This window comes from Algoriphagus sp. AGSA1, assembly GCF_021390545.1.
Lineage (GTDB): Bacteria > Bacteroidota > Bacteroidia > Cytophagales > Cyclobacteriaceae > Algoriphagus.
In genome coordinates, this window is sequence record NZ_JAJUWR010000010.1 from 115,343 (window position 1) to 173,013 (window position 57,671).

The following is a 57,671-nucleotide window of genomic DNA, read 5'->3' on the forward strand; positions in this document are numbered from 1 at the left end:
CTATGCTGGCGAGGAATATAAGGATCTCTACAGTATAGTTGTTTTTGCTTTTCAAAATGAGTTAATGGTAATAGGGTATGTAATCGCAATGGCATTCCTTGCGTTTCACCTCTCCCACGGTTTTTCCAGCGCTTTCCAAACCCTTGGTTTAAACCATAGAAAATATTCTCCGGCCATCCACACGGTAGGAATACTCTTCAGTATTCTGGTGCCGATTTTATTTGCCAGCATGCCAGTTTATATCTATTTCACACAGAGCTAATCAGTCCCTCATGATACTAGATTCAAAAACCCCTATAGGCCCTTTAGCCGAAAAGTGGACGAAACATAAATTCAACAGTAAGCTGGTAAACCCAGCCAATAAGAGAAAGTACGAGGTAATCGTAGTAGGTACCGGTCTTGCAGGAGCTTCAGCTGCCGCTTCTTTGGCAGAGTTGGGCTATAAAGTGAAGGCGTTTTGCTTTCAGGACAGCCCCCGCCGCGCTCACTCCATCGCCGCTCAGGGCGGGATCAACGCAGCGAAAAATTACCAAAATGACGGTGACTCCGTATTCCGCCTATTCTACGATACCATCAAAGGAGGAGATTACCGTTCCCGTGAATCCAATGTGTACCGCCTCGCGGAAGTGTCTGTAAATATCATTGACCAGTGCGTGGCGCAAGGTGTTCCTTTCGCCAGAGAGTATGGTGGATTGCTTGCCAACCGCTCTTTTGGCGGGGCACAGGTTTCCAGGACTTTCTACGCCAGGGGCCAAACGGGACAGCAGTTGCTTTTGGGAGCTTATTCAGCTCTTAGCCGTCAGGTAGCCAATGGCAAAGTGAAGCTTTACCCGCGTACTGAAATGATGGATGTGGTGACTATCGACGGGCATGCCAGGGGTATCGTAACCAGAAATCTGATCACAGGTGCTATCGAAACCCACGCTGCCCATGCGGTACTGCTTTGCACAGGTGGATATGGAAACGTGTTTTTCCTTTCTACCAATGCCATGGGGTCTAACGTGACCGCTGCCTGGAGAGCGCACAAAAAAGGAGCTTATTTCGCCAACCCTTGCTACACGCAGATTCACCCGACCTGTATTCCGGTGTCCGGAGACCATCAGTCTAAGCTGACCCTGATGTCCGAATCCCTGAGAAATGATGGACGTGTTTGGGTTCCAAAAACAAAAGAAATGGCTGAGAAACTTCGTAAAGGAGAGATCAAGCCAAAAGATATCAAAGAAGAGGATAGGGATTATTACTTGGAGAGAAAGTATCCTTCCTTCGGTAACTTGGTGCCACGTGATGTGGCTTCCAGAAATGCCAAGGACGTATGTGATGAAGGACGTGGTGTAAATGAAACCGGACAGGCGGTTTTCCTTGATTTCCGGGATGCGATCAACAGGGACAGTGAAGATACTATCCGAGCAAGATATGGCAACCTGTTTGACATGTACCAGCAGATCACAGGAGAGAACCCTTACCAAACTCCCATGAAGATCTATCCGGCCGTCCACTATACCATGGGTGGACTTTGGGTAGATTACAATTTGTCCACTACCGTTCCCGGACTCTATTCCCTGGGAGAGGCAAACTTCTCAGATCACGGTGCTAACCGTCTGGGAGCTTCCGCTTTGATGCAGGGATTGGCGGATGGTTACTTTGTGATCCCTTACACTATAGGTGATTATCTGGCGCAAATCGGGCCAAGTCCGGTTGATCCCAAGCATCCGGAATTTGCGAAAGCAGAAAAAGGAGTGAAGGATGCGATCCAAAAGCTGTTGAGTATCAATGGTTCCAAAACAGTGGATTACTTCCATAAGAAACTGGGGCATATCATGTGGGAATATTGTGGCATGGCCAGGAACGAAGAGGGATTGAAGAAGGCTAAAGGTATGATCCAGGAACTTAGAAAGGAATTCTGGGCTGATGTGAAAGTGCTTGGTGCCAATGAGGAACTGAATCAGACGCTGGAGAAAGCCAGTCGTGTAGCTGATTTCTTGGAGCTTGGAGAACTGATGGTGGACGATGCACTGAACAGATCTGAGTCATGCGGTGGACACTTCAGGTTAGAATCCCAGACTCCGGAAGGAGAGGCACTCAGAGATGATGAGAACTTTGCTTACGTGGCAGCTTGGGAGTTTATGGCTGAAAATGCTCCAGAGACATTGCACAAGGAGCCTCTGGTGTTTGAAAACGTGAAGCTGACCCAGAGATCCTACAAATAAATTCAAGACTTAATTCATAGCTATTAATTATGAAACTGACATTAAAAATATGGAGACAGAAAAACGCCAGCGATAAAGGCGGATTTGTCACCTATCCTATAGATGGAATTTCCACTGACATGTCATTCCTGGAGATGATGGATGTCTTGAACGAGGAACTTTCCGCAAAAGGTGAAGACCCGGTACACTTTGACCATGACTGCCGCGAAGGCATCTGTGGCATGTGCTCACTATATATCAACGGCCATCCTCATGGCCCTAAGCAGACTACTACTTGCCAACTTCACATGCGCTCGTTCTCCGATGGAGATACCATCACGATCGAGCCTTGGAGAGCAGCGGCTTTCCCGGTGATAAAGGATTTAGTGGTAGATAGAGGTTCTTTTGACAGAATCATCCAAGCCGGTGGCTACGTATCTGTGAATACAGGCGGTGTTCCTGACGCAAACGAGATTCCTATTCCAAAGAGAATAGCTGATGAAGCCTTTGATTCGGCTACTTGCATAGGCTGTGGAGCTTGCGTGGCGGCTTGTAAAAATGCCTCTGCCATGCTGTTCACCTCTGCGAAAATATCCCAGTTGGCCATGCTGCCTCAAGGTCAAGTAGAACGAATGACCAGAGCAGAGAAGATGGTGGCCCAGATGGATGCGGAAGGATTCGGTGCATGTACCAATACAGGGGCTTGCGAAGCTGAATGCCCTAAAGGGATCAGTCTTACGAATATAGCCAGAATGAACAGAGAATATTTCTCAGCTTCAGTGAAAAGCGAGAATGTGTAATTGAAGCATAGATTTTATAGTAAAAGCCGGCGAGAGTCGGCTTTTTTTGGTTTGGGAGAATGTGAGAGGATTTTAGATAGTTGGAAAAATAGCTAGTTGTTAAGGGGGTGGATTCGAGGTGTAAGGACGATTATTTCTTTTATTTGGTAATAGAAAAAGTCGTGATGATGATAATGGAAGAAATCTCAGGATGGTCTAGATATATGAAATTTAGTGCTAAAACTCCCCGTCATCGCAACCCCCTCTCCGTTAGTAGCAAGGCGTGACAAACTCACAACAAGAAAGCCTTACAACTGAAAACAATGACATTTTTCGTGTCATAATCAAATTTAAACGTATCAAATCGTATCATTTTGTGCTTGCAGTAAAATAAACAACAATGAAATCTAATAATAGCACTGACTTGACAACAATAGAAATCGCCCAGCTACTACATCCGTGAGTGGGGAGATGATAGTTTTCGCTAGGTTTGTCCTTTGTGGCAACTTTTGAAAATTATCGAAACTTGTAAAAATATTTAAGTTTCGATAATTTATTTTGTGTCTTTTTCTATTGGGAAATTACACGACTAGAAAGGAATACATAGGCAAACTGAAGTAGAGAAACCCCATTAGGCATAACGCTGAAATTTTTTAAGGAACTATTTTCTCAATTATTTCAGGCCAAGTTGCTATCTCTATACTCAGTTTTTTATCAGCTTTTCTCGCTACTAGCACTAAGTTTCCTTTGGTTATGATTGTTTCCGTAAGCTTGTCCATGGGATAAATAGAAGATGAATTCTCAGATTTCTCAAAAAGAAAATAGCTGTATTCAAGAGAATTCGTTAAGGGGTCGCGTTTAGAGATACCGACAATTAGTGTGAAATGCTCCGGGGTACCGGTTCCTCCTATTATCCGTATGTTGCCATCTTCTAGGGCAGATTTGAATGTCTCTTCAACCGCTCCTTGTCCTTCAGTAAAGGTTAATTTTTCAGAGTAAAAATCAAAATCAGAGACTCTATTTCCATTCTTGTCAAAGAAGGAAAGGTATGCCTCTGAAGGATCGATGATGAAAAAGTTGTCTTCCGAAATATGAGTGGCAATGGACTTACTTGTATGGCGGAATTCACCCGTAGCCATAAGTTTACTTTCCCCAGTTTCCATATTCAAACTCTGAATTTGGAATTCGCCTGTTTGCCGTGAAAGATTTACAATGTTTTCTAGTTCATTATTGGATAAGCCAAGGTTGTACACGTTAAGAAAAAAATCTTCTTCCAATGATGGAATTTTGATTTTTTTCAGAAGAGCAGCGTCTGTCAGGGAGAATTTTTCTAAATATTTTCGTTGGGCATAATAAATGGCAAGCTCTTGATCGTAATAGGAAATTTGGGCGATTGCTCCGTTTGGATATTGATAAGGAATCCCCGAAGGGTCTAGATCCACTTTATCGGAATAGATTAAATCCAGCTCTCCTGAGGGAGCTACTTTAAAAATCTGGTTGTAACTACTCAGTATAAATAAATCATCTTCATCAAAGTGGAAATCCTTGATGGTAGATTTTTCTGGGAAAGCGGAGGATAAAACGATAGGATAACTGAATGCTGGCTCGTCTGCCTTTTGAGGATTGGAGTGGCAGGAAAGAAGTAGAGACAGAATTAGGATGCTAAGTATGGCAGGGTGCTTATTGACCTGGGTTTTTTGGAGGTAAAATGACAAAGGAATCATATGAATTTCCGTTTTTCCTGTAAAATACAGGGAAGCTCTCTATTAACTTCAACCGCTTACTGATAAAGTCTTTATCCAGATTAAAATTAGGAAAGTCTCCCCCAATAAATAGTTTAGCTTTCTTTGAGTTTTTTAAGCAATGACCACGGCTCCTGAGTCAAGGTATTTTTGCGCAACGTCTTTATAAACTACTTGGCACGAAGGGCATTTATCTAATAATACTACCAAAAAATCATCTGTAGTTATATCTAATGCCTCTTTGGTTAACTTAATTCTTTCAGCCAAAATGGTGTCATCTTGCTGCCTCGGTGAGCATGAAGCAAGAATCAGTATAAAACAGCACATTTTTTTATATAGACTCATGGTTGGATGGGCTTAGAAAGATCAAAAATCTCCACGGCTAGTTCGTCTTCTGACACTGTTTCATCGTAGATATTGTTTCTGAAAAGCATTAACCCTGCTTTGCTGGGGATAATTAAAAAAGACGAATACTGGCTTCCCGGGAAATCCACTTCATGGATGATTTCAAAGCGCTCATCCATCACGATAATGGAAAAGTCCTGTTCGCTCGCAGCAGGCCAGGCTGTCTTGTTCTTGTAATCTTTCAAAGGGTGAAGGACTATCCGGTAAATAAGTTTGTTGTACCGGTCGTAGTGAACATCGCCGTAGCGATAGTTGCTCAGTACAAGTTCATTGTCCTGTTCTTCAGTGGGTCTTATTTTAAAGTCTTGTGGGGCACTCTTAAAGTACTTGCTTTGCGCTGAAATATGGTTTATAGCATTGTTTTTTTTGTCAAATACCACCAAGGAGTCCATCAAAGGCCATGAGATCAGGTACAAGGAGTCTGATATAGCAGTGCGAGAATAGTCTGTGTCCGTGAATGGCCATATTTTATCCAGATATAGGTCTGGATAGGTATTTAGTGAATCATAGGTCAGTTCATTCGTTTCAATATTATACTCTAGGGTTATGGGAAATTGTTTATTGAATTCTGAGGGATTATAATTGTCTCCCAGGCTGTATCGCACAAAATGAAGTTTATTTCCGGACTTGAACGTTGGGTTGGGTACAGTAGAAACATGGTTGATCAAACCGTGATCTATTGATTTATTCCGATCAGGGGTAAGCTTATGCACAAAATTCCCGTCCTCATCTATACAAATGCTGCCATTGATATTTCCTTTCACGAATACGAAGATGGAATCGGGTGAGCTGTAGGTCAATCCTTGTAATACTCTGCCCGTGACTCCATCTGGGCCGCCCATGGGGATTTTTGTACGCTTGACCATTTCACCAGAACTAAGGGAATATTTGTCCACTGTGTAGGTCAAGGTATTAAGGGTGACCAGGTATTCCTCTGAACCCTCTTGGTAATACTGGGTGTAATGGAACTCATTGGAGGTGGAATCATCCAGTGCTAAAGGAACTTCCCGTATGAGATACTTTGCATGAGAGGAAGTGCTCCTGGCTTTTTCATTCTGCTTACACGAGCTTAAAATTAAAAGTATTAGGTATGGTACTAAAGCGACTATTGGAAATCGAAACACTATTTCTTTTATAAACTTCATAGCCTAAAATAATGAAAAACTTTATAATTAGGTAGTTGTTGCGGGATTTAAAGGCAGCCTACTAAAGACTAATTGCATGTCCATATTGAAGTCTTAAATTATTTTTTTGATAAAATGACTTGCTTAGTCTACCAGAAGCAACATGTTGGGGTTTGATGTCCCATGTCAAAAAAGTTAACGGCAAGAAAAAAGCTATTAAGCATGGTTTTACATTTATTTGGTACTATGTGGAAAACCTAATTAACGAAAGCGTGAAAAAGGGGATTCTGAAAAAGGAGGTAGGGAATAAGAGATGAAAGGTTTTTCGAAGAATAACCACAAAGAGCAATTGATTTAATTCTTTTTACCCTCAATAAATCACATGTATTTCACTAAGTGCGTTGCACTAAAGTGAAACTTCGAGTAGCTTTGTTGCGTGAGCATTAAGGTCAGAACGGTTATTTTCTATAAGGAGTACTTTGAGTCTTTCTTCATTAGGCAGACTGAAAAAGTGCAGCAAAAATAATCTGGACAATTAGCCTCTTATCTTAGAAGAAATCCAGAATATTCCTGCGACCTATTTAAAGCATTTGCAAGGAACTGACGGTCTTTATGAGGTGAGAGTTCAGGTAGGGAATAACATTTTTAGAATCTTTTGCTTCTTTGACGAAGGGCAGCTTGTTGTGCTGATGAATGGATTTCAAAAGAAGACACAAAAGACTCCTAGAACTGAAATAGACAAAGCATTGAAAATTAAAAGGGAATATGAAAATGAAAAATAATACACTGACTCTTGACCAATTTAAGGACAAGCATTACGGGGAAATTGGCACGCTAAAGCGAGACAAGTTGGAAGAGGGGTACGAGAATTTCAAGATTGGTTCATTGATCCATGAGGCAAGACTAGTAAAAGGAATGACTCAAGAAGAACTTGCTCAGAAGGTAGGTACAACCAAATCTTACATCTCAAAAATCGAGAATAATATTAAGGAAGTTCGACTTTCCACCTTGAAAAAAATTGTAGAAATGGGGCTCGGTGGAGAACTTGACCTTTCAATAAAATTTTAACCATTTAGCTAGCTTTTCTAATTTGATATTCTGATTCAAGAATTCTTCTGCTTTTCTTTATTTCTAAAGTGTCCATCTCTTTGCAAGAGAATTTTTTAATTTACAGACTTCGGTCTTTTGTCCCTCTTGTTTTTATACTATTCCAATTCAAAATTGCACTGAAAGTTCAAATTTGTCCTTTGTACCGATTAAAATTTTGAATGTGAGCCTTATTGCTTACCTTTGAAAAATTATATTTCAAGAGGATTTTGTTACAAATTAAAAATAGATATGAGTTATATAGATCTTGGGATCTTTGTGGCCTACATGCTGGCAATGCTGGGTGTGGGATTTTTTTACATGAAAAAGAACTCAGGTCAGGAGGATTACTATGTGGGAGGTCGAAGTATTGGGTCGTGGCACATAGGCCTTTCTGTCGTTGCCACTGACGTAGGAGGGGGATTCTCCATCGGCTTGGGAGGACTGGGATTTGTGATGGGGCTCTCGGGATCCTGGATGCTTTTCACCGGACTTTTAGGCGCTTGGTTAGCCGCAGTGGTTTTGATTCCCAGGGTAAAGTCCGATCCTGCTTTTGCCAAGTTTTTTACCTTTCCACAGATCATCGGTCATTTGTATAATTCCACCACGGCCAAAGTCGCCGCAGTGATCTGTTTTTTAGGGTACTTGGGATTTACTTCTTCCCAGTTGTTGGCAGGTGCCAAGCTCGCCTCTGGGACTTTCGTAGAACTTGACCTTTCATATGCCCTTTTGATCATGGGAGCTGTTGCGGTGATTTATACCGTGATGGGCGGTTTGAAGGCAGTAATCTATACCGATACCATACAATGGATCGTCTTGATGGCGGGATTGATGTTTATCGGGATTCCGATTGCGTACAATTACGTAGGTGGCTGGGAGGGAATCCAGAATACCCTGCCTCAGGAATTCTTCTCTTTTTCCAATCTTACATGGCAGGATCTAGCCAACTGGGGGATTACGATTATTCCCATCTGGTTTGTTGGTATGACGCTTTATCAGCGGATTTTTGCAGCCCGTGATGTGAAGTCCGCCAAGAAGGCTTGGTTTATCGCAGGACTGTTTGAGTGGCCCATTATGGCACTTTTAGGGGTTTCTTTAGGTTTACTATCCAGAGTGGCAGTAGAGCAAGGGGCTTTGGAAGGCTTCACCACTGCAATGGATCCTGAGATGGGACTTCCGGTTTTGCTGAGTCAAATCTTGCCTGCGGGGATATTGGGATTGATGATGTCAGCCTATTTCTCAGCGGTTCTCTCTACGGCGGATTCCTGCCTGATGGCAGCTTCTGGAAATATGACTACAGATATTCTAGGAAAATTCTTCACGAACAAATCTCTGAAAGAGGAGATGAGAATATCACAGCTCTTGACTTTGGCAATAGGAATTGTGGCAATTATTATTGCCTGGCAGATGACGGAAGTCCTCAGTTTGATGCTATATTCCTATGCGTTTATGGTCTCCGGGCTATTGGTTCCCGTAGTGGCGGGTTTGTTTTTTGGACAGACAAGTGCCAAAGCCGCCACTTCTTCCATGATCACCGGAGGTTCTTTGACCGCTGGATTGATTGTCTCCGAGGCTTCGCTTCCATTTGGTTTGGATGCCAATTTATTCGGGCTCACACTCTCATTGCTGACATTTCTGTCGGTGATCTATTATGAAAAAAATCACAGTTCAAAGTTAAAATCTATATGATCAAACTAGAAACTCTCTCTACCATTGACTCTGCTACTTATCTTCAAAAGAATGAGATCGCAGACTTTCTATTCGTTCACCTTGGACAATATGGGGATCCAAAAGAGGATATTATGAAGTGCTTGGATTACGCCTTGGATCAAAGCTTGCACGCCGGAGGATTTGTCGTAATGGCACGGGAAAATGGCAAATTGCTCGGGGCTCTTGTCATGAACAAAACAGGTATGTCGGGCTATATTCCTGAAAATATCCTGGTATATATAGCTGTAGATGCCGAGCAAAGGGGAAAGGGTATAGGAGGAAAACTCATGGATATGGCCATAAAAATGGCGAACGGCTCTATTGCGCTTCATGTGGAGCCGGATAATCCAGCGAAGAAACTTTACGAAAGAATCGGCTTTACCAATAAATATCTTGAAATGAGATTGACCAAGTGAAATGGCTTATCTGACATTAAATAAGGCAAAGCTCAAGGAGAATTTTGAGTACCTTAAGCGGACTTTCAAAGACAATGGGATAGCATGGGGCGTAGTCTCCAAGCTTCTCTGTGGCAACAAGCTGTTTCTGCAAGAACTCATAAATCTAGGTGTGGATGAGATTCATGATAGCAGGATAAGTAACCTGGCGATGGTGAAATCGCTCAATCCCGGGATACAGACCGTTTACATCAAACCGGTGTCGAAAAGAAACATCAGCAAAATGGTGAAGTTTGCGGATGTAAGTCTCAACAGTGAGCTGGAAACGATCCGATGGATCAGCCAGGAGGCCGTGGAGCAGGGCAAAAAGCACAAGATTATCATCATGGTGGAGACCGGTGACCTGCGCGAGGGTGTGATGGGCGAACAATTGGTGGAATTTTATTCCCAAATTTTCCACCTTCCAAACATTGAAATCATAGGTCTTGGTACCAATCTGAACTGCCTGAACGGGGTGATGCCTTCCACGGACAAGCTGATACAGCTCTCACTTTACAAGCAGATCATCGAGCTCAAGTTCAACAAGGAAATCCCATGGGTATCTGCGGGTACCTCGGTGACCATTCCGCTTATGCTCACCCATCAGCTTCCAAAAGGAATCAATCACTTCCGGGTAGGGGAGACGCTTTATTTTGGGCTGGATTTATTTGAGGAGAAAATCATCGAAGGAATGAACGGAGATGTTTTTGAACTCCATGCCGAGATTATAGAGATGCAGGAGAAACCTCTCTTACCCATGGGGAATCTAGCTGCCAATCCCCAAGGAGAAACTGCTGAAATTGATGAGTCGCTCTACGGACAGAGTTCATTTAGGGCGATTATCGATATAGGATTGCTGGATGTAGATCCCAAATATCTAATTCCCAGTGACGAAAAATACGAGATTCTAGGGGGGAGCTCGGATATGCTGATTATCAATCTGGGCAAAAACCCCAATGGATATAAAGTAGGTGATACGCTTAATTTTGACATGAGATATATGGGGGCACTGAGTCTGCTGAACTCTGATTACATAGAGAAGAAAGTGATAGAAAAATTGGATTAGTAAATTGCTTTTGGCATGGTCATGGGAATACAGGGGAGAAACCAACTAGTGTTTGACTATGAAAAAAGTAATGTTAATTCTTGCCCTTGGATTGGCAGCGGTTCAGTTGTCTCAAGCTCAATCATCAGATAAACCTGGAGGATTTGGTGTTCGGGGTGGTGCCAGTCTTTTCAATTTTGGAGGAGATGATGTTTCAGAAAACTCTTATACCAATAGGGTAGGTTTCCATGTAGGGGGATATGCCATGCTGTTTATGACGGATCGTTTGGCCTTGGAGCCAGGGGTCTATTACTCAGTCAAAGGAACCCAAAATGATGACTTTATCGACAGTAGGGCCATCCTAAACTATGTAGATGTGCCTGTGCTTCTGAGATTGTACCCGTCCGATGGCTTCAATGTTTTCCTAGGACCACAGATTTCATTCTTGGCAAATTCCAAATTTGAAGGGGATTTCTTTGGCAACACGGTGTCCTATGATTCGGATGCGATCAAGGAAACGGATTTCGGGCTTGTGTTTGGCTTGGGGTACAACCTGCCAAAAGGCTTTAATGTACAGGCTTCCTATGATTATGGGGTGACACCGATTTTCAAGGACAGTGATGCAGATGTGTATAACAGAGGGTTTAAATTATCTGCAGGATATACTTTCTAACCAAGTGAAAGTTGATATAAACTAAAATGCCTCTAAAGAAATTTGGAGGCATTTTTTTATAAACCACAAAGACCACAGAGGGCACAGCTGCCAAAGAGGAAGGGGGGCTGAAAGCCAAGTTGTAAAAGCCCTGTATTTGTGGAGAAGTAAATGATTTCCACTAAACGTTCCTGTCCCGTAATTTTAAATTTTGGCTACTGCTCTAAACCTGCCAGGCTTTCCTGTTGGGAGTGAGAAATAAACAGCTGTTTCAACAATACCCGAAGATGTAAACCTGGCAGGTTTTCTAGCGTAAAGCCGCAAAGATTTCGCAAGGAATAGTGCGGGTGGAAGCCAAGTCGAAGAACTACTTATTTTCTTTGTCCATGCCATTGATCCAGTCCTTGATCAGCTGCACACCCTCTGTGTGGACTGTCGTACGCCCAAGTTCCGGCATGGCTATGCCTACTTCCGTGGAGTTCATGCGATGGGGAATAATGGATTTGTCAGCATTGCCAGGGACAATATCAAAATCATAGGTTCCAGCACCATTTCCGGCAGCGACTGGGATTTTGCTCACGCCAAGCTTCCTAGGGTCGGACTCATCATAAGTAAGGAAAAGCCCAGAAGTACTTGCTGGGCCTGCTGCACTATGGCAATGAGAGCAGTTGATATCCAAGTAAGCCATCGCACGCTCATCAAGAGGAAGATTTTTGTCTTCATAGTTGACCATGGCGGGATGGGCTTTTACTCCTTCAAATCCTTCCAACTTCCCTGATTCTGTCCAGTGAGCCAGTTGATTTTCCTTTCCTGATTTATATTCAAATTCATGGTTGAGATGCTGCACTTTTACTCCTATAGGCACCAGTGTCTCATTCTGATTATGGCAGGTTTTGCATTGGTTTTTATTCGGGACGAGGTAGTTGATCAGCTGTTTTTTGCCGCTGTGATCGATGAAAGTAACCTCAGATTCTCCTCCCACAACTTTTAATACCGCATCTGTCTGGTTTTCATTCCAGATGTAGGGAAATGCTTCCCAGCCTTTTTCAGAGTTGATTAAAAGCCTGGTTTCTATGATTCTTCTGTTTTCCTCTGTTTTGCGGAAGTCAGCTGGGTAATAGAAGTTTTTGATCAGCACAGTGCCTTCTGGAAAGTTAAGTTCATTAGATGCAAGTATGGCTTTTTCTCCTTCAGGAAAGAAGATGAAGCGGCTTTTGAAGGCATAATCAGTGAATAGGGACGAAGCCGGTCGATATGGAATTACTTCATTCACGGGAATTAAATCATGTAATTCCCCCATAAAGAAACCGTATGTAGATAACCTTTTGTATGGAAATCTTCCATCGGCAAGTTCATCTTCCAGAGCAGTTTCTTTGATTTCTGAACTTGATGATTCAGTTGTGCATGCACTTATAATCAGCATCAGAACCAGTACAAGATTGAATGACCAAAAAATCCTATTGTTTCCCATTACATTTCAGCAATTGCGTTGACGTTGGTGCTCACTGCTATGGTGCAGTTTTGGAAAGGAGATACATCTGAAAATGCCTTGATATTGTCCTCACCTTCAGAGAAGTCAAATCTGGTGAAATAGAGCTCCTCCATTCCTTTCTCTGACAGGCAGATCCGCATAGGATTGGTGGCGATGTCACTACTGATACTTTCATCCCAGATTCCATCATAGACTATGTCCTGTGTCCTGGCTTTGCCGTGTGCATTGTAAATGCTGATCAATTGACCCAGTTCTCTACTTAAATCGGGAAAACCTTTTGTACGGTCGTATTCATTGTCATGGATATAGATATCTGTTGTATAAGGAGACCAGTTAGGCGCATCGCTGGGGTATCCGGTGATCTGATAACTTGCGATGGCCACACCTGTGGTTTTGTTTTTTAGGATCCGGTTGTTGTAGATCTCCACTTCTTTGGCGGCCAAAAGAATCACTCCTGAACCGGGAGGAATCATGGTCACTGTGTTGCCATTTGGCTCTTCTCCGATTGCTGTGGCAAAGTTCTCGTGGTTGTTCTCAATGATGTCGTTGTTGTAGATTTTGGTTCTCGCTCCATCAGCTTTTGGCAGCCCCGGTAGATTAAAAACCAAAATCCCCCCGGTATTGTCACGGACTATGTTGCCGAATACCTCTGCATTGTCGCAGTTTTCTATTTCTATTCCGGCGACATTCCCAAAGGCCAGGGAATTTTTAACGATGATGTTTTCTGACTGGCCCACATAGATGCCTGCATCACGGGAATGTGAGGCGATTACCTCATCGACCATCACATTCTTGCACTGCACAGGATAGATCGCATAGGTCCCGTTTTTGGATTTGTCTCCATTGGTCCAGGTGACATTGATCCTGCGGAAGGTGATGCCGTCTGTATGCTGGGCCTTTACCCCATCGCCAGGAGCATCCTCTACAGTTAGATCCTCTATGGTGATGTTGTTTCCTACCAGTTTGATTCCTTCCCCTCCTGTCTTTAGGTTTTTGAAGGAGAGCACTGTTTGCCCAAGCCCCGCACCCTTGATAGTGATGTTTGACTTATTGTCCAGAATAAGCTGGGTATTTAATTCGAAGAAGCCGGATGGTATTTCTATTGTAGCCCCATCTTCTGCCATAATAAAAGCCTCGACGATTTTTTCGGTTTGCTCTTGGTTCATTCTCGGTAACTTGGAGCTGTCAAAAGTCCGTTCATTGGAAGAAGTGCTACAGCTATAAATAGAAAATACGGAGAAGATGAAATATAACTTTTTCATAAGGCAGGAGAATATTTTGGGCTTCTCAAATCTACCTAAAATCAAAAACAGTTTTCTTTGACTTTTGTCAATAAATCATCGGTGATCCTACAGGCCTGCTTTGAATGCCAGCCTTATCCATCTAGATTGGGGATCAATTAGTAGAAAAAAGTGTGTATAATTGTCCGGGTAAGGAAGTGAAGGCCTACCCCCGCAAGGTAGGCCTAAAAGAGTGAAAAACCTGAAATTTTTCTATGATCAAGTGCTTCGAAAGCTTCTTGGGTTTTTTAAAATTCCGCCTCTATCAATTCCTTATTGCATGCAGCTCCGGCCATAGTGCCGGTAGATACTGCATAAGAAACCGACCGAAACTGGGTGGTGCTATCCCCGCAGGCATATATCCCGGGAATGGAGGTCTTTTGCATGGGATCAACTTTGATATGACCATGGTCAGTCAACTCAATCCCTAGGCTGGAAGGGAGGTTTGAACTTTGCGTAAAGTCAGCCTTGGCATACAAAGCCTGCAAAGGGATATTAGTCCCATCTTTGAGAATCAGCTGTTCAAGATTTCCGTTTGTATGGGATATATGATCAATCTCAGTTTCAATGACACTTACTCCCTTTCCAGTCAGTTTAGCCGTTTGCTCATCTGTCAAAGTTGATTTTCCATTGGTGAAAAGTGTCAGGTCTCCGGTCCAATTTGTAATCATTTTCCCAAACTCAAAGGCAAAATCCCCATTTGCCAAAATCCCGGTTTTCTGATTTCTGACTTCATAGCCATGACAATACGGACAATGGATTACGGATATTCCCCAGCACTCAGCAAAACCCGGAATCTGTGGCATGATATCTTTGACCCCTGTGGCGAGAATCAGTTTTTTGCTTTGGAACCCTTTGCCTGATTCAGTCTGAATTTCAAATCCCTCTTCAGATTTTTTGCCGGATACCGCATAGTCGGATAAGAATGTAACTGTGTCGTATAGCTCTACTTGCTGTCTGGCTAAAGTTGAGATTTCTGCCGGAGTTTTACCATCCTGCGTCAAAAAATTATGGGAATGTGGGGTTTGTCGGTTGCAGGGTTTTCCGGCATCTATCACCAACACTTTCCTCAAAGATCTTCCCAATGCCATAGCCGCTGACAGTCCGGCGTAACTTCCTCCTACGATGATCACATCAAATTTGCTTGCTTCCATTTTTTATCCAGTTAGAGAAACAAAGGTAAAAACAGAATCCATAAATGCAATAATATTGCATTTATGGATTCAAGTATATCTCATGGATTTGTTGACCAGAACTCCACATTTTTCACCAAAGCTCTTTTCGGCAGTTTCAAGTGGGCTACAAGCAGCTCGGCAAAATCCTCAGGTTGTAATACTTTGTCAGGATTGCCATCTGTCAGCTTGTTTCCGATAGCCAGGTCAGTTGCAATAGTGCTTGGTGTCATACTAAAAACACGGATATCTGACTTGCGGACTTCCTGCATAAGAGACTCGGTAAGCCCGTTCAATCCAAACTTGGACGCACTATAGGCACTGGTCATCGCATTTCCTTTTTGGCCTGCAGTGGAGGATACATTTACGATATCACCTGACTTGCGGGCAAGCATGCCTGGAAGAACTTCGTGAATTACATAGTACACTCCTAGCAGATTGACTTTGATAATGTTTTCCCATTCGCTCACTTCCAGATCAAGGAATTTCCCAAATTTCCCTCCGCCCGCATTGTTGACAAGAATATCTGGTACTCCCAGTTCAGAGATCAGTGAGGCAATCGCTGGCTTAATGCTGGAGAAATCAGACTGATCCGCTACTGCTATTGCAACTTTCAGAGAAGAGTCTATTCCTGCCACGGCTTCTTTGACAGCTAGCAAATCTGATTCTGTCCTTGATAGAAGTGCCAAATGAACGCCTTCTTTGGCTAAAGCCAGTGAAATAGCTTTGCCTAATCCTTTTCCTGCGCCGGTGATCAGCGCGGTTTTTCCTTGTAGTGATTGCATTTCTTGATCTTTTAAAAGTTATAGATCTAATTCAAAATCTTGGTTGAGAGTTCATTTGTCGTCTGAGCAAGTCTAAGTAAGGTTGATGATTTTTTTATAGTCTTTAATATTCCCGCGGATTATCGCTGAAAAGGACGCTGATCTTCGCAGATAGTGGAGTGAGAATAATCCTTTTAACTCTTATTTTGGAGTTTCAATCATGAAATTTTCTTTTAAAATGAACGGTTTTCATCTGATAAAAAACGCCTCTTAATAATATCATAACCTACCATTTTCAGCTTTAACCTTCAGCCGAATTATTTTTGGAATATAGCTAAAGGATTATGTCCACTTTTCAGAATACAGCACATTTCGAACAGGTTTTCAAGGACAATTGGGAACTCATGTACCAAAGTGCCTATAGTAAAATAGGGGATCAGGCTGTCGTGGAGGATATTCTTCAGGAGATTTTTATAGATATCTGGCAAAGAAGGGAGTCCTTGGAAATAAAATCTGGAATAAAGGCCTATCTATTGACAGCAGTGAAATATCAGGTCATGAAGCACTTTGATGGGCAAGCCAAAATAAGAAAGGATAACAGCCATAACCTTCCTGAGGCCTATTATGAAGAGGATGTTTTTGGATTTGAGGAACTTTTCCATGAGATAGAAATCGCTGTAGAAATGCTTCCTCCCCGTGCTCAACTGGTCTTTCGGATGAGCAGACTGGAAGGTTATTCTGTAGATGAAATTGCGGATAAACTTAAGGTTTCTCCTCAGACTGTCCACAATCAACTGAGCAAATCCCTCAAAATCATGCGTGGTGAATTGAAGCATTTGGCTCCTGCACTTGCTGTATATCTCCTTGCCTGAAAGCTTCTTTGTTAAGGGCAGATTAATTTTTGATCAGGCATATTTCATGATTAGATAATCAAATCGGGCAGTAGTCGAAGGCGGTATTTCAGACTTAATAGATGAAAGACCATTACTCATGAGATTACCATCAGCCCTTTTGGGTATCATTTCCAGAATCCTTAGAGGAAAAGCTTCTGAACAAGAAGTGCGGCAGTTCAATTCCTGGTATGATGAGGGGTTAGATGCAAAATGGCAGATTCAGGACTATAAGAATCGAAGTAAGGAGCAGGTAGAGGAGGAGCTGCTCCAAAAAATCAAGAAGTCCGCCCATCTTCATTCACATAATCCTGTATCCAAAAGGGATTTTGCCGGATGGAAAGTTGCAGCGTGTACTGTTTTTCTCATCGGTATCGGTCTATTGGCCGTGAAGATTTCGTCTTCTATCCCAGCAGAAGATTCAGAGCCTGCTTTTGTCACTTTTGAAAACGGCTATGGCATGATCAAAAAGATCCGATTACCAGACGGATCCGCAGTCAGTTTATTCCATAATACAACGATAAAGGTTGCCGAAAACTTCTCTGAAAACAGATTCATTATGCTTTCCGGAGAAGCTTTTTTCGAAGTAAAGAAAGATACGCTTCACCCTTTTAGGGTGGAGTCTGCCAACCTTACTACAGAAGTACTCGGCACTTCATTTTTGATCCGGAACCAGCCCAATCAGAAACAAGTAGTAGCGGTGAAAACGGGGCTGGTGAAGGTCTCTGATCAGGTGGATACGTTTTTTATGCTTACTCCTAATCTTCGGCTTGACTATGCAGAACAAGCCGGAGCTGTGTCAACTATAGCCGAGAATGATCCATTGTTCTTGTGGACGGAGGATGTGTTGGCATTTGATCATACATCTATGGAGGGAATGATCCAAACGCTGGAAGATTGGTATGGTGTCAAAATCACTTCAGATCTCAAATCATCCAATACCTGTCAGATTTCCGGGACTTATCAAAATCAAAGCCTGGAAAGCATACTTCAACTGATCCAGTACTCGATCCCGCTTCACTACCAAATTGATGGAAAAAACATAACCCTAACCTTTAAAAACTGCCCCTAGAAAATGAATGGATCCGCGCCAACAAATCCATTCTGCTCCGGTAAATAAATGCTTCAGACAGTTAATCACATGAACACTTAAAAATATGAAATCGAGCATGTCGAAGGCGACACACAAAGGGATGATTATTCCCCGTGCGAGATTCCATGTGACCATTGAAAAACAATTATAAACACATGAAAAAAAAGTTACCACCTGCCTTAAGAACCTTGGTTATGAGATTATTTACGGCTTGCTTACTCAGTTGCTGGATGCACACGATGGTGTTTGCCGTCGACCTCCATGCCCAAAAATTGGAGGAGACTTTTGTCTCGTTTAGTTCCGGCGAATTGGCTCTTTCAGAGTCCTTTTCACAGATAGAGAGACAGACAGGATTTAAGTTCTCCTACGAAACAAAACTGGCACTTAATACAAAAGTGACTTATTCTAAGACCCGGACTGACTTGCAGACTATCCTGGAGGAAATTTCAGGTCAGTCCAATCTAAAATTCAAGCAGATTAACAATACTATAGCGGTAAGCAACAAAAAGAAACCAACACTGCAGGCATCAACTCAGGACAGAGTGACAATTTCAGGTATTGTAGTCGATGAAGACTCTGGAGAAACCCTGCCTGGTGTAAATATAATCATTAAAGGTACTGCCACAGGTACCACTACAGATCTGGATGGCAAGTTTAGCATTTCGGTGAATGAGGGAGAGGTATTGGTATTCTCCTATGTGGGTTATGATAAGCAAGAAGTGCAGGCATCAAATCAGACTGAGCTTACCATCAGACTGAGGTTAGATGACGATGTCTTAGGAGAAGTGGTGGTGACTGCGCTAGGCATCAAAAGAGAAGAGAAAGCACTTGGCTATGCTACACAAAAAGTGGACTCAGAAGAGCTGCTTGATGCTAGGTCAAACAACTGGTCTGATGCGCTTCGGGGTAAAGTAGCTGGTCTGAACGTTCTTTCTGCGGGTTCTGGGCCGATGAATTCCTCGCAGATCAGCTTGAGGGGGGACAACTCCCTTAATCCAAATGGGAATTTCGCCCTGATTGTTGTGGATGGCGTTCCTATGAATTCAGGCCTGACTTCTTCCGGCGTAAGCAATGCCTATGGCGCAGGGTCAGGAAACGATGTCCCCATTGATTTCGGAAATGGGATAGCGGATATCAATCCTGATGACATTGAAAACATTACCGTGCTGAAAGGAGCTAGTGCTACTGCGCTGTATGGAAGCCGTGCGGCCAATGGAGCATTGATCGTGACCACGAAGAGTGGCTCGAAGAAAAATAAAGGGCTGGGAGTCACTATTAACTCTAATTTTAGTTTACAAAATGTTCTGAAATGGCCAGACAGACAGTATGAATATGGACAGGGTACCGGGCGGGCTTTCAATGCCGATGGAGAGCTGTACTATAGCTATGGGGCTTCCGAAGATGGTTCCAGTACGGGTGGGACGAGTAGTGCATTTGGTCCTAAGTTTGACGGACAATATTATTTTCAATATGATCCTACCCTCGAAGGACAATCGGCAGAGCGTCAGCTCTGGAGGCCATACCGGGATAATGTGACTGGATTCTGGAGAACTGGGTTCAATATGATCAACAGTGTGTCTTTGGAAGGTGCAAACGAAGGTGGTGCCTTGAGGGCATCTATCACCCAGACCAAAAACGAATGGATCATGCCGAATACCGGATTTGATCGCTTGGTAGCAGCCCTTTCAGCTTCCCAGCAGATAAGCAAGCGATTGAAGCTGAATGCAAAAGTAAATTATACAAATAAGAGTTCGGACAATCTTCCGGCCACGGGTTACAACAACCAGTCAATCTCCTACTTCATGATCTTCCAAAACCCTAGCATTGATCTGGAATGGTATAGGCCAATCTGGAAAGAAGGCCAAGAAAATGTAGATCAGGTACACCCATTTAGTTCTTTTATAGACAATCCTTATTTGATCGCTTATGAGATGACCAACTCCGTGAACAACAATTCAGTATTTGGGAATCTTTCTGCCAATTACACCTTTAGCGATCATTTTGAACTGATGGTGAGGACTGGGTTGGCTATGAGCCAGGAAGAGCGTGCCCAGCAGAGGCCTTACAGTACGGCTAACTTCCAAAGAGGGTATTACAAAGAGCAGAATATCACCAACTATGAGCAGAACTCGGATTTCCTTTTCACCTACAATGGTAAACTCGCTGAGAAAATATCCCTGAGAGCAAGTGTGGGAGCTAACCACATGACCAGAAAATACCGAATGATGTCGGCTTATGTGGACGGTCTGGTAATCCCAGGGGTGTACAAACTCGCAAATGGCATCAACAACCCAGTGCTTTCTACTAATGATAACAATCGTGTGATCAATTCCCTTTATGGCTTGGTCACGATGGATTTTGATGAAAAATTATTTGTGGACATCACGGGGAGGAATGACTGGTCCAGTACGCTACCTATTCAAAACAACAGTTTCTTCTATCCATCAGTAAGTACAAGTTTTGTGCTCTCGGATATTTTTGCCTTGCCTAGTGAGGTTTCGTTTGCAAAACTGCGTATATCAGGTGCTCAGGTGGGGAATGATACAGATCCCTATCGCACCTCTAAGTACTATGGGCAGAGTGAGTTCTCGGGGTCGGCATCTGTGCCATCCACCTTGTATAATGTTGGCTTCAAACCTGAAATCACCACCAGTTTTGAGACAGGATTGGAGATGATATTTCTCAATAGAAGATTGGGTTTTGACGTGAATTTTTACATTTCTGAGACCAAAAACCAGATTCTAGAGGTGCCGGTAGATATTACCTCAGGATATTCCAGGGCGATTCTGAATGCGGGTAAAGTGCAGAACAAGGGAGTGGAACTGGTCTTGAACGGTAGTCCTGTTAAGACCAATGATTTTCAGTGGAATTCTTTTGTCACTTGGGCCAAAAACAAAAATGAGGTGTTGTCCCTGCCTGATGAGGTGGACGGGAGCCAGGTTATAGGTACTGGTGGAAACGCGTCCATTATTGCAAAAGTGGGAGGTACCACTGGAGATATCTATGGTTTTGGGTTTGTGCGATCTCCAGAAGGTGAAATAGTGTATGGCAGCAACGGGCTTCCATTGAGACCCGCCGAGATCGAGTATAGGGGTAATGCCTATGCTAAGTGGAAAGGCGGATTTAGAAATGAGTTTGTCTATAAAAATTTACGGATGAGTGTCTTGTTTGATGGGCAGTATGGAGGAATTGTTTATTCCCAGACACACCATAAAATGTCCGAACAAGGAAAGCTTACCCATACACTAAAAGGAAGGGAAGACGGATTTATCATAGGTGAGGGAGTAGTGGATAACGGAGATGGGACCTATTCACCTAATACCACGGAGGTAAACCTTGCTGATTACTACACAGAATACTACCGAAGAGCCAATGTTGAGTCCAATTCCTTTGATGCTTCTTTTATAAAACTTCGTGAAATGAGAGTGGAATATGGGGTTCCTGTCAGACTCCTTCAGAAAACCGGGATTCGTCAGGCTTCTATAGCACTCTATGGCCGGGATCTGGCGATGTGGACCAAGTTCCCAATGTTTGATCCGGAAACTGCAGCACTGAATGGAGGAACCTTGCTTCCTGGAGTAGAAATGGGACAATTACCAAGTACACGCAACATGGGAGTGAATATTACCCTTAAGTTTTAAATAATGACCAGTATGAAAAAATATATCGCAATACTTTTGTTGGGATCTTTGGCGTGGGCATCGGTGTCCTGCACCGGTGATTTTGAAGAAATCAACACAGATCCAAATAGGATTGATCAGATCAGCCCGGGAACATTGCTGAACCCTATCATCTACGGGATATCCAGCTTTGGGACAGACAGAGCAGATGGGTTTACCTTTCAGGTGATGCAGGTAGCCTTGCCGTTTCCCAGTGCCAATGGAGGGATTCATCGCTATGACATCTCAGAAGCTGCAGGGAATTCTACCTGGAACACTTATTACCGATGGTTGATCAATATCAAGGAGATGGAGGCTTCCTCCATTGCAAATTCAGATGTAAATTACGAGGCAATTGCACTGACTTTGCGGGCTTATTGCCTAAGTCAGTTGACCGATAGCTTTGGGGATATACCTATGGTGGAGGCCAGTCGTGCAGAGGAAGGTATCTTCCAGCCAAAGTTTGATACCCAAGAAGAGGTTTATGCCCAGATTTTCCAGGATTTGGAGCGGGCAAATTCGCTCTATGATGATGCACAGCCAATGATCTATGGAGATGATATTCTCTTTCATAATGATGTGATGAAGTGGAGGAAGTTCACCAATTCCCTACACATGAGGTTGCTGTTAAGAGTATCCAATAGGGCAGAGTTTAGTTCCTTTGAGAAGCTTGGATCGATAAGCAACAATCCAGATCAGTACCCTGTCTTTCAGAATACTGCGGAATCGGCCATACTGCAGATCACGGGGGTGACTCCTAATCTTTCCCCGTGGGGTAGAGCCATAGACTTCACGACTTTCCGTTCGATTTCTGAATTTTTCGCTGATCAGTTGAATAGCCTGGAGGATCCCCGCCGCGCCAAGTTTATGACACAAGCCAGGGATATTGATGGTACGACTACGATAGGGTACAAGGGGATCCCTAGTGGCTATGCCGGAAATGACAACCAATTCCAGTTTCTTCCAAGCAATCATAATAGAGCTTTAGTGGAAGCACCGATGATTTCCTTGTTGTTGACATATGCCGAAGTGGAATTTATCAAAGCGGAATTGGCGCAACGAGGCGCAATAGGCACAGAGGCGGAAGTTCATTATGAAAATGGCGTAAAAGCTGCCATGGAGCAGTGGGGAATTGAGGCCACTGAAGACTACTTTGAAAATCCTGAAGCAGCTTATGATGGAACCTTAGAGCGGATAATGCTCCAGAAATATTTGGGATTATATTTCAATGATTATCAGCAGTGGTTTGAATACCGCAGAACCGGTTTTCCTGTCCTTCCAAGGAACGAGGGGATGCTAAACAATCAGCAGGCTCCTGTAAGATTTCGTTATCCTGTAAGTGTGCAGGTCAACAATCCGGATAATTATTCAGTAGCTGTAGCCCGAATGGGAGCAGATGATATCAATACTAAAGTATGGTGGGAGAAGTAAAAGCTACCTATTGCCGGATGCCGGATGAGAGATGCTTGGACTTCGCTCAGCACAAATTACAGAGACCAAAGTACAGCCGACTCCGGACATACCACAAACACCGCCAGTCTGAGAACATAAACTTGCAATAATTCCACAAAGTGCTTATTTATAGGAAAATACAAAGCATAAGAAAATGAAAAAAATCTTAAACACAGGGCTGACAGTAGCCTTGATTCTCACAAGTTTCACAGCCTTCTCCCAAGAACTCGCAAAGGGCTATGTCTATCATGACACCAATGGAGATGGAAAGAAACAGCGACGTGAAATGGGAATTCCGGCAGTCAGTGTTTCCAATGGTCAAGAGGTAGTTCAGACGGATGAAAAAGGCTATTATGAAATAAGCCTAAAGGATGGTCAGCTACTTTTCGTGATTAAGCCAAGTGGGTTTTCCGCAGCGCTGGATTCCTTAAATAAGCCCACGTTCTACTACATCCACAAGCCTACGGGCTCGCCTGATCTAAAATACGCAGGTTCGGCTCCTACGGGAGCCTTACCAAAGGAAATCAACTTTGCCATGACTGCCACAGAGGAGTCTGATGATTTTACTGCGTTGATTTTCGGTGATCCACAGCCCTATACGCTAGAGGAAGTTGACTTCTTCGACCGCGGAATAGTAAGCGAAGTGGTAGGGATTCAAGATGTGGCATTTGGTCTTTCGCTTGGGGATTTAGTAGGTGATGATCTGGATTTGTTTGCTCCCTATGCCAAAGCAGTGTCGAAAGTAGGCCTGCCCTGGTACAATGTCATGGGGAATCACGATCAGAATTATGATGTGGACAAGGATGAATGGGCGGATGAAACATTTGAAGCTCATTTTGGTCCAAGTACCTATGCATATAATGTAGGTAAGGTGCATTTCATTGTATTGGATGATATACTGTGGCCGGATCCTAGAGATCAGCAGGGATATTGGGGAGGAATGCGTTCCGATCAATTGGACTTTTTGAGAAATGACCTGAAGTATGTACCTAAGGATCATCTCATCGTGATAGCAATGCACATCCCTTTGGCAGAGGAGGGGGATTCCTTCCGAGATGAAGACAGACAGGAAATTTTCGATTTGTTGGAGGATTTCCCTTACACCCTTTCTCTTTCTGCTCATACACATTTGCAGAAGCAGGATTATTTCTTCAGGGAAGATGGTTGGAAACAGGATAAGCCGCATCATCATTACAATGTGGGGACTACTTCAGGGGATTGGTATAAAGGCACTTTGGATGAAAACGGAGTTCCTGTGTCCACCATGCGTGATGGCACCCCAAAGGGATATGCACTGATTGATTTCGAGGGAAATCAATATAAAATCCGCTATCAGGTAGCAGGGAAATCGAGTGATTATCAAATGGAGATTTTTGCGCCAAAGGTTCTGGAAAAAGACAAACGTACCACCGCAGGCATCTTTGTAAACTTCTTCATGGGTGGAGAAGGAGATGAGGTGCTGATCAAGTTTGATGAGGGAGAATGGAAAACCGCGGCTAAAGTTGAGGATTATGATCCTTCATACTTAATAGACTTGTTTGAGTGGGATGTGACGGAAGAATTGATCGAGGGGAGACGACCTTCCAATCCTGCTGAGAGCAAGCACCTTTGGAGAGGAGGAATTCCAAACGGATTGGAAGCGGGAGAGCATGTGATTCACATTCAGGCTACAGACCGCTTTGGGCAGGTTCATACTGGTGAGGCTACTATACGCGTTATTGAGAGAAAATAAATTAGGATTTAAATTTGGAAAGCCCTTGTGGATATCCGCAAGGGCTTTTTTGGGTGTTGCTCAGTGGAAGTACGGGATGTTTTGCGAGAGTACGGTTGTTTTTTTGTCTCAGGCTTGGGCTAGCTCCTTAAGTCTTGTCGAAGTCACAGAGAAATAGCCTTGAAAAATCCAATTGGTAGAACCCTGCAAGGGTTGATCACAAAGAACTTTGTTGATTTTTGACCTAATTATTAGCAAACCTTTGAAATGTTTTGATAGAAAAGTGATTTCCTGGGTCAAAACCAGGGATATTATGGGATATACGCATGTGTTTTTTGGAAAAAGGGAAGCCTGTTTTGGAAAAAGATAGCTTAAATAGGCTATTTTAACAGTTTGAATAACCACTCACTCACCCTAACCACAGCTGCCTTGTACCCATCTTGGATTGATTTTAGATTTTTTTGGATTCAAGCAAAAACAGAAGCTGCTGGGGAATTGATAAATGAGGATTCTACTAATGAGGTAGCCTTGGCCCTGGTACTGGGGTTGATACCTGTGGTTTTGGCTTTTTCGTTTATCATATTTGTGATTTATCGGTCACGAAGAGAATCTGATTTTAAGCGAAAAGAAACGGAATTACGATTGAGTAAGGCAGAGGGTGAACTGAAAGCACTTAGATCCCAAATCAATCCCCATTTTATCTTCAACTGCCTGAATTCCATTCATCATTTTATTCAAAAACAAGAGCCGGTAGAAGCCAGTGAATATCTGGTCAAGTTTTCCAAACTCATCCGTTATGTACTGGAAAGTTCAGCCCGGAAATGGGTTACCCTTCAGGAGGAGCTTGAAGCAAATGAGCTTTACCTAGAGCTTGAGCAGTTGAGGATGGAGCATACGTTTGAATTTGAGTTTAGGAGTGATGACTCTCTTTCTAAGGAGAACACCTATATTCCTCCCATGCTGATACAGCCTTTTTTGGAGAATGCCGTCTGGCATGGATTGAGCCAAGGGGGGAGAATTTCATTGAAAATAAGACGAAAAACCGATACTACGCTGATATGTGAAATTAGTGATGAGGGTGAGTCAAGATCCAATAAGCCTGATTTTGATCTCAGTAATTTGGTGAAGAAAAGCAGTATGGGGATTCATTTGATGGAGGGGCGATTTGCAACGCTGAATGAATGGTTGGGAGTAGAGGCAGGATATACTTATAGTGAGCCTCCCCAGGGCGGAAGATTGGTCACCTTGACAATTCCATTTGAAGAAGAATGAGAAAGATATACACAGTAGTACTGATAGAAGATGAGCGACAGGCGAGGGAGGAACTGAAACATTTGCTTGCCGGATACCCAGAAATTCAGGTCATAGGGGAAGCGAGAGATCTTGATGATGCCGATAGGCTATGCAGACAACTGCATCCCGATTTGGTTTTTTGCGATGTAATGCTGCCGGGAGGGATGTCTTTTGACTGGCTCGCAAGTCTTGATACGATTGATTTTGAGCTAATATTCATCACTTCATTCCAAGACTTTGCGATTCGTGCTTTTCGGCTTGCAGCATTGGATTATTTGCTCAAACCTATTGATCCGAAAGAGTTTAAGGCGGCAATAGGCCGATTCTTGCAGAAAAATGAAGATCAGACACCAAAGCTCAAACAGCTTATTTACAATCTCCAGTCTCCCAAGGAAAAAGCGAAGATCGCCTTGCCTACGCTTCACGGCTATCTTTTTGTGGAAATAAAGGAGGTGATACGCTGTGAATCAGACAATACCTACACAACCTTTTTCCTGCGGGACAAGCGGAAAATATTGGTTTCCAAAACACTCAAGGATGTGGAAACCATGCTGGAGCATCATGGCTTTTGCCGTGTGCATAATTCGCATTTGATCAACCTGGATTATGTCACCGAATATTTGAAAGGAGAAGGCGGGCAGGTAAAGCTTAGCGATGGAAGTGTGGTGGACGTGTCTCGAAGAAGGAAGGAGGAGTTTTTGGGGAAGGTGAGGGGTCAATGATCAATTATCAATGCTCATTTGTTGAAATTCTCAGGTATTGATAATTTAAGTATTTAGTTTGAGTTTTTTCTAACCAAATTCTATTTAGAATACGCCATTTACTTTGGGAGAGTAGCTAGATGCTAAATCAAGGTTTGAAAATAATACCATGATAGGATCTTTGTACCACTAATAATTTTAAAGAAAGAGTAAATATTAAATTGAATTAAAATACATTCAATATGGGAAAGAAATCTTTAGTGATCAATTATTCTAGGGCAGCGGAGTATTTGGACAAAGTGTCGGACCCCGAATTGTCTACTCACTTTTCCCAATCTTTGAGCGGAGTGTTTTCGGCTGATTTGGTAAACGAATGGAGAAAAGATCATACATTCTCGGGTTTAATGTTTTGGTTTTGTTTTGGGCAATGTGGACAAATGGCTAATGATGTTTTGTATTTGGCGATGGAGCCAAGGTTTGGTTTTAGTTACCCAAAAAGTGATTCTAGTTTAGCCAGAGGTCTTATCCCTTCTTCGGCTAAATTATATCTGCCGTTGAATATTCAAGGAGCTAGGCTGGATACAAGGAATGGCCAAGTGGTTTTAGAACAGCAGCAGGGAAGTACTGCTGCGCAACATACTTTAGAGAACAACTCAGATGTTTTGCGAAAAATGCACTGCTTTCTGGGTAAACCAGAGTTTTGGAAATTCAATGCGTACGGTCATGGTTACTTCGAGTCTAAGGATGAGAAAAATGACTATTTTGAAGAGTTGCTTGGAAATGGGAATGGAAATCCCACTTTTTTCCGGTACTATTTTGGTTTTGATCCAAATGAGCTTCAGAATAAGATCAGGATGTTTTTGGTTCCGATGAATTCAGATGGCACAAATAGAGTGGTAACTCCAACAATGCCATCTCCTCAATTACTTCAAAAATCCTGGCCACCTCCTCCTTATTCCTAATCGGATGTTAGAGTTGATTCCATTTCAAGAAATCTCTTCAATTGCCATCTGGATTCCTTTGATTTTTGCGGGATTCAGATTGAAAATCAGCGATACCAAAATTCGCTGGTTTTTTGTGTTTCTTTTAATTGGAGCTATGGTGGATGGTTTGGGCTGGGTTTTATTTTGGAACGGAAGCGATTTTATTATCCACGCTATTTTTCAATACTTCTATTTATTTTTCGAGGCTATATTTTTTATCTGGCTGGCTTGCTCGTTTTTTAAACATAAGAAGGTTATTCTGTTTAGAAATACGCTTTGGGTAGTTGTACTAATTATTTTTCTTATCCGGGCCTCGGTTGTTTATCTCACAGATTTTAATCCGGCAATTGTGGTAGCCATAGCAGACACTTTCATTATGGTCTGCTGTTCTTTTTTAACGGCATTTGCGCTACTTCGAATGGCGGAAGAAAGAGAGGATTTGATGAGCTATTCTTGGTTTTGGATAGTGTCCGGGATATTCTTCTATTGCTTTGGGACCTTCTTTGTGGATATGTTGATTTTTAGCAGCATCGCTCAAGCAGTATGGCCATTACGAAATGTGGTTAATATCCTACAGTATGGGTTTTTTGTGGTGGGGCTGGTAAAAATGGGGTCTAGGTAAAAACTACCGAATTCTAGATGAAAGCGACCGGAGGTTAGTTCTAAGGTTTTTTTAAAATTAAAGACTGCAAATTGGTTTGATAATCCAGTGTTTTTGTATTGATTTTGGATAGTTTTTCATAGATATTCCTTCAAGTACTAATTTAAGTACACGGCTACGGGCTCCCATCCTAATCCGTATGCTTTTTTTGTGTTAAGCTCTGGGAAGAGAGGATGCCTGGTTCTACCGAAATCTATTTCATAACAACCAGTTCCTAATTACAAGTTTAAAGTCTGGTTTTTATAGATAATATTTCTTCAGTTATCTATAATTTAAATCGTACGGTTATGAAAAATCTGAAGAAATATGGTGTTCTGATGTCTCAATTATTCTTAGTTAACTTTTTTTATGTCTTTAATACTTACGCTCAATTTCCTAGCTTTAACACCACTTATAAAATGGAATTCTTGGTTAAAAGTGGAGACTTTTTCAGTGAACAGGATATATATGAGTTAAATGAAAATTTCAGGGAAGAGTCTACAGATAGTGATCTAATGGTGGATGTTTTTGTTGCGCATGAAATTTCATGCTATTACCTAAATAGAGTGAGGGTTTTGGAAGAAGAAAGAAGTAAAGTTTTAAGAAAGATATCAGAAGTAAGCTCTCGTGCGGACATAGAGGAAGAAGGGTATATTTTTCGACTTAATAAATCGGTTTTACATTATAACACGGAGATAGAATTAAACACAAAAAAGTCTCGATTTTTCAGTTCAATAAATAAGTATTATGGCAGACCTGGAACCTTGGCTAAATTTCTTCCAGTCAAAAGATCATACGAGGGAGAGTTTTTTTATTCAAATGTTTCATCAAAAGGAGTTTCGACGCTAACTAGTTTCGTGATCCAAGGAAATGAATCTAGTGGTACTGCAACAACTGATGTTATATCCGCAATGGTAGGATTTGTAAAGGTTGGACTTACTTCAGTATTTTATGCGGGGAGCGATGAAGAGGAATCGGAATCAAATACCAGAATATTTAGTGGCGGTGGGTTGACCAATTTGAGATTTGAATTTCCATTATTCTTCTCGAATAGTAGAAACTTCCTTGTGTACAGCAGTTTTAAGCCTGGGTTTATTGCTGATATTCCAGTTTTTGGAAGTGGTATTGAAAGAGAGGCCTTTTCGGGGTACTATGAATTGCCTATTGAACTATTGGCCGAACTCAGGACAAATAATTCAGAATTTAGTTTATTCGCAAATTTCAAGGGAGCAAGAATTGAAGGTACGAATGCTTTTTATCAGACACTTAAGCCTAAGGAAGAACTAGAGGAAGCAGATAGAATTGATAAACCATTTTGGATTTCTCAGGTGTATTTAGGTGTTTCCATGTCGGGAAAGTTTAAAATCTCTATGAATTTGCCTATAGCAACTTCAAGCAAAATAGCTATTCCTGACACTTTCCAGATTGGCATCCAAGTAATTCCAAGTAAGAATTGATGGTATTCATTTACAATATCAATCCAGGATCTTGCCCCAGTCTCGGATGTGCATGGTTCATTTTTAAGATTTCCTTGTGCAACTTTTCCAAAGTTCGAAACTTTGGAAAAGTTGGTCTGCTGGAGAAAAAGGCCTGCCAGGTTATCGAAAGCCTAGCAGGTCTTATCTTTTCAATCTTTCCCCCTAAACATCTCCTCCGTATAATCAAATAGTTCTGGCCCGCCAATTTTACCATGACCGGGAATTACAAATGCGGTTTTAGGAAATGTTGATTTTACCTTTCTTACGGTAGCTGACCATGCTGCGACATTAGCATCTCCCAGGTAGCCATTACCTGCGCCCAGCTCCTTGATCATGCATCCTCCAAAGAGTACCTTGTCGGAAGGCACATACGATACGAAATTATCCATGGTGTGCCCTTCTCCCAAAAATTCGTTGATTACAGGGGTATTGCCAGCCTGTAGTTTCAGTTTCTTTTTAAATCCATTTTCAGGAATGGGATAACCAGCTTCCTTTGCCAATCCAATAGTCCTGAAGGAAGCATATGAGGGTATTTCCCTGGCATGAAATTCATTCAGCCCACCCAGACAGTCCCAGTGGAAGTGCGTAGCCACCACACCTTTTACGGTTGTTTGTTGCTCTTTCTCCAGCCAGTTCAGCAGCTCTAAACTAGCTTCTTCATTTGCAGGAGTGTCAAATACCAAGGCTTCTCCCTCGTTGATGACAATCATGCCATTGCAACTTACTTTCCCAAAATCATCCGTATTCAGGTAGCTGATGTGGACGAAGGTGTTTGGACTGATTTGCTCGATCTGTAGAGTTTCAGATTCGTAGATAAGCTCCTTTTGCTGACTTAAAACGATGCTGATCTGGAATAAAGCAAGTAGGAAGGCGAAGAATGTAATTGCTTTCATAGAAAATTAATTGTGGGATTGGAATGATAAATTAGGGTTTTTCTTACGAACAAAATCCCGGCCTATTTTCATAAACCGGGATTTGAGAATACTTTTCTAAATTCTAAAATTTTATTTCCTCAGCGTCTCCAGGTAACTCACCAGATCCACCAACTCCGTTTCCGAGAGCGGGAATTTTGGCATAAGAGATTCTTCCAGCTGGGTTACGCTTTCTACTTCTGCCAGTTTGTAAATCTTCTGCTCGCCGCTGCCCACCAACTTCACCACCAGGTCATTTTCTGTCTTTGAATTGACTATGCAGGTGAATTCAGTACCGTCTTTCATTTTGACCAACTGGGTTTCATATCCAAATCCCATGCCTTCGGACGGATTGATGATGGCATTGAACAGCCCTTCTTTGGAAAGCTTGTCGCCTATTTCTGTAAGTCCCGGGCCAAAATCCACCCCTTTGTCTGCTATTTTATGACAGGCAAGGCAGTAGTTATTGGAGATAGTAAGTCCACTCTCTACATCGCCCTGCTGTGCAAGCAGTTTGGATATATCAATATTTCCCGAAGAACTGGCATTCGCAAATTTCTCAGTTGCCTCTGCACGGATATTTCCATTCCAAGAGGAAAGGAGGATTTTCTGGGCAATGGGCAGCAGCTCGGCAGGGATTTTATCCGTCTTAGCCAGCTCCCAAAGATAAGGTTCAGAATTATAGCCTTTTGCGGCTTCCATGGCAGCAGTTCTTATTTCAGAGGATTTGCCTTCGTCCAGATATATTTCCGAAAGTGCCTTTGCCATAGTTTCATTGTCAATCGTCCCAAATTTCTGGATTGACTTAATTGTGTTTTCCGGGTCAGTTCCGTCGAAGTAGGATTGGATTTCCTCCATGCCATATAGTGAAGCATAGCTGTTGGCGGCCATCTGTGAGTGTTGGTTGTGCTCAGACTGATATACCAGCTTCATGAGCCTGTCTTTTTGATCCGTCAAACGGTATTTGTTGATGATGTCCAAAAAGTCTCTGTCATCGGAGATGCTTGCCGCGCTCTGCTTTGCAAGGGCTAGGATCTGTTTGTCCGGGTTTTTAGGATCAAAACTGATCTGTCTCAGGATTATCAGCTGATCTTCCTCCGGTGCATTGGCCAAAAGGGCTTTTAAAGTTGAGTTTTTGGCTCCGGTTGATTGAAAATCCAGTGCCCTATAATAGGCTTCTTTGTTCCTGCCTGGCTGGGAAAGGATGATTTTTCCTAAAAGCTCAGCTGTGTTTGAAGCCCGTGATCTCCAGATTATATCTTTAGCTTCCTGGCTTTCTATCCAGTTCTCACCGCTTTTCTCCAAGTACAGAGGCAGGTAATCATCCCAGAATCCTTCTGCGGCTATCCCCAGAGCTTCCAGATACCAGCGATCCCCGGTTTCGTAGCCTTCCACAAGTTTCAGCCAAACTTCAGGGTTAGCTTTATATCGTATGGCAAGTGCTACTTCGCGCCTTACCTGAGCTGATTCATCCCCAGCCATTTCCTGTAAGAAAGAGACATCGCTCATTTTATTGTTTCTGTAGGCGCGTATTGCGGCCACCCGGATGTTTTCATCCCCATCGGTCGCGGCTGTTTTGATGTAGTCATTTCCATTTGGCAATTTGGTAAGCACCCAGAAAGCCCTTGCACGCATCCTACTTTCTCCTTCCGTGAATAATTTCTCCAATGCATCTTTAGCTTCTTCTCCTTTTTCTACCAAAGCCATGAATGCCTTATAGTGTGTGGCTCTGTTTGGGTTTTGCAGTAAGGTGATCAGTGAGGAAATGGAGGTGTAATCAGGCTTTGCGAGCTTGTAGTTGACATCCTTTGGCGCCACTCGATAGATCCTGCCTTTGTCCAGATCACCCATGGCATGTCCGCCTACTCCCGGATCATACCAGTCCGATACGAACAGTGATCCATCCGGAGCAACAGTAACATCTGAGGGCCTAAACCAGTTGTCGCGAGAGTTCCCATCAAGAATATTGATGATTTTCGCATCAAAACCAGCACCTTTAGGTACGGCAGGATAGGCTCTTACCACATTAGGACCCGCATCGGAGTGGATCACTTGGTTTTGGTACTCCTCAGGAAGTAGTTTGCCTTCATAAATCAAAATACCTGTAGGCGAACCTGCATAAGTTTGCAGTAGGTTCGGGACTACTCCCGGATCATTCAGATGCCAGTGTTGCTGATAGACAGAGTCCTCCATGTTGATTCTTCTGGCTCTCCAGTCAGCTCCTGTGACCTCATCCTTGAAACCATAGTTTCCATAGTCCATCACATAGTTGATTCTGGTGCTGCGGTTGCCGTCGTCATCGTTATCTGACTGCCACATTCTACCGTAGCTGTCTGTGGCTACTTCGTAATTATTTCTAAAATTCCAAGCCAAAACTTCCACATCTGAGCCGTCCGGATTCATACGGAAAACCATTCCTTCACGATAAGGTTGTGTTTCACTGTTTACCGGTCTTCCCAGAGGATCTAGGATCGGTGAGCCATCAGCATGACGAATCCCTTTCCCTTCATTGCCATAGTTGAAATACAGCTTCCCATCAGGGCCAAAAGTGAACGCATGCATGCCGTGGTCGTGCTGTACCCCGCCTACTCCTTCGAACAAAATCTCCTTTTTTTCAGGAACATCGTCCCCATCTGCATCGGTGAATACATACACGTACGGACTGACGGAAACATATACTTTGTCGCCCAACACGGCAATGCCCAAGGCGGCATTGATATCTGTGCCTTGGTAAAAGACGGTGGATTTGTCCGCCACCCCATCTCCGTTGGTGTCTTCTATGATCAGGATCCTATCCCCCTCAGCTTTGGTAGGGTTGCGGGGATTTAGCGAGTTTCTATAATTGTATGCCTCGGCTATCCACACCCGTCCCCGGTCATCAATATCCATGTTGGTGGGGTTGGACATCATAGGCTCGGATGCAAAAAGGGTAAGTTCCAGTCTGTCATCTGTCACTACAATGCCATCCACAGCATGCTTTGGACTTCTTTTTTCCTCATCGCTAAGGTTGGAGTAGGCTTCGTCGGTGAGTGGTGCAGGTTTTCTTTCGCAGGCAAAAAGTGTAAATCCCAGCAAGCTGAGTATAGTAAAATTCTTCAACATAGGTTTAAAGGGTTATTGGTTTGTAATTGGGAATCCAAATTAAGTAAAAATAGGTGAAGTTGAGCCTGTTGATCTAAAGATTCAAGGACTGTGGAGGACAGGGTAGGAAGTAAGGGATTGGATAAAAAAAAGCAGCCCGAAAGCTGCTTTTAAGTTTTAGTGAGCTGCTGCGGTGACAGCAGGTTTTTTTCCTTTTTGCCAGAAGTAGAATATGGTGAATAAGACAATCAATACAATTGGAAATAGAAGTAACTTTTGAAGCGTGGCTTGCCCGGCAGCTAGCTCAAGAGCTTCACCAATCTTGCCTTCAGCAGCCATAGTGGCTCTTGAACCATCGATCCAGCTGCCGATAACCGGCTGCCAGATTGCAGTGGAGAACATGCCTACTCCGCCTATGATTGACATGCCCAATGCACCGCTTAGCGGTACTCTTTGAGCTGTAGCTCCTACCATGACAGGCCAGAAATAAGCCACTCCAAGAGCGAAAATTACAGCAGCTACATAGGCCAAAGGTCCTGTTACAACACTGAACATGTATATACCGATTGTCGCCAAAACCGCTCCTATTAACAAAATACCTGTTTGACCAAATTTAGAGACCACTGGGCCGGCAAAGAATCTTGAAACAGCCATTACACCTGTAGTCAATGCCAGAATTAACATGCCACTGGCACCAGAGCTACTCAAGATTACTTCTGCCCATTGCGTAGTGCCAAATTCAGTGATGGCAGTAATTGACATCGTGACAAATAGGAAAATAAATACTGGGGAGATCATTGCCTTTAAGTTCTGAGTGATAGACATCGCCTCGTCCACTTGAGGTTTTGGGAATGCTTTTCCAAAAAACAAGACAGCATAAATGACTGTTGGTATCATCAATACCCACATTTGGGTTTGCCACTGTGCCATTACTCCACCTGTATCTGTCATGAATTTTGAAATCAAACTACCAACCACAATCCCCCCTGGGAACCACATGTGGAATCTGTTCAGCATTTTATTCATTTTATCACCGGTGTACATATCGGCGATCAGTGGGTTACAGGCAGCTTCAGTACAGCCATTGCCAAAACCAATGAATAGGGTAGAAAGCAACAGGGTGGTGTATCCACCGGCATAGATGGTAAGAAGAATACCCAGGGTATGCATCACAAAAGCAACCCTCATGATATTGGCCGGGCCTACTTTATGATAAAGAAGCCCTCCTAGGATCATTGAAATAGGAAAGCCTAAGAACCACATGGAATTGATAAATCCGAGTTGCTCATTGGATAAGTTGAATTCGGCGCCCAGTTGGGGCAGGATTCCCGCTCGGATAGAGAAGGTAAAGGCGGTGGTAATGAGGGCAAAACAACTTGCGTTGAAGAGTGCCGACTTGTTGATGGTTTGAGTCATATGGATAGGTTTTTGAATTTTGGGTTGTGAGTGAATGATTCCAAAGGTGGAAAAATAGGAAAAATATCGCATTCAGCTTTCCCGCTGATAAAAAATGTTCTCAGCAAATCCCGCTTTATTCCAAAATCAATAAGGATTTGGTGATTTTTTCATCCAAACCATATTCAGGGTTCCTGAGAATTAGAATTATCGCATAGGTTCCCAAGGGAGCATATTCTCCCCTGACCTTGCCGTCCCAGTGCAGTATGGGCTCTTGGAAGCCTATTTCATTCTCTGTTGCGTAATGGATTAATTCTCCGGTAGAATTGATTACGTACATTTCTGCCTCAGATACACCTTCACTCACGGTGACTCTAAAATCCCGTTCAGCATCACCCAGGATCATGGCGTTGGGAAGCACATAGTCAATATCGCAGACGTCATAGACTCTGAATTCCTCCTCATAAATACAGCCCTCCACAGTGAGCACAGCTAATTTATAGAGCCCCGCTTGCTTAGGGAAAAAAGTGGAATCAGTGCCTACTACCACATCTCCTGTAAGATAGGTCCATGAATAAGACTCATAGGGGCCGGGATCGATAGCAGGGATACCATTACCTTTTGAGCAGAAAGGATAAGAATCTTCAAGCTCGGGCTTCGGGGTGAGCGTTCTTTCTTCTATTGATATATTTACCCGTGCGATTTCGCAGCGGCCACCGGACTGTTTGTCACGATATATAATGGCTTCATATATTCCTGTTCTTTCATCAGAAATATCATATAGTTCAGCTCCCGCGTCCAAATCTACTGCACTACCATCCTCCAGAAAGAGTGTCCACTCGATCCAGGTTACTTGATCCGTATTTTCGGGTACTTCCAGATTTACGGAAAAAAAATCGCATTCCTCTTCATAGCTCAGCACAGCTGACACGCTTAAAATAGGCTGATCAAAAGGGATTTCAAGAGGCGTGATCTGGCAGGCCGCCATTGCTTTGGGCTGCACAGTGAGCTGATAGACTTCCCCAAACTCCGTAGGTCGGTATTCCCGGGTGCGTCCCACGATTTCCCCCACACTGTTATACCACCTGAAGATGGCGTCTTCCACATCAAGGTTCTGCATGACCACACCCCATATCTGATCACCCTGACAGTTTTCGTCAATGACTTCATAGCTGAAATCAATCTGATCATCCAGTTTTTCCACCCTAAATTCCTGGATTATCGGGCAGTAATCCCCATCAGCATCCACAGGTGCTATGTATAGGCTATAATCACCTTCCTCTTCCAATAAAAATGATTCCCCTGTGTTGGCTGTGACCATCGTTCCGTCAGGCTGAGTCAATTCAAAGTTTAGATCCAGGCTTGCTTGCAAGGAGAGCTCATAGCTGTCGCATATTTCTATCACCTCCGGCAAAGAGAAAGGGACATCCCTTCTTCTTTCTATTCGAAAAGTCTTGATAAGTGGGTGACACGCATCCTCTTCATATTCAAAATCAAAGAAATAAATTCCGCCAGGAAGATCTTCAGAAATGAAATTCCCGTCTGAAAGTGATCCGTAGGTAGAAATCCCTGTGTTTGCCGACAGAATCCGGTATTCTCCTGTCACATTGCCGTTGGGAAAAGTGATTTCTACTCTACCCATATTGAAACCGTCCAGCACACATTCTTCTTTGAAGGTCACAATATCCGTTTCGTCTGGAGCCTCAGACAAATTAAGCGGATGAAATAAATATCCAGCGCATCCTTCTGTATTCGTAGCCGCAATCGTGTATATTCCTGCTTCGAGTCCGGTGACTGGGGGTAATACAGCACCCGCTTGCTGAGGACCATAATCCAGAGTGACATTCAGGTCTTCGTCCAAGAGACTTACGGACTCCATATCGTTGACGATTATCATCTCGAATGAGCCATCAGAGACTCCGCAGCTGGAGGGGGTGTTTATAGTGTTAAAATTGATTTTTGGCCCTTCTTTTTGTCTTACAGTCGTGATCCGTTCCGATGGGCAGGAAGAATTTGGATCACTGGCTATAAAACCTATATCATACGTCCCGGGTTCTGTAAATTGGGTGTTGCCCAAAGTAACCGCATAGCTGCTGCCCAAGCTGATTTTGTCGGAATCTCCCTGCTTTCTATACCACCACTCGCCATTGATAGGCGTATCCAATTCTATTTTTACGGATTCTCCCTGGCAGACTTCCTCTTTGTTCTGCACAAACTCAAAATCTACAGGTGGTCCTACATAGGTGGCAGCTGTCACCTCACAAGAGGAGCTAGCGTCTGCCTGCTTAAGTTGGACATAATAATAGCCTTCTTCAGTGGGTGTGAACACGTTGCCGGATGCGCCTGAGTCTTGATATACCACATTTACAAACTCTTCGTCCCTGGCCCAGGTAAATTCATACTTGCCCAGATCCGGATCAGCTGGATCCATGGCTTGAAGAGTGGGGATGTTTTCCACACATAGTAGGTAATCAGGCTTTAGGATGATGCCCGGACCTCTGGCGACAGTAATGGAGATACTCGTGGAATTAGGACTGGCGGAGGGGCTGGTTCTTTCCTCCAAGGTCAATGTGTAGCTGCCGGGAACGGTATATCGTATCTGTATTGTTCCCACGCTAGCTGCCCCGCCCTTAGTTATGGTAGAGGTGCTCCCATCAGGATTTTGTAGCAACCACGTGTATTCTCCAGATGAAGGATCGATGATGCTATAATCCCCCGTGGCAGAGCCAAGGGTCAGGCATAGATCTGTGGGGCCAGCTATTCCCTGAGCCACGTTGGCCATGTACTTGGCTTCGGGTTTACTTAGACTTCCTTTTTCCTCTCCCACTAGTAGTAGGGGAGCTAGAAATAGTAAGAACCAAACCAAAAACTTCCCAACCTTTGATGTTGGGAATTGTTCTGCGGAATTCAATTTATTTATTTTGGGTGTGTACAAAGATAATAACACCCGTGATCACAGGGTGGGTTTCGAGCTCTCAGACTCAAAAAATGTTCCAATTGATTTAAACTGTCCTATTGTGGGCTATTCAATGATCAATATGGAACCCAATTCATATTTAGAAATACCCTTCTCATAATTTTTAAAATTTACCCGTACCGCATAATTACCATTAGGGATTTTTTTTCCATTATAGGTTCCGTCCCACGCGCAGGTGGATTCCTCAGATATCAGGTTGGTCTGCACACATTGGAAGATTACCTGTCCCCATTTGTTAAGAATGACTAGGTCCAGTTCATCGATGAGGTAATTAGTGTAAATTAAGAACTCTTTGTCAGGATTGCCTGGCTGTACTGCCGTCGGGTAGATGACCTTAAGTTCGCACTCTTCTTCTGTAGAGAATTCCGCCTCATAGGCACATCCTTCCAAACTGAATACCCTAAGCTGATAATCTCCTATCGCTGAGGGTTTATAGCTGGAGCTGGTAGAGACGATTTGCCCCTCGAGGTACCATTCGTAGCTGGCAAAGTTTCCAGGATTGATAGTAGGCGCAATTTGATATTTAGGACAGATTTGATAGCTCTCTTCCACTTCAGGTCTTATAGGATCGGTGCTCCTTAGTAGTAACGCTTTGTCATATCCTAAAAGGCAGGGGATATGGTCTGACAGCCGAACCTCGTAGGTGCCTTCATTGACAGCCAGTATTTCCTCTTTGTTCCTTTCGTTTACCAACTCATATTGCTCCCCTGTGGGTGAAGTGTACCACCATGCGATAGAAGTAACCTTGTTGAAGTCTGCTTCTACCCACATAGCAGCCGATTGGGAGTCAGGACATAGGGGTTCTGCCATTAGTCTGACATCCAGCGCTAATACTGGAGGCTCTACTTCAAATTCTATTGGTGAAATATGACAGGGAATGACACCGGCAGGCTGTACTTCTAAAGAGTAGATGCCCGGTGTGTTCAGGGTTAAAAACTCATTGTTTCCGACTATTGTTCCTGCACTGTTCCTCCAGGATATTTCTACATCTTCCATAGCGTAATTATGTATAGAAGCTTGGTAAATTCGGCTTCCATCACAGAATTCCTCAGCTAAGACCGGTTGAAAATCCACTGCCCCTGTTTTGGTGATTATAAGCTCCTTTTGCTCCGGGCAGTAAGGAGTAGGGTTATTGGTGTCAAAGGCCAAAAAGGTATAAGTACCCGATTGATCAATAGTGAAAGCTTGTCCGGAAGGTTTTTCTAGAACTTCGCCTGAAGGGCTTGTCAGGAAAAATGTTAACGTCTGATCCGTATCAGGTATCAGCTCATAGTAGTCACAGATGACAAGCTCCTCAGGAATACTGAATTGTACTTTGTCAGGGGTCAGGTCCAACTGGAAAGTGGTTCTTCCCAGCTCACAGTTCTTATTGATCTGAGGAATGATGCTGTAAGCAGAGGCTTCGTAGGTCCCGCCTATTCTTGTGTTGATTGTTTTTTGATTGTCAAATTCAGGCAGCTGTATTATTTCTCCTGTTTCATCAAATCTCCTCCAGCGTATATCGGTTACGGCTTCAGGAGAAGTAGTGATTAACTCTACTATTGCTTCTGGGCCAAATTCACATAATTTGGTCGAAACGATGGAAGTCTCGACAAATAATACAGGAGCTTCTACGGTAAATTCCTTTGGTGTAATCGGACAACTTTCAGAGTTTTTTGGCTGTACTTCCAAGGAGAAGGTGCCTATGGAGGTAGGGGACAGAAAAAGCCTTTTCCCAGTCCCTACAAGTTCTCCGTTGGGATTTCTCCAGTAAAAGTCAGCCAGACTGGGGTCAAAACCATAGAGCTCAGCTTCGAAAATCCTGTTTCCTATGATACAATCCTCACTGAAAAGAATGGGTTCAAAAGGAATCGGGCTAGTGGTGTTTACCTGCAATTTGAGTTCCGAAGGACAGACATCATCTTGATCTGGTAATATGCCGATAAGCTTGTACTCTCCTTCCTCTTCGAGTGTAAATGGCTCACCTGCGATCTTGGATGTAGTATTGCCAAGGGGGTCTGTCAGGGTAAAAAGCAGATTTTCTTCCGTCTCTGGAATTAGCTCATATGAACCGCAAATGGTAAGCTGGTTTGGCACCCTGAATGAGGTTTGCGGTTTTCCGGGGATTTCGACTAGCTCCCTTGTGGGTAGCTTGCAGCTATCTTTGTCAAGTAATTCAAAGTAATATTTTCCTCCGGCTAACCGCACACGGAATGGGTTTTCACTAGGTAAAGCATCTTTAATTGCCACATCGCCTTTTTCAGTGAGGACTTTATAGGAGCCTTCTGTCAATCCGTTTTCAAGTTTGACGTCAAAGGAGCCGATGGTTTTTCCTGTTGCTGTACAGGATTCAGGAACTATGTTTTCAATCTCATACGCAAGAATAGTAGGAGGGTCATTCAGGTGGACTACCGCTCCGAGTGTGTTTTGGCAACCGTTTAAGTTAGAATACAGGGTATATCCACCCGATTTTAGATTGGGTATGGTGATCGTTTCCCCGGCAAGGAAGGGGCCGTAGGATCCCGCACCTGATATGGTCACTTCGTCTAAGTCAGTCTCAGCTAAGAGTTCTAAGGCTCCGTCTGGATTGAAGCACCCACTGGATCCTATCACGGAAGTGATAGAAATTATTGGCTCCTCATTGTAGGTGAAATTGCTGATGGCCCTCGGGCTGCATGTGGGATTGTCTTCATTTTCAATAACCAGCTCAACGGAATATCCTCCAAAAATTGGCAAATCTTCAGTTGGCAAAAGCGTAAGGGAGGATGAAAATCCTTTGGACACTTTACCTGGCTCACCGGGAACAGTCAGGTACCAATCCCCCTCAATAGGTGGGTCGGAGGCAAAGAAGATACTGCCGTCCCGGCAGACTGTAGCTGAGCTCTGGACTATCTCTATATCAGAAAGGATGTCAACTGTGGTGTTTAATGTGGTCATGCAGACCGGATTTGAATCGCTGTCTGGGACATAAAACGCCACACTGTAACTTCCGGGAGTATCGGTGTTTAAAGTGTTTTCCGTACCGACGACTTCCCCTGATTCGTTCTCCCACTTGAAAATGTAATTGTTGAAATTGGTACTTGCTGGTGATATGGCCTGGAGATTTATAGGCTCACCAGGACAGATTTTATATTGACCGGCCAATGACAACGACGGCCCTTTTATTACCTCTACCACTTTTTCCAAATCCGCAATGGATTTACCGCCTCGACTCACCTCAAGTTGAATGGTATGGGACCCGAGTAGCTCAAATGTGTATTCGATAATCTGAAACGCTCCAGGGGGTCTGGTAAACAGCTCTGTGCCGTTCGGCCCTATGATCGTCCACTTATAGACATCAGTAGCGGAATCTCCCCCTCCTGAGAAAACACCTACTACACTGCCAAATATATTGCAGAGTCGATCAGGCCCTACCAGCTCGGGAGCATCTTGGAAACTAGATTCAGAAGTAAAAAAAACTTCAGGATTACCTAAATCCAAATTCGCGTCTGCAAAAAAAACCACTGATATAATCAAAATGGCGATGGAAATAATTTTTGGGTAGGCTTGGGTCAAAATAAAGGCTATAAATTAAATTTTATAGCCTCTAAGTTACAATTTTATATAGGTGAAAAAACAAAATAATATTTAAGTGTCAGCATTAAAGTAGTTTATGTTATTAGCGCACAAAAATCCAGTTATTTTCGCTGCTTAATTGTTCAGAAAACTCATATCCTCCTCCGCAGAAAGTTTTTAATCGCTCAGGCTCCTTGATCCTGTTTTTGATGGCATAGTTGCTCATCATCCCCCTGGCTTGCTTGGCGAAAAATCCGATGATTTTGTACCCATCATCCTTGTATTCTTTGAATTCAATGTTAATCAGAGGGGATTTCAATGTTTTTTGATCAACAGCCTTGAAGTATTCCCGAGAAGCAAGATTTATGATAGGCGTACCTTTTGCCGATTCATTGATGGCCTTGGCTATTTTCTTGTCCCAAAATTCATAGAGATTTTTTCCTTTGGTGTTTTCTAGCTTGATCCCCATTTCCAGTCGATAAGGCTGGATCAGATCCAAGGGCTTCAGCAACCCATAGAGTCCGGAAAGTATCCTTAGATGTTGCTGAGCAAAAGCAAAATCTTCTGCGGTATATTCGTCAACATCAATTTTGGTATATACATCCCCCTTAAAGGCCAGAATAGCCTGTTTGGAATTCTCTTCGGTAAAATCCTTCTGGAAGGTCTTGAATCTCTCCTCGTTCAACTCGGCTAGGTTATCTGAAATATGCATCAACTTGCCTATTTCCTTGGCGGACTTCTTTTTCATGATCCTTACTAGGGAACGGGTGTCATTTTGAAAATCAGGTAAAGTGTATTCTTTAAAAGTAGGAGCACTATAGTCCAGTGTTTTTGCCGGGGATATTAGGATAAGCATGTTAAGTTGTTCTGTTAATAGTATTTCAAGGATGCATAGACAATTATCCTCTGATGCCTTACAGGCAGTCAGTGTCATTCGAAGAGGAGTCGTGTCTATTGAATTACTGTAATGGCTTTGGTTAGTTTTTCAGTTTTATTTTGATCTTCACTCGTAAACTTCACTACCACAGCATATGTTCCATTAGGAACAAATTCGCCCCGAACCTCCCCGTTCCAAGGGCAGAATGCTTGGTTGGGTTCTAGGTTTTCATGGGTACAATAGAAGATCAATTCGCCCCAGCGATTGTAAATGTAAACTTCCACATCATCGATGTACTCATTTGCATAAAGGATAAAGTTTCTGTTTGGGTCATTTAATACCACACCATTCGGGAAGATGATTTTCAAGGAACAATCCTCCACCACCTCAATAGTTGAAATGTATTCGCAGCCCAAATTATCAGAAACAGTGAGTTCATAGATTCCCCCTTCATTTGGAGTGAATACAGACTCTTGTGATACTTCCACACCATTTAATTTCCAGGAATAATTATCGTAGGTACCTGGATTTATGGACTGAGTGACTCCTTCAATAGCACATATAGTGAAACCTTCAGGCACTACTGGTGGGATTATGATGGATTTGGCCACCACACCGTTGGCACGGCCAAGATCACAGCCAGCACTACTTCTCAGCAGTACTTCGTAAGTTCCTTCCTGCGACACTTCGATAATAGGCCCATTAAAAGATGGAATTCGTGTTCGTGTGCCATTTTCCACAGAATACCATTCGAAATCAGCTACATTGGTCAGATCCGCATCTACCGTAATCGTCGTGCTTGTCTGATCTACGCAGAATGGAACAATATCAAGACTGACATCAAGCCGCTCTGAGATGATTTCAGCTGTAAATTCCTTTTTGTCCACTGGGCATAGCCCACCCGCTAAAGGCTGAACTTCCAAGGTATAATCTCCTGCTATGCTTGGAACAAAAGTTTGTCTTCTTCCCACGATTATCCCCTGTTCATTTTTCCAAAGGAAAAGCACATCAGCAGGATCTGCGTTGTCTAGAATTGCTTCATATTGCACTCCTACCTGACAATCTACGATTGGAGATGATACTTCGAAATCTATGGACTGTGTAATGTTTGCATTAATGATGATTTCCCGTGGGCAGTTCTCTCCGGTTGGATCCATTCCCCGTACTGTGTAAGTGTCAGATTCAGTGATGGTGAATTCTCCATTTGTATCCGGAGTAATGACGGTTCCGTTAGAATTAGCCATTGTATAGTTCAATTCGTCCGGAGAAGTTGGCGCAAAAGTGAAGCTCCCGCAGGCTGTTAGATCCGATGGCACAGAGAAGACTACTTCAAATTTCTGGGCAATTGTGTAGCTCGTAGGATCTGGAATGTCGCAGCCACTTTGATCTGTAACTTCAACTGTGTATTCTCCATGAGGCACAGCAATGTCAATCTGATCTGTTGCGGTGAATGAGTCTTCGATAGTCAGCCCATTCCCTTGCCTTACTAATTTATAAGTTCCTGATTGAACAGTGGTGAGGTTGATAGTAATCAGCCCATCTTCTACTCCGGAAGAGCCACATACCTCATCAGAAGTGGCGACTGTGTACTCGAATCCAGTCGGAGGATTACTGTTTTCCACTGTTACTGTTGTGGTATAGAAACAGCCTGTACTATTCTCTGCCTCGATCACATAAAGGCCTGGAAGTAAATCCGGAACTGATAGCACATCTCCTTGATTCACATTAGTAAAGGTTATTCCTTCGTCTAGGACAGTGACAAGACTGGCAGGTGATTGCATCGTGATTTCAAAAGATCCGTCAGCAGTTGCACAATCTTCCGCCGGATTACTTTGAACTGTGAAAAGAGGAAGCTCATTTACCAATAAATCTAATTTTTTCTCCACCGTACAACCCTCCAAAATCGGGTCCTCAGTAACAAAAATTATTTCGTAAGCTCCTGGTCCCGGCAAATCATTGACCCAAAGCTCCAATTCAAAGAATTCTCCAAGGGGGACCCTATCGGGGTCGCCATTTAATTCATAGAACCATTCGCCACTGACCGGGGTGTCCGGAGCAAAAATCACTGAAGTTTCTTCATAGCATACTTCTTCGGCTGTTTGCGTAAGCTCGAATTCAAAAGCAGGTCCCACAAAGATTTCTGCTGTAGCAGGACAGGTTTCATAAAGTTCAGTTTCTTCTTCCGAAAGGCCGTCAGGAAGTCGGTAGCTTACAGTTACTGTGTATATACTTTCTTCATCTACCGTGATTTCATTGGAGTTTTCATCCCCGAAAACCTGTCCTGCGGCATTGATCCATTGAAAATCATATAATCCTTCTTCAGGGTCATAGCCATCAATTGCCGTCAGGGTAATCGGATTGCCGGCACAGAGGGTTATATCATCCGCTAGCGTAAGTACCGGTGGTTCATCCACCTGGATTTCAGTAGACTCTCTAAAGTATTCGGCGTCACCACATCGATCCACCCGTAGTTCGATCAGATAGGTTCCTGCCGTGTCGAAGGGTTGCTCGAGGGTTTGAAATTCCTCTCCAGGGCCTCCGAAATCGCTTATTACTACGGTTCCGTTGTCTTGGTTGGTGATCGTCCAGAAATAACTGTCTATATCCGGTTCCCCTCCGCCTTCCAATAAGGCACCAGCGGTGTTTTCATCCAAGCAGATCCGTGCAGGTGCAGATAGGCTAGGTTCTGGAATTGAACTCCCAGAGTTTTGAACAAAGGAAGGAAGTCCCAAATTGGAGGTGCCGGGCATAGGCGCCACTCCATCCTGATTAAAAGTGCTCTGCGAGTCACATCCAGACCCGGTGCTTATTTCCCCGATTCTGTTATCACCCACTACTGCCACATATATGGATCCATTGGGTCCGATCTGAATGGCCCCCAAATCCAATCCTTGTGTCCCGCTCACCTGATTTTTGGTGCTGATGATACAGGCTTCTATAGCGGCGCGGGTGCTGGCCCCGTCGAAACATGCCGGACACACAGCTGCATCAGGATCATCGTTTTCATTGGCTTTGATAGTAAATTCTTCAATTCCCGGCCCTCCGTTTCTGTAGGACACCAGCACCCGCTCCCCATCTTCAGAAAACTCCATTCCATATACGTCTCCGTCACAGCCTAAGTCTATTCGGGCGTATTCTGTCATTTCCCCGGTACCCGAATCGAAATCAAAGATTTCCAGTTTATTACATCCTCCTTCGGAGATAGTAACTGCCAGCTGATCACCGTCGGAATTGAATTTCATTGAGCCTACCCCCGAATTGAAGCCATGATTGCTTCCCACAGAACTGAGTACAGGCTGGCCTATTCCCTGTGAGGATACAGGATAGGCACGGAAGGTATTGTTGCCAAGTTCATGATACATTACCCATGTAGTATCTCCGGCATCCAGCGCCGCGGTATGCTCGGTAGATGGGCTGAAAAGAAAATTGTCCTTAGTAACTACATTTCCTACCCCCGTTGGGTTTTCGGCTTTGATATCCACCAGAGAGTATTTTGCTTCATTGATTCCGTTTGCTGATAGCTGGGAGGTGAATAGGTAGAAAAGCGTCTCTTCTCCTGGTACTGGCACGGCTATCACTCCATGACTGCTTGTGTTGTCTCCTCCGATATCATCCCCGTTTTCCATTAGATTCCCATTTAAGTCCCATACGGATTGACCGTCGGTGTAGAACAGCACTTCTCCATCTTGGCTGGAAATTGTAGTAGTACCGGCAGGGATATTTTGTGGATGACGTGATTCTATAGGTCGGGGGGTAGGGGCTTCCGGATCATCAGGATCTGGATTGAAATCCAATCCGGCGCCGTCACCGAAGTACCAGATATTGTTGGTCTGATCCTGTACATCCCACATTTTCACACGGATTTCAGCATATGCATAGCATGATGAGCCCGGTTCGCGTACCAAAGCCCAATATAGCCCCGGGCTGCAGACCTGGTTTGTACCTTTAGGTCCCCAGCCTTCATCCCGCTTATTTGACCAGAAATATTCGTAATTATCATCTCCCCCCTGTCCTCCTCCGGCGCCACCACCCCCTCCTCCCGGAGCTCCGCCTTCACCATCACCACCTTGATTTTGGGCGGTGAGCAGTGGGGCTAAATCCAGACATGTTTCGCAGAGAGTGGTGTCCTGCGGGGAAAAGTTTGCCTCTAGGTTGTTTTCTGCCAATGGAATGGTGTGGTTCACTGTTTGGGTGGTCCCGTCAGCAAAGGTCACTGTAAGTGTGACATTTACGCTGGATTCCTGAGCAGCATCGGCAGGAATCAGAAAATGTTCTTGAGAGTAATCCACTTCCAGCTCATTGCCTGCCGAATCAAGCAAGGGAGGATTAAATGTCCAATCAAAGCTTACAGGTCTATAATTTTCCGGTGTCAGTTGGGAGGTGAGCTGGACTGGATTGTTGGCACATGGCATCTCCGGTGACCAGGTGAAATCAACAGTGGGCTCAATATCCGCATTGGGTGCAAAAGAAGGAAATACAGTGCCGCAAAAGTCTGTCCCTGCAAAAGGATCCACTTCTACTTCCAGCTGTGTTTCATCTTCTTCGTCTGGATTGCTGACTTTCCCCATGAGTTGAGGGCCACCATCCACTTCCTCGTAGAGGTAATATAAGCTTCCGTCTGGTCCTGCTTTGATGTCATAAATAGCAAAAGGATCTTCTGGCTGATCCCCAGGAAGTTCAGTAGGAATGGTTTCTGGGGTAGCGGCTAGATCATCCGAAGGGATCCGCAGCAGCTCATTGTCCCGGGAATAGTATATGAAGTTGCCGTCTGGTGAGAAGTCCGCCCCGCCATACTCCCCATCTCCTGGAGATTGGGCAATAGGAGTAACTGCTCCAAATGTCCCTGAGCTGCTGTCAAAATCCAATACCATAATAGGGTCATTGCCCGATTCAGGGATGATGATCAATTGGCTACTGTCCTCATTGAAGACTATTTTTTTTGGTGTGGATGAAATCGCCTGATTGTCAGTAATAGTGAAATTTCCTTCGCCTGAATCAATACTCCTTGAGATTAGATTGCCGTTATCAAAACTGATCAGATACGAGGGGGAAGCAGGAGTTTTCACTACTAGTATGGCACCTGATCCACTTCCGATGGAATTGTCCTTGGAGGTGATTTCTCCTAAAGGTCTGTCATTTCCTGTGGCCTGGCCGGGGGCATTCATATCCACCACCGCATATAGCAAGTCGCCTCCTAGCGAGAGATAGAAAATATAGAAGAGCTTGTTGCCATTGGGGTCGTACTCCAAAAATCCGGTAGCTACCTGCTGCATACCACTGATGTTTCCATTGAGTCCGGAACCTACCCCCTGTATGGGGTTCTGGCTGAAGTCATAGACCAGTTCTCCATTGGTCACGAAAAGGGGCTGCCCGGTAATCGGGTCGATAGCAAGAGCGGAATTGTTCTCGGTGAATACTATTGAGCCTGGAATTGATTGAACTGTAGGTGTTTTTCCTTTTCCAAAGGATAAGTAATTGTTCTCAGTTGTACCACCACAATACCCGAAAATCCACTCATTGTCGTTAAATCCCTGCGCACGCACAGTAGAATTAAATACAAATGTTGTAAATAGTAGTGTGAGTATAAAAATATAAGGTAACCTTATGGAATTAGGGCTGCTTTTCATAATTTTCGAACCACTTCTTGAACTACATACGATCTGTACCGTTAAGAAGCTACTGAATATTCAAAATTAACGAACAAATACTTGCTACGGTCTCTGGTTTACGTTCTTTTTCTTTGCGTGGTTGGACTATTTCTGGGAACCTCAGCCTACGCACAGGATCCGCAATATAGCCAATATTACGCGGCACCTCTTTACTTAAATCCAGCTTTTGCAGGATCTGAGCTGACGGGAAGAGTTGGTTTTAATTATAGAAACCAATGGCCAAGCATTGATGCGCAATTCACAACCTTTTCTGCCTATTACGATACTTATCTGAACGACTATAACTCAGGAATAGGGATAATGTTGATGCAGGATACCGAGGGAGCCTCCAAACTGCGTTCAACCACAATTTCAGCAATTTATTCATACGAATTGAAATTGGGAGAAAAAGCTTATTTCCGTCCGGGCTTTCAAGCGAGCTATATCCGACGGGAAATAGGGTTTTACGAAAACCTGATTTTTGCCAATCAGATCAATCCCAATGACCCGTTTGGTCCTATTTTTCCGGGTGATGATATCGCCGGGTTGGGAGATCCTGTAAATATGCTTTCCCTGTCTTTTGGGGGGCTTTTTTTTACGGAGAAATTCTGGGTCGGGGGATCAGCCCATCATGTAAATCAGCCCAATCAGTCCTTTATAGATGGTGATAGTCCTCTTCCTGTCAAGTTTTCAGCCCATGCCGGGTATAGGATACCCCTTGGAGAAGGTTCTATGCGTGGCGATTTCACACATATGAGAAGACAGCGGTATTTCACGCCTACTGTCAATTATAAAAAACAGGGGCCATTTGAGCAGTTGGATGTGGGAGCCTATTTCTATGTGGAGCCTATTGTGTTTGGGTTGTGGTACAGAGGCTTGCCTTACAAAAGAGTAGAGGAACAGAGTAACCGCGATGCCATTGTGATGATGGTGGGTCTGAACCTGCTTTCCGGTCTGAATGTAGGCTATAGCTTCGACTATACGGTGTCGCAGTTAGGGATTCAGTCCGGCGGAGCACATGAATTGAGTTTGTCCTGGACTCTGCCAAACAACCAGCAAGGTCAACCAAGGAGGCGTGACACCATACTCCCATGTCCTAAGTTTTAAGAAAAACTTCCCGCAAGGAGGCGTAATTAGGGACTTATTACCCTTACGGTTTTCTCTCTACCTCTCTAAAAGATTATCAGCTTTATATTTTGATTTGACCTTCACATAGTCCTCTGGGTATTTCTTTTGTTTTGAATAAAGATAAAAGCTAAGTCCCGAGGCTTTTGAAAGAAATGCTTTCGCCACATCTTGGAATTGCCTCGATAAGATGCCCAACAATAATAACCAATAAAAAAAGCTGAAATGATCTCTCATTCCAGCTTTTGGTGATAAAGTTCATTTTTGATTATAGTGTATAATACTCTTCCCAGCCTCGGCGTGGAGCTTCTCCGGCCAATAACTGGTTAGCCAGTGGATTGTTAGTGATTCTATGGGTTTCTCTATCAAATTTGAGTGTTGTGTTTAGCTGCTGTGCAAGCACACCAAGACAGAACACCTGACTAAGAGGCCCTGCTACATCAAAGCTTGATCTGGTTTTTTCTTCTCCTTTACAGCCCTTCAGGAAATTCGCAAAGTGGTTGGAAGGACTTTCCGGCACTTCAGGAAGTCTGCTCGCCATATCTTTGGCTTTTTCCTCCCCGATAATCGAAAGGGTGCTGCCATGGGAACCACCCTTGAAGGTTAAGTCTTTGCCGTAGATGATTTTGCCTGGGTTGAGCTTGGCTGGTTGGATCTGTCCTGTACTGGCTGCAGGGATATCCGCATTTAATTCGGATGTGCCATAGTCAGCTGGCACAGGTGGAATGTTATCCAGTCCATCATACCAGGTCAAGGTCAATGCCGGCATATCGCCCCGTTCAGGGAATTTGAAAGCCAGCGTAGTTGACATTGGGAAGAAGAATGGGTTGTGTCCTTTGAGCATTACCGGCTCCACTTCGTAAGGAAGACCGAGATCCAGAAACTCGTGTGCTGTATCCATAGTGTGAGCGCCCCAGTCTCCAAGTGCCCCCATCCCGAAGTCATACCAGCATCTCCACTGCCCGTTGATGAAGTCTTTATTGTAATCATGTGCGCTTCTGGTGGTAAGCCAGGCATTCCAGTCTAAGGTAGAGGGGATCGCTTCTGCTTTAGGGAAGCTTTGCATATTTACATCCCATCCATGCCACCTTCTCGGGCTGTTCATGTGGGCTGTCACTGCAGTCACATCCTTGATGATTCCGGCTTCTTTCCATGCTTTAAACTGGAAATAATTGCCTTCGGAGTGTCCCTGATTCCCCATTTGGGTGACCACTTTATGTCTTTTTGCGGAATCCATCATAAGAGCTACCTCATTGAAGGTTCGCGCCATGGGTTTTTCAGTATAAACATGCTTGCCCTCCGACATGGCGAGCATGGTGATAGGGAAGTGGGAAAAATCAGGCGTGCCTACGGTGATGGCTTCGAATCCATTTCCAAATTGCTCAAACATTTTCCTGAAATCCTGAAAGCGTTTTGCATTAGGGAATTTGTTCAGAATCTCGGTAGTATGTGGTGCTCCCAGATCTACATCACACAGTGCGACTATATTGCAAAGCCCTGTATCATAAAGGGCATTGATGATCTGGGCTCCTCTGTTTCCTATGCCGCAGCAAGCAAGGTTTACTTTGTCGCTGGGGGCAATATGCCCCATAGACTTACCTAGTACTGCCGAAGGAACGATGGATATTCCACTGAGGCCAAAAGCAGCCAGAGAACCTGTTTTTAGAAAATTTCTTCTATCCTTTTTCATATTTTTAGGGTATTTGGGGTAAGCAAAATTATTTTCAATGGAAAAAGTAGGGAATTTTTGTCGGCAGACTGGCCATTTTTCTGTTGAAAGGTAAAAGAATTAACGGAATCGATACCGAAAGAGAAATTTGTGATCAGGATGCAAACCCTTAAAAGTTTTACTATTTTCCCGCCTCTTATATTTATAACACCATGAATAACATCTCTTTCAGATTTTCCGCGATTCTATTGTGCCTAGTTTTGGCTTTGACAATTCCTTATGTTTCAGCCCAAAGCGGTAACACCTTTTTAAGGTATGAAGGCAAAGATGGTTCCGGAAAAGATAAACATGTGGTGCTCATAGCAGGTGACGATGAATACCGCTCGGAAGAGTCCATGCCCATGATGGCAAAAATACTCTCCACACATTATGGGTTCACGACCACTGTGCTATTCCCTATTGAGCCGGAAACGGGAGATATCGTGCCGAGTTTCCAGAATAATATTCCTGGTCTAGAGCATTTGAAGACTGCTGATTTGGTGATTATGTTGATCCGCTTCAGGGATTTGCCCCTCGATCAGATGAGACATTTGGAGGATTATTTCCAATCAGGTAAGCCCTTCATTGCGTTACGGACTTCCACACATCCTTTTGCGGTGAAAGACCAATCCTCTCCTTTCTATAAGTGGAACTGGAACAGCAAGGTGAATGGCTGGGAAGGGGGCTTTGGACAGCAGATAGTAGGGGAAACCTGGGTCGCCCATCACGGAATCCACAAATCTGAAGGTACCCGCGCTTTGGTAGATGGTGTAAATGCTGATGCGGATCATCCCATTTTGCGTGGCATAGATGATATCTGGGCTCCTACAGATGTATATTCGATCAAGAACCTGCCTCCTGATGCCAATGTATTGCTATATGGTCAATCCACTGCGGGAATGACACCAGAATCGCCACTGATGTGGGATAAATCCATTATGCCAATCGCCTGGACCAAGGAATATTCTCTGGAGGGAGGAAAAACCGGTAGGCTGATGGGAAGTACCTTGGGGTCTTCGCTAGATTTTCAGGTGGAGGATATGAGACGTCTGGTTTTAAATTCTGTGTTCTGGCTCCTGGATATGTCAGGAGAGATTACCCCTGAGCTTTCTGTGGATATTGTGGGGAATTACGAGCCCACGATGTTTGGCTTTGATAGCTTTCGAAAAGGGATGAAGGTGGTAGATTTTAAATAAGATATTATGTATATCCGCTTTTCTGCCAGTAAAACAATAAAAGCATCATAGGATTCGGAAAACACCAGCATCAAGGCCACTTCGGTCACCCGTCTTCGGTCTTCCGTCCAGTAAAGCAAAGAGAATATGGTTACTGGCATCATTGCGGATAATCACATAAGATATTTATGACAATTAAGATATTTGCAATTTATTTTAGACGAAGTGTGGTACTTTGTAGAGAAATAGTTGAGCGAAATGTTCCAGACGATTGTGATCAATTGTGATCATATTTTGGAGCAAACATTTAGAGAAGGAAAAACTCAAAGATAATTCCAACTAAAGGTTTCATAAAGTGAATGAGGGTAAAGGGTTTTAATTAGTAGAGGAGCAGACTTCATTATTATGCATTCAGCGTTCAACATTCATCATTAAAATATAGAATGATGAATGTCCAATTTTGAATAATGAAGTTCTGAATGATGTAAGTAAATAATTGAGTGAAAAATTCATGAACAAAATAGGTTTTAATGTGCTGGCTTGGTCAGCAGAGATGTCCGAGGGCTTGTTGCCGGTACTGGATAGATTAAAAGAAATCGGCTATGACGGTGCGGAGTTTTTTATTGGGGGATCACCTGAGGCCTCCTTCAAGCTGGTAGGGGGACACTGTGCCGATATAGGCCTGGAAGTGACTGCGGTGACCGTGATGGGAGCGGCTCAAAATCCAATTTCACCCGATGCTAAAATCAGAGCTTCCGCCTCAGAACAACTCAAGTGGGTGATCGATAGAGCCAATGATCTGCAGGCTCAGGTTCTATGCGGGCCGTTTCATTCTGGTTTCACTGTGTTTGCTTCCCGTGAACCCATAGAGGAAGAATACAACTGGTCGGCCGAGGTTCTTCATGGTGTGGCGGATTATGCCAAAGAGGCCGGGGTTTTACTTACTCCCGAAGCGCTTAACAGGTTTGAGTGCTATCTCTGCAATACCATGGAGCAGCTGTCGTATCTTTTAAGGAAAGTCGATCACCCAAATGTGCAGGCGATGTTTGACACCCACCATGCTAATATCGAGGAGAAGAAACTGGGAGATGCCATAAAGTTTATTGCGCCTCAATTGGGTCACTTCCATATTTCTGAAAACGACCGAGGCACACCAGGTTCCGGTCATGTGGATTTTGATGAGACCTTCAAAGCACTGGCAGAAGTGAATTATAAGGGATGGCTGACGATCGAAGGCTTCACCAGAAATGATCCGGCTTTTGCCAATTCAATAGGCGTGTGGAGGAATTTCTCCCAGCCTTGGGATATGGCGGAAAAGGGATTTGAACTTATTAGAGGAATGGGTGAGAAGTATGGGCTGTGACTTAGAAGAATCAAGAGTCAAGACTTTAGAATCAAGAATTGGCCCTCCCTGCCTATAGGCGAGATAGGCAGTCAGTTAATACATGAGGATATGCCTAGTTGTGTCGTTTTGTATAATCATAATTTTCTATCTTCATCCTATGATCACACTTACTCGCACCGATTCCTCTAATCCTGACTTTGTGGCTTTGGTAAAACTGCTGGATGCATACCTATCCGAAAAGGATGGGAGAGAACATGATTATTACGATCAATTCAATTCGATCGATAAATTGAAGAATGTGGTGGTATGTTATGAAAATGGTGCCGCGGTAGCCTGCGGTGCGATCAAGGGATTTGATGCCGTGGCTATGGAAGTAAAACGCATGTACACCTTGCCGGCTTCCAGGGGGAAAGGATTGGCCTCCTTGGTTTTGACAGAATTGGAGACCTGGGCAGTAGAACTTGGCTATAAAACCTGCGTGTTGGAGACAGGCAAGCGGCAGGTGGAGGCAGTGGAACTGTATAAAAATAGAGGTTATTCTCTTATTCCCAATTATGCCCAATACATTGGAATTGAGAATAGTGTATGTTTTCAAAAAACATTGGGATCCAATTAGAACACCTTCCAGGCAATCGGGGCTCAGCTCCAATCCTTCACGTAAATAGATTTACTTTTCATTTGCGCTTTTAGCAAAACCCCTCTCGACCAATCTGAGGCACTCAGCAGTGATCTTTTATTTCCTGTTTCACTTGGCGAAAGTACATTCCTTTTGGTCACGGATTGAAAAAGGTGCAGGATCGGGTTCCGACTTATGCATGGGCCTTGTACAGCAAGTCCTACGTGGAAAGATTTATCATGTTGGGCATTATGGATTTCTATGATGCCAATTTTTATTTGGGAGATTTGGCTATATGTAGGTGATTATAAGTAAGGGGCTGGACAGGAATTGAGACACAGTAATGGAAATATATAATTCCGACTGGATATATGGGATATATGTAATTACTTATTAGCTTTGAGGCCTTACTGTGTTATTACCCTGTTGACCATGCAGAAAATAGTATCCCGATTAAAGAGTGAACCGTTTTGGACAATGTTTTTTGCCTTTGCGGCCATGGTGTTCGTATTGATGGTAACTCAGACGCTCACCCAATCCATTAAAAGCTGGGAGTTGGACACCGAGATGTTTTTATGGTTTTTGCTGGTTGGGTTTGTCGCTCAGAGCATAGACGGAGCTTTGGGAATGGCCTATGGGGTCAGCTGTAATTCAATTTTATTGGGCATAGGGATCCCTCCTGCCTCTGCTTCTGCCTGGGTTCATTTTGCCCAGGTGTTTACCAGTCTTGCTTCCGGTATTTCGCACTGGAAAATGGGGAATGTAGATTGGAATCTGGCCAAGAAGCTTTTGATACCCGGGGTATTGGGTTCTGTGATTGGGGCATTTTTGCTTTCAAACGTAAATGGGGATATGGTCAAGCCTGTTATCGCGCTTTACCTGTTGGTAATGGGGATTGTAATCCTTAGGAAAGTAAAGAAAAAGCATTCCCCAAAATTCAACCGTGAAAGTAAAAGCCTTCCGGTACTGGCTACTACAGGCGGTTTTGCAGATGCCATTGGGGGAGGGGGATGGGGACCTATAGTCAACAGTACGCTTTTGAGCAAAGGAAAAATAGCGCGCTATGCGATAGGTACGGGAAATTTTGTGGAGTTTTTTGTTTCTCTGGCCAGCGCTTCAACATTCCTGTTTTTTGTCAAGGAATTAAGTCTTGCTCCGGTACTTGGACTGATCCTGGGAGGAATTATTGCGGCTCCCTTTGCCGCTTACATTTGTAAACTGGTGAAGCCAAAGTACCTGATGATAGCTGTAGGAGTATTGATTATTGGGCTTAGTATCAGGACTTTTTATCTTGCGCTAGTTTGAGCCTGAGCCCTGGGTTTCCACTGTTTTTTTATCCGGCGAATGGATCTTTTTGTCAGGAATGAGTTCTTCACGAGGAAAAAAATAAAGAGATAAGCATTTTTCGCAGATGACAAGCCCATCATAAAAAGAAAACCGAACCATCTGTGGGAAATTCACCTCCTAATTATGCGATTGTCTTTCTCTTAGAATTGATACCTCAGCGTGATGCCATAGGTGAGAGGATCTCCCAGCACAGCGGCGTACAAGCCGGTACTTCCAGAAGCGGGAAGCAATTGCTCATAATAGTCTTTATTGAACAGGTTTCTTGCCCATATAAAAGCAGACAGCCCATTTTGGTTACGGAACCCGGTTCTTGCATTGACCAGACCATAGCCCGGAATATTCATGAATTCTGAAGAAGAGGGGCTGGAGGAAAATTCTGACCTGAAATAGGAGTCAGCGCCCAGAAAGAAACTGGACTGCTGGTCAAAGAATTTTGTAGGGACCGTAAATTCAGCTCCAAGTGAGCCTGCCCATTTGGATATGCCGGGAAGTCTTTCCCCTGAAATATCCTTGAACGTAAACTCTCCGCCGACTTCCTCCAGCGGTACAGGGGCATTAGGAAAGGATTCATAGATTCCATCGGTGTAGGCAACCGAGCCTGTAATTGTGAAATTCGGGGAAAGGCGGACATTACCGTCGATTTCCACTCCCATCACCCGTACCTTTTCGGCATTGGAAAGATAGCCTCTGTTCACTCCAGGTTCCGGTGTCTGTACCAAGGTCTGAAAATCTTCGATTGAGGTGTGGTAGGCTGATACATTAAAGTTTGTCCCCTTAGTAGGGTTTGCTTTGAGACCCAGCTCAAAATGGGTAACATACTCTGGCTTGACCGTTGCCAGTTCAGTCAGAGGCTTACCGTTTTCCGTAGGCAATCCACCCAGGTTAACCCCAAGCGGCTTGTAGCTTGTGGATGCAGTGGCATAAGTGCTTAACTTCTCTGTCGGACGAAAGGCCAGTGTCACCTGTCCAGAAAAATTCTGTTCAGAGGCATCTATCTGAAAGCTTTGGGGAGAATAGACCTGGGCTTTAAGGGCAAGCAGTTCAGGATCCTCAGTTTGGAGTCCTCCATAAGTGATCCGGTTATAGTCCACGTCTTTTTTATCGTAATTGAAACGTACCCCGGGGAGAATGCTTAATTTTTCTGTGATCGACCAGTCAAGCTGTCCAAAGACCGCGGCACTGCTTGATTTTAGCTGGCTTGTGGTACGGATTCCATACCCGTCCAATAGACCAGGTGTCTGCCACAGAGGATCTTGGTTGTTCTGTAGAAATCGCCAGGCTGATGAGCCTGTTTCCTCGGAGTGGAAAGGGTCGGTCTCCAGGTTTTGTCCAAGGAAGTAGATACCTGCGACACCACTGAGCCTGTCTGAAAAGTCTCCTGTGTAACGGATTTCTTTGGAAAACTGGTCATGCCTGGAAGGAGCCTGGGAATGGGTTTGAACGGGTAATCCTGTAAAGTCCCTGTCATTGGAAGGTCCCCAGATCCAATACCTCCATGCGGTAGTGGAAGTCAATGTCCCATTTCCCAGTTCGTAATCTATGTTTACTGAAATGCCTCCCATGTCATTTTTTGATCTCCAGGGGGTGTCATGGTCTATTAATCTGTCAAAGGCGTTGGTACTTGGAAGGCTATAATTAAAATCTTTGATGATATTGTGGAATTGTCTGAACTCGGGGCGTTCGGTGGTGACTACTCCCGCGGGAACCTGTGCATATCCGTCAGGCCGTTGAAAGCTGGCGTCCCCTGAAAGGATTATTTCCAGCTTACTGGATGGATTGTATAAGAGCTGTCCCCTGAAGCCAAGGTTATTAATATCATTGATGAATTTGCCTGTGTTAACATGCTCAATGGTACCGTTTCTCTGCGTACCGGAAAAAGAAAGTCGTGCAGCGAGTGATTTGGATAGCGGCCCAGTAATAGATGCCTTTGCCTGGATAAAACCCAGGTTTCCATAGCTGAGCTCTACTTTGCCTCCTGGGGTAAATTCAGGGATTTTAGTGGTGATGTTGAATGCACCCGCTGTGGTGTTTTTTCCGAAAAGAGTGCCCTGAGGTCCTCGCAGAACTTCAATCTGCTCCACGTCTATAAAATCTAGGGTAGTAGCTGCAGGCCTGGCATAATAAACTCCATCCACATAAAAGCCAACTCCCGGATCAATTC

Annotated in this window: 40 protein-coding genes (2 of these 40 running past the window's edge); 24 read left to right on the forward strand and 16 right to left on the reverse strand. The window is 43.8% G+C overall.

Annotated elements, in window-relative coordinates:
• The 3 genes in view from LZF95_RS09635 to LZF95_RS09645 are tightly spaced (at most 29 nt apart) and all read left to right on the forward strand, a layout consistent with a single transcriptional unit that may run on beyond the window.
• Nucleotides 1-262 carry the 3' end of a succinate dehydrogenase cytochrome b subunit gene (locus LZF95_RS09635; protein WP_233754779.1) on the forward strand. 419 nt of this gene lie to the left of the window's left edge, so only the last 262 of its 681 coding nucleotides appear in the window; its start codon lies off the left edge, out of view; the stop codon is at nucleotides 260-262.
• Nucleotides 263-272: 10 nt separating this feature from the next.
• Complete coding sequence (locus tag LZF95_RS09640) at nucleotides 273-2,207, forward strand: fumarate reductase/succinate dehydrogenase flavoprotein subunit (protein WP_233754780.1); 1,935 nt, start codon at nucleotides 273-275, stop codon at nucleotides 2,205-2,207.
• Between the two features lie 29 nt (nucleotides 2,208-2,236).
• On the forward strand, nucleotides 2,237-2,986 hold the full coding sequence (locus LZF95_RS09645) for a succinate dehydrogenase/fumarate reductase iron-sulfur subunit (RefSeq protein WP_233754781.1): 750 nt from the start codon (nucleotides 2,237-2,239) through the stop codon (nucleotides 2,984-2,986).
• Between the two features lie 632 nt (nucleotides 2,987-3,618).
• On the opposite strand, the gene LZF95_RS09650 is transcribed toward LZF95_RS09645, so the two are convergent.
• From LZF95_RS09650 to LZF95_RS09660, 3 genes are all read right to left on the reverse strand, one after another.
• Nucleotides 3,619-4,689: a hypothetical protein gene (locus tag LZF95_RS09650; RefSeq protein ID WP_233754782.1), complete on the reverse strand. Its 1,071-nt coding sequence runs from the start codon at nucleotides 4,687-4,689 to the stop codon at nucleotides 3,619-3,621.
• Between the two features lie 132 nt (nucleotides 4,690-4,821).
• Entirely contained in the window at nucleotides 4,822-5,052 is a 231-nt protein-coding gene (locus LZF95_RS09655; RefSeq protein ID WP_233754783.1) for a hypothetical protein, read from the reverse strand.
• Nucleotides 5,049-6,257: a DUF4221 family protein gene (locus LZF95_RS09660; RefSeq protein ID WP_233754784.1), complete on the reverse strand. Its 1,209-nt coding sequence runs from the start codon at nucleotides 6,255-6,257 to the stop codon at nucleotides 5,049-5,051. Before LZF95_RS09660 ends, LZF95_RS09655 begins: the two co-directional genes overlap by 4 nt.
• Before the next feature lie 596 nt (nucleotides 6,258-6,853).
• Here LZF95_RS09660 and LZF95_RS09665 point away from each other — a divergent pair.
• The 6 genes from LZF95_RS09665 (at nucleotide 6,854) to LZF95_RS09690 (ending at nucleotide 11,184) form a co-directional block, all read left to right on the forward strand.
• Complete coding sequence (locus LZF95_RS09665; protein ID WP_368670771.1) at nucleotides 6,854-7,018, forward strand: type II toxin-antitoxin system RelE/ParE family toxin; 165 nt, start codon at nucleotides 6,854-6,856, stop codon at nucleotides 7,016-7,018.
• Complete coding sequence (locus LZF95_RS09670) at nucleotides 7,008-7,304, forward strand: helix-turn-helix domain-containing protein (RefSeq protein ID WP_306422307.1); 297 nt, start codon at nucleotides 7,008-7,010, stop codon at nucleotides 7,302-7,304. Before LZF95_RS09665 ends, LZF95_RS09670 begins: the two co-directional genes overlap by 11 nt.
• A gap of 270 nt (nucleotides 7,305-7,574) precedes the next feature.
• Nucleotides 7,575-9,011, forward strand: a complete 1,437-nt coding sequence (locus LZF95_RS09675; RefSeq protein ID WP_233754787.1) for a sodium:solute symporter — start codon at nucleotides 7,575-7,577, stop codon at nucleotides 9,009-9,011.
• Entirely contained in the window at nucleotides 9,008-9,448 is a 441-nt protein-coding gene (locus LZF95_RS09680; RefSeq protein WP_233754788.1) for a GNAT family N-acetyltransferase, read from the forward strand. The genes LZF95_RS09675 and LZF95_RS09680 overlap by 4 nt, the downstream gene beginning before the upstream one ends.
• A gap of 1 nt (nucleotide 9,449) precedes the next feature.
• Entirely contained in the window at nucleotides 9,450-10,532 is a 1,083-nt protein-coding gene (locus LZF95_RS09685) for an alanine racemase (RefSeq protein WP_233754789.1), read from the forward strand.
• Nucleotides 10,533-10,590: 58 nt separating this feature from the next.
• Nucleotides 10,591-11,184 (forward strand): porin family protein, encoded by a 594-nt coding sequence (locus tag LZF95_RS09690; RefSeq protein WP_233754790.1) that lies wholly within the window; start codon nucleotides 10,591-10,593, stop codon nucleotides 11,182-11,184.
• A gap of 346 nt (nucleotides 11,185-11,530) precedes the next feature.
• On the opposite strand, the gene LZF95_RS09695 is transcribed toward LZF95_RS09690, so the two are convergent.
• The 4 genes from LZF95_RS09695 to LZF95_RS09710 form a co-directional block, all read right to left on the reverse strand.
• Entirely contained in the window at nucleotides 11,531-12,586 is a 1,056-nt protein-coding gene (locus LZF95_RS09695) for an SO2930 family diheme c-type cytochrome (RefSeq protein WP_233754791.1), read from the reverse strand.
• 47 nt (nucleotides 12,587-12,633) lie between these two features.
• Nucleotides 12,634-13,917, reverse strand: coding sequence for a parallel beta-helix domain-containing protein (locus LZF95_RS09700; protein ID WP_233754792.1), 1,284 nt, complete (start codon nucleotides 13,915-13,917; stop codon nucleotides 12,634-12,636).
• Between the two features lie 266 nt (nucleotides 13,918-14,183).
• Nucleotides 14,184-15,089: an NAD(P)/FAD-dependent oxidoreductase gene (locus tag LZF95_RS09705; RefSeq protein ID WP_233754793.1), complete on the reverse strand. Its 906-nt coding sequence runs from the start codon at nucleotides 15,087-15,089 to the stop codon at nucleotides 14,184-14,186.
• 80 nt (nucleotides 15,090-15,169) lie between these two features.
• Complete coding sequence (locus LZF95_RS09710) at nucleotides 15,170-15,892, reverse strand: 3-ketoacyl-ACP reductase (protein ID WP_233754794.1); 723 nt, start codon at nucleotides 15,890-15,892, stop codon at nucleotides 15,170-15,172.
• Between the two features lie 323 nt (nucleotides 15,893-16,215).
• Between LZF95_RS09710 and LZF95_RS09715 the strand changes: the two genes are divergently transcribed.
• The 10 genes from LZF95_RS09715 (at nucleotide 16,216) to LZF95_RS09760 (ending at nucleotide 29,750) form a co-directional block, all read left to right on the forward strand.
• A complete protein-coding gene (locus LZF95_RS09715; protein WP_233754795.1) occupies nucleotides 16,216-16,743 on the forward strand; it encodes a sigma-70 family RNA polymerase sigma factor in 528 nt (175 codons plus the stop codon).
• A gap of 118 nt (nucleotides 16,744-16,861) precedes the next feature.
• Nucleotides 16,862-17,833 (forward strand): FecR family protein, encoded by a 972-nt coding sequence (locus LZF95_RS09720; RefSeq protein ID WP_233754796.1) that lies wholly within the window; start codon nucleotides 16,862-16,864, stop codon nucleotides 17,831-17,833.
• 176 nt (nucleotides 17,834-18,009) lie between these two features.
• A complete protein-coding gene (locus LZF95_RS09725) occupies nucleotides 18,010-21,495 on the forward strand; it encodes a SusC/RagA family TonB-linked outer membrane protein (protein ID WP_233754797.1) in 3,486 nt (1,161 codons plus the stop codon).
• Between the two features lie 12 nt (nucleotides 21,496-21,507).
• Nucleotides 21,508-22,944, forward strand: a complete 1,437-nt coding sequence (locus tag LZF95_RS09730) for a SusD/RagB family nutrient-binding outer membrane lipoprotein (RefSeq protein WP_233754798.1) — start codon at nucleotides 21,508-21,510, stop codon at nucleotides 22,942-22,944.
• A 175-nt stretch (nucleotides 22,945-23,119) separates the two neighbouring features.
• The gene (locus tag LZF95_RS09735; protein WP_233754799.1) at nucleotides 23,120-24,697 is read left to right on the forward strand and encodes a calcineurin-like phosphoesterase family protein; all 1,578 of its coding nucleotides are present in this window, start codon (nucleotides 23,120-23,122) and stop codon (nucleotides 24,695-24,697) included.
• Between the two features lie 372 nt (nucleotides 24,698-25,069).
• Entirely contained in the window at nucleotides 25,070-25,948 is an 879-nt protein-coding gene (locus tag LZF95_RS09740) for a sensor histidine kinase (protein ID WP_233754800.1), read from the forward strand.
• Nucleotides 25,945-26,691 (forward strand): LytTR family DNA-binding domain-containing protein, encoded by a 747-nt coding sequence (locus tag LZF95_RS09745; protein ID WP_233754801.1) that lies wholly within the window; start codon nucleotides 25,945-25,947, stop codon nucleotides 26,689-26,691. Before LZF95_RS09740 ends, LZF95_RS09745 begins: the two co-directional genes overlap by 4 nt.
• 221 nt (nucleotides 26,692-26,912) lie before the next feature.
• On the forward strand, nucleotides 26,913-27,632 hold the full coding sequence (locus tag LZF95_RS09750; RefSeq protein WP_233754802.1) for a hypothetical protein: 720 nt from the start codon (nucleotides 26,913-26,915) through the stop codon (nucleotides 27,630-27,632).
• A 4-nt stretch (nucleotides 27,633-27,636) separates the two neighbouring features.
• On the forward strand, nucleotides 27,637-28,275 hold the full coding sequence (locus tag LZF95_RS09755; RefSeq protein ID WP_233754803.1) for a hypothetical protein: 639 nt from the start codon (nucleotides 27,637-27,639) through the stop codon (nucleotides 28,273-28,275).
• 326 nt (nucleotides 28,276-28,601) lie between these two features.
• On the forward strand, nucleotides 28,602-29,750 hold the full coding sequence (locus LZF95_RS09760) for a hypothetical protein (protein ID WP_233754804.1): 1,149 nt from the start codon (nucleotides 28,602-28,604) through the stop codon (nucleotides 29,748-29,750).
• A gap of 170 nt (nucleotides 29,751-29,920) precedes the next feature.
• Here LZF95_RS09760 and bla read toward each other — a convergent pair whose 3' ends face one another.
• From bla to LZF95_RS09795, 7 genes are all read right to left on the reverse strand, one after another.
• Nucleotides 29,921-30,664: a subclass B1 metallo-beta-lactamase gene (gene bla, locus LZF95_RS09765; protein ID WP_233754805.1), complete on the reverse strand. Its 744-nt coding sequence runs from the start codon at nucleotides 30,662-30,664 to the stop codon at nucleotides 29,921-29,923.
• Nucleotides 30,665-30,775: 111 nt separating this feature from the next.
• Nucleotides 30,776-33,784 (reverse strand): PVC-type heme-binding CxxCH protein, encoded by a 3,009-nt coding sequence (locus LZF95_RS09770; protein WP_233754806.1) that lies wholly within the window; start codon nucleotides 33,782-33,784, stop codon nucleotides 30,776-30,778.
• A gap of 156 nt (nucleotides 33,785-33,940) precedes the next feature.
• A complete protein-coding gene (locus LZF95_RS09775; RefSeq protein ID WP_233754807.1) occupies nucleotides 33,941-35,179 on the reverse strand; it encodes a sugar MFS transporter in 1,239 nt (412 codons plus the stop codon).
• A 115-nt stretch (nucleotides 35,180-35,294) separates the two neighbouring features.
• A complete protein-coding gene (locus tag LZF95_RS09780; protein WP_233754808.1) occupies nucleotides 35,295-38,069 on the reverse strand; it encodes a hypothetical protein in 2,775 nt (924 codons plus the stop codon).
• A 111-nt stretch (nucleotides 38,070-38,180) separates the two neighbouring features.
• On the reverse strand, nucleotides 38,181-41,669 hold the full coding sequence (locus LZF95_RS09785; RefSeq protein ID WP_233754809.1) for a hypothetical protein: 3,489 nt from the start codon (nucleotides 41,667-41,669) through the stop codon (nucleotides 38,181-38,183).
• A 103-nt stretch (nucleotides 41,670-41,772) separates the two neighbouring features.
• Entirely contained in the window at nucleotides 41,773-42,525 is a 753-nt protein-coding gene (yaaA, locus tag LZF95_RS09790; RefSeq protein ID WP_233754810.1) for a peroxide stress protein YaaA, read from the reverse strand.
• A 95-nt stretch (nucleotides 42,526-42,620) separates the two neighbouring features.
• Nucleotides 42,621-48,173, reverse strand: a complete 5,553-nt coding sequence (locus LZF95_RS09795) for a gliding motility-associated C-terminal domain-containing protein (RefSeq protein WP_233754811.1) — start codon at nucleotides 48,171-48,173, stop codon at nucleotides 42,621-42,623.
• A gap of 81 nt (nucleotides 48,174-48,254) precedes the next feature.
• Between LZF95_RS09795 and LZF95_RS09800 the strand changes: the two genes are divergently transcribed.
• Nucleotides 48,255-49,301 (forward strand): type IX secretion system membrane protein PorP/SprF, encoded by a 1,047-nt coding sequence (locus LZF95_RS09800; RefSeq protein WP_233754812.1) that lies wholly within the window; start codon nucleotides 48,255-48,257, stop codon nucleotides 49,299-49,301.
• Nucleotides 49,302-49,587: 286 nt separating this feature from the next.
• Here the strand turns inward: LZF95_RS09800 and LZF95_RS09805 are convergent, their stop codons facing one another.
• On the reverse strand, nucleotides 49,588-51,009 hold the full coding sequence (locus tag LZF95_RS09805) for a Gfo/Idh/MocA family oxidoreductase (protein ID WP_233754813.1): 1,422 nt from the start codon (nucleotides 51,007-51,009) through the stop codon (nucleotides 49,588-49,590).
• 191 nt (nucleotides 51,010-51,200) lie between these two features.
• Between LZF95_RS09805 and LZF95_RS09810 the strand changes: the two genes are divergently transcribed.
• The 4 genes from LZF95_RS09810 to LZF95_RS09825 all read left to right on the forward strand — a co-directional run bounded on the left by LZF95_RS09810 (nucleotide 51,201) and on the right by LZF95_RS09825 (nucleotide 55,468).
• Complete coding sequence (locus LZF95_RS09810) at nucleotides 51,201-52,223, forward strand: ThuA domain-containing protein (RefSeq protein WP_233754814.1); 1,023 nt, start codon at nucleotides 51,201-51,203, stop codon at nucleotides 52,221-52,223.
• 490 nt (nucleotides 52,224-52,713) lie between these two features.
• The gene (locus tag LZF95_RS09815) at nucleotides 52,714-53,565 is read left to right on the forward strand and encodes a sugar phosphate isomerase/epimerase (RefSeq protein ID WP_233754815.1); all 852 of its coding nucleotides are present in this window, start codon (nucleotides 52,714-52,716) and stop codon (nucleotides 53,563-53,565) included.
• A gap of 139 nt (nucleotides 53,566-53,704) precedes the next feature.
• Nucleotides 53,705-54,163, forward strand: coding sequence for a GNAT family N-acetyltransferase (locus LZF95_RS09820; protein WP_233754816.1), 459 nt, complete (start codon nucleotides 53,705-53,707; stop codon nucleotides 54,161-54,163).
• A gap of 432 nt (nucleotides 54,164-54,595) precedes the next feature.
• Nucleotides 54,596-55,468, forward strand: a complete 873-nt coding sequence (locus LZF95_RS09825) for a sulfite exporter TauE/SafE family protein (RefSeq protein WP_233754817.1) — start codon at nucleotides 54,596-54,598, stop codon at nucleotides 55,466-55,468.
• Between the two features lie 182 nt (nucleotides 55,469-55,650).
• Here the strand turns inward: LZF95_RS09825 and LZF95_RS09830 are convergent, their stop codons facing one another.
• Nucleotides 55,651-57,671 carry the 3' portion of a TonB-dependent receptor gene (locus LZF95_RS09830; RefSeq protein ID WP_233754818.1) on the reverse strand. It continues 526 nt past the right edge of the window, so only the last 2,021 of its 2,547 coding nucleotides appear in the window; its start codon lies beyond the right edge, outside the window; it ends in the stop codon at nucleotides 55,651-55,653.

Coding starts and splice junctions, on each gene's coding strand:
- LZF95_RS09640 (WP_233754780.1), top strand. CDS start 273: ATGATACTAGATTCAAAAACCCCTATAGGCCCTTTAGCCGAAAAGTGG.
- LZF95_RS09645 (WP_233754781.1), top strand. CDS start 2,237: ATGAAACTGACATTAAAAATATGGAGACAGAAAAACGCCAGCGATAAA.
- LZF95_RS09650 (WP_233754782.1), bottom strand. CDS start 4,689: ATGATTCCTTTGTCATTTTACCTCCAAAAAACCCAGGTCAATAAGCAC.
- LZF95_RS09655 (WP_233754783.1), bottom strand. CDS start 5,052: ATGAGTCTATATAAAAAAATGTGCTGTTTTATACTGATTCTTGCTTCA.
- LZF95_RS09660 (WP_233754784.1), bottom strand. CDS start 6,257: ATGAAGTTTATAAAAGAAATAGTGTTTCGATTTCCAATAGTCGCTTTA.
- LZF95_RS09670 (WP_306422307.1), top strand. CDS start 7,008: ATGAAAAATAATACACTGACTCTTGACCAATTTAAGGACAAGCATTAC.
- LZF95_RS09675 (WP_233754787.1), top strand. CDS start 7,575: ATGAGTTATATAGATCTTGGGATCTTTGTGGCCTACATGCTGGCAATG.
- LZF95_RS09680 (WP_233754788.1), top strand. CDS start 9,008: ATGATCAAACTAGAAACTCTCTCTACCATTGACTCTGCTACTTATCTT.
- LZF95_RS09685 (WP_233754789.1), top strand. CDS start 9,450: ATGGCTTATCTGACATTAAATAAGGCAAAGCTCAAGGAGAATTTTGAG.
- LZF95_RS09690 (WP_233754790.1), top strand. CDS start 10,591: ATGAAAAAAGTAATGTTAATTCTTGCCCTTGGATTGGCAGCGGTTCAG.
- LZF95_RS09695 (WP_233754791.1), bottom strand. CDS start 12,586: ATGCTGATTATAAGTGCATGCACAACTGAATCATCAAGTTCAGAAATC.
- LZF95_RS09700 (WP_233754792.1), bottom strand. CDS start 13,917: ATGAAAAAGTTATATTTCATCTTCTCCGTATTTTCTATTTATAGCTGT.
- LZF95_RS09705 (WP_233754793.1), bottom strand. CDS start 15,089: ATGGAAGCAAGCAAATTTGATGTGATCATCGTAGGAGGAAGTTACGCC.
- LZF95_RS09710 (WP_233754794.1), bottom strand. CDS start 15,892: ATGCAATCACTACAAGGAAAAACCGCGCTGATCACCGGCGCAGGAAAA.
- LZF95_RS09715 (WP_233754795.1), top strand. CDS start 16,216: ATGTCCACTTTTCAGAATACAGCACATTTCGAACAGGTTTTCAAGGAC.
- LZF95_RS09720 (WP_233754796.1), top strand. CDS start 16,862: ATGAGATTACCATCAGCCCTTTTGGGTATCATTTCCAGAATCCTTAGA.
- LZF95_RS09725 (WP_233754797.1), top strand. CDS start 18,010: ATGAAAAAAAAGTTACCACCTGCCTTAAGAACCTTGGTTATGAGATTA.
- LZF95_RS09730 (WP_233754798.1), top strand. CDS start 21,508: ATGAAAAAATATATCGCAATACTTTTGTTGGGATCTTTGGCGTGGGCA.
- LZF95_RS09735 (WP_233754799.1), top strand. CDS start 23,120: ATGAAAAAAATCTTAAACACAGGGCTGACAGTAGCCTTGATTCTCACA.
- LZF95_RS09745 (WP_233754801.1), top strand. CDS start 25,945: ATGAGAAAGATATACACAGTAGTACTGATAGAAGATGAGCGACAGGCG.
- LZF95_RS09750 (WP_233754802.1), top strand. CDS start 26,913: ATGGGAAAGAAATCTTTAGTGATCAATTATTCTAGGGCAGCGGAGTAT.
- LZF95_RS09755 (WP_233754803.1), top strand. CDS start 27,637: ATGTTAGAGTTGATTCCATTTCAAGAAATCTCTTCAATTGCCATCTGG.
- LZF95_RS09760 (WP_233754804.1), top strand. CDS start 28,602: ATGAAAAATCTGAAGAAATATGGTGTTCTGATGTCTCAATTATTCTTA.
- bla (WP_233754805.1), bottom strand. CDS start 30,664: ATGAAAGCAATTACATTCTTCGCCTTCCTACTTGCTTTATTCCAGATC.
- LZF95_RS09770 (WP_233754806.1), bottom strand. CDS start 33,784: ATGTTGAAGAATTTTACTATACTCAGCTTGCTGGGATTTACACTTTTT.
- LZF95_RS09775 (WP_233754807.1), bottom strand. CDS start 35,179: ATGACTCAAACCATCAACAAGTCGGCACTCTTCAACGCAAGTTGTTTT.
- yaaA (WP_233754810.1), bottom strand. CDS start 42,525: ATGCTTATCCTAATATCCCCGGCAAAAACACTGGACTATAGTGCTCCT.
- LZF95_RS09795 (WP_233754811.1), bottom strand. CDS start 48,173: ATGAAAAGCAGCCCTAATTCCATAAGGTTACCTTATATTTTTATACTC.
- LZF95_RS09805 (WP_233754813.1), bottom strand. CDS start 51,009: ATGAAAAAGGATAGAAGAAATTTTCTAAAAACAGGTTCTCTGGCTGCT.
- LZF95_RS09810 (WP_233754814.1), top strand. CDS start 51,201: ATGAATAACATCTCTTTCAGATTTTCCGCGATTCTATTGTGCCTAGTT.
- LZF95_RS09815 (WP_233754815.1), top strand. CDS start 52,714: ATGAACAAAATAGGTTTTAATGTGCTGGCTTGGTCAGCAGAGATGTCC.
- LZF95_RS09820 (WP_233754816.1), top strand. CDS start 53,705: ATGATCACACTTACTCGCACCGATTCCTCTAATCCTGACTTTGTGGCT.
- LZF95_RS09825 (WP_233754817.1), top strand. CDS start 54,596: ATGCAGAAAATAGTATCCCGATTAAAGAGTGAACCGTTTTGGACAATG.